Source organism: Paenibacillus sp. UNC499MF, from assembly GCF_900107975.1.
GTDB lineage: Bacteria > Bacillota > Bacilli > Paenibacillales > NBRC-103111 > Paenibacillus_F.
In genome coordinates, this window is sequence record NZ_FNVF01000005.1 from 115,344 (window position 1) to 171,033 (window position 55,690).

A 55,690-nucleotide genomic window follows, 5' to 3' on the forward strand; every position below is an offset into this window, starting at 1 on the left:
TCTCCGCCATGGCGAAGCGGAGCTGATGTAGCGTAAGCCGGTCGCCGAACGTATCGCGGCAGAGCGCGTAAGCCGTCATCGGCTCGCGCAGCTTGTCCGCCATGAGCGCAAGCCGCTCCTCGTGATGGCGGACCAGTTCTTCCGCCCGCTGACCGAAGGCCGCGAAGGGCGACCGGTGGCCCGGGTACGCCATCTTGACCGGCAGCCGGCTCATCTCCCGCAGGCTGTCCATGTACGCGCCGAGCGGATCTTCTTCGACGCCCGGCATGAAGCTCACGTTCGGCGATATTTGCGGCAGCAGATGATCGCCGCAAAATATCTCGTGCGTCTGTGCGTCGTAGAAGCACAGATGCCCGGCCGCATGTCCGGGCGTCTCGATCGCTTCGTACGACGCGCCGCCCAGACGCACGCGGTCTCCCGCCCGCAGCGCGGTAAGCTGCGGCTGCGGGGATACGAGCGGGACGAAGCTGTCCATATGCTTCGCCAGCTCCCCGCAGAGCGCGGCGTCCATGCCGTGCCGCGCGAAAAACCCGGTCAGCTCCTCCGTCATCGGCTGACGGGGACCCCACAGGAGACGCACCTGACCGATGCCGGTTTCCGACAAGTAAACCGGCGCGCCCGTGCGCTCCTGAAGCCAGCCCGCCATCCCGTAATGATCGGGATGGTGGTGGGTCAGTACGATCTGCGCGATGCGGCCGTATCCGAAGCCGAGCTCTTCCAGCGCTTCGTTCCACAGCATCTCTCCGGCTTCCGTCCGCAGGCCCGGGTCGATCACCGTCAGACTCCCGTCCGGCTCCCGGAGCAGATAGCTGTTGACCCAGCGCAGGGGAAAAGGCAGAGGGACTTTGATCTGCCAAAGCCCCTCCCGTAAAGCGATAACCGTTGTAGTTGCATGACTCATTGCAGGCTTTCTCCTTCCCTTCCTCCGACAAAAATCATCCGGGGAGACGACTCCCGGTCATAGTCCTTTCCGTCATAGCTGCCGTAGATCCGGTCGACCCGCAGGCCAGCCCCGTACAGCATATCGACAAAAGCCTCGCGGCTGTACAGGCGCACCTGCTCCGAATAATGGCGCGGACCGTCCTCTTCATCCGTAATGCAAATTTGTTTACGGACATAACCGTTCTCGATGGAGCGCGTCTCTTCTATAAAAAGGCCGTTTTCCTCGCGGCTTGAATGGGGGACGAGATTATTTTTGACATAAGCCGGATTTAAATAATCGATAATAAATTTCCCGTCCGGCTGCAGCAGACGTGCGATTTCCGACAACACCAGGCGGTTTTCTTCCTCCCGCTCGAAATATCCGAACGAAGTGAACAAATTGACCACGGCGTGAAACGGCTCCTCGATCGGAACCTTCCGCATATCTCCATGCAGCCAGGTTACCCGGCCTTCCTCGTCCTGCCTCCGCGCCTCCTCAAGCAGGGTATCCGACAAGTCGATCCCCGTCACCGTATAGCCGAAATCGGCGAGCGCCAGCGAATGGCGGCCCATGCCGCAGCACAGGTCCAGCACACGGGCGCCTTCGGGTAGATGAAGCCAGTTCATCATCCGCTTGACTTCGGCGTAAGCTCCTTCGAAATTGCGGTGTTTGTACACCAGCAAGTAGTCTTTCCCGAAGCTTTCCCGGTACCACGCGCTTTTTACTTTCATGCCCGCATCCTCCCGATCTTTTTTAGTACGGATTATAAATAAGCTGCCGCTTCTCAATCGAACCAGCCTTTTCGCTTAAACCAGACATACATGGCAAACCCGATTCCGAACATAATGAAAAGAATAACAAAATAACCGTAGTGCCAGTGAAGTTCGGGCATGTTGTCAAAGTTCATTCCGTAAATTCCCGCGAGAAACGTCAGCGGCATAAAAATCGTCGTGATGACAGTCAGCGTTTTCATAATGGTATTCATCCGGTAAGAATTCAATGAGATGAAATTTTCCCGCATGTCCGCGGTCGTGTCCCGGATCGAATCGATCATTTCCGCCAGCTTCAGCAGATGATCGTAAATGTCCGCATAATAAACCTGCTGTTCGCGCACGTTGGGCAGCTTGTCCGAATTGACGACCCGGTAAAGCAGGTCGCGCATGGGAATGATCGACCGCCGCAGATGCGCCAGCTTGGAGCGGATGTCGAACACGCCGCGCATCAGCGCGTGAATGGACGTGCCCTTCTGGTCGGAATCGAAATCGTTCATTTCGTCTTCCAGCATATGTATACAAGGAAAATATTCATCCACAAGCTTGTCCATGACGAGATAAGCGCCGAAGGAAGAGCCTCTTTTCCAGTTATCCGGTTCGGATTGAAGCTTCTGCCAGGCGTCGTTGATCTCTTTAAGCTCGGTGAAGTGAAACGAAACGAGGAAGCGGGGCGTGACGAACAGATTAACCTCGTCGGCTTCCAGCGTCTGGGGATGAATGGCGTGCAGAACGAAAAAATGGACATCCTCATAGTGGTCCAGCTTCGGCCTCTGCAGCAGATGAAAGCAATCTTCAACCGCAAGCGGGTGAAAATGAAAATGGGTGTCGAGCAGCAGAGCTTCTTCGTGAGTCGGGTTGTTGAAGTCTACCCAGTACCAGTCGATAGAATCATCGTCCAGCTCCTGCAAAGGCAGGTCCAGGACCAGTTCTCCGCTGCGGGTGATAGCGACCGTGCGAATCATAAAGGTCCTCATTTCGTCCGTGATCAAGGTGAAAGCATTGGGTATATCGTACCATGTTTTGCCTGGAAACAAAACGGTGTCCGTCGCGGAAGCGATTGGAGCCGGTCTCCTCTCCTGAACCCCCGGACTCTAACGGTTCGGCCGGGACAGCCACTCTTTCGAAAACCGGAGCCATTCACGGGCGGCATAAGATAAGTAACCCTCTTTGCGCCAAATCATAACAAGATGCCACGGAATCCGCGGAGAAACCAGGGTGACCGTGGCCACTTTGTCCGGACTCAGCTTGCGGCAGATCGTTTCGGGCAGCAGGGCGACGCCGAGACCCGCCTCCGCCATTCCGCTCAGAAAGTCCCACTGGGAGCTTTCGTAGATGATGTCGGGCTTGAAGCCCGCCTGAATGCAGGCTTCGGGTATACTCTCGTGCAGGGTGAAGCCTTCACGGAACAGAAGGAACTTCTCGCCGCTCAGCTCCGCAAGGCGGACAGTCTGTCTGCGGGCGAGCCGGTGCCCGAGATGCACGACAAGCCGGAGCTCTTCCTTGACGAAGGCGAACATCTCGAAGCGGTCCGCATCGACGGGAAGCACCGCGACGCCCAGATCAAGGCTCCCGCTCTCCACCTCGCGCTCGACCGTCCGGGCCCCTTCCTCGATCAGCCGGATACCGATTCCCGGGTACAGCCGGTGGAACGCGGCGATCAATTCCGGGAAGAAAGGCGCCCCGGTCATCGGCGGCAGGCCGATCCGGATCTGCCCTTTGCGCATGGAAGTCACGTCCGCCAGATCGACGGTCAAATTTTCCAGGGAACGGACAATCTGCTGCGCCTGGATCAGCACGGCTTCGCCCGCATCCGTCAGCACAATCTGACGGGCCGTGCGGTCGAACAGCTCGACACCTAGCTCCTCCTCCAGAATGCGGATCATTTTGCTGATCGTGGGCTGGGTGACGTGCAGGGCTTCCGCCGCTTTGGTGAAGCTTTTACGCCTCGCCGTCTCCAGAAAATATTGAAGATGCCGAACGTCCATGCCATCGTCTCCTTTATGCGTCTGCGTTGGTTCCCCTTCCATAGAGAAAAGGAATGAAAACCATTCGATATATGTATTTTACCTATCCTTGTCCCCTGCGTATACTCGAAATTATGGAAGGGGATTATCCGGAATGAACAGACAACCCGCACCACCTTTAAGCGGTCCTCATAAAAAACAACATTTCTTTTGGACGCGTGACCGGTTTGCTCCGGTTCACGTCCGGCGCGTGCTCGTCACGACCGGCCAGATCGGCCTGCTGATCGCGTTCGCCTATCTCGGACGTCTCGTATCCGAGCGGCTGCACCTGCCGGTGCCGGGAAGCATCGTCGGCATCCTGATCGTCTTCGCCGCCCTGCACTTCGGCTGGGTCCGGCTGGAATGGATCGAGAAAGGCGCCGACTTTCTGCTGTCGAAGCTGCTGCTCTTCTTCGTCCCGCCCGCCGTCGGCATTTTGGAATATAAGGAAATGTTCTCGGTATCGGGGAGCCGGTACCTGCTCATCATTATAATCAGCACGTTTTTCGTCATGGCCAGCACGGGACTCGTGGCGGAGTTTCTGGGACGCAGACGCGCCGTCAAAGATAAGAAGGAGGGAGCGTCCCTATGACCGGTACCGGACTACTGTGCCTGCTGATCACTATCGTCGTCTTCTGGGCGGCCAACCGGTTATACCGGAAGACAGGCAAAGCCTACCTGTCGCCGCTCGTCGTCGCGCCGGTTCTGCTTATCGCCGGCCTGTTCTTCACCGGTACGCCGGTTGAAGCCTACAACGCGGGCACGAAGCCGCTGACGGAACTGCTTCAGCCCGCCACCGTGGCGTTCGCGATTCCGCTGTACCGCCAGTTCAAGCTGCTCCGCAAGCACGCCATGGTGCTTGTGGCGGGCGTACTGTGCGGCTCCGTCGTCGCCGTGCTCACGTCGGTGCTGCCTGCGGGCTGGATTCACGCCAGTCCGCAGATGATCGAGAGCGTGGCGCCGCGCTCCATCACGACTCCCATTGCCATGGAGGTGTCGCGTTCGCTCGGCGGCATTCCTTCGGTCACGGCCGTGTTCGTGGTCGTGACGGGCATCTGCGGCTCGGTGATCGGGCCGCTGGTCATCCGCTCGCTGCGCATCCGCAGCGGCATCTCGCGGGGGCTGCTGCTCGGCATGGGCGCCCACGGCGCCGGCACGAGCAAGGCCCACGAGCTCGGCAGCGAGGAAGGGGCCATCGCCAGCGTGGCGATGATCCTGGCCGCGCTGTTCTCGCTGGGGCTGATCCAGCCGATCATGGCGCCGTTTCTGTGATGGCGGCGAGCGTTAAAGACCGCTTCCTTCGGGAGGCGGTCTTTTTTCGCGCTCCCACCAGGCGGGGGTCCGCATTGGCGATTTCCCTGCGAGGGGGCGCTTTTCCCGCAGGCGGAGCGGCAGACAAGCGCAGACAGTCTAAAAATGAATGAACACTTGGGAATTAAGCTTCGCGCCCAAAAACAAACGATAATTAGTTCTTGCCTAACCCCCCTATTGATTACAAGTTGTGATACTATTATTGGAATATATTCCAGGGGGTGACGTAGTGAAATTTATTCTTATATTTGGTCCGCAGGCAGTGGGAAAAATGACAGTTGGACAAGAACTGGAAAAGACAACCGAATTAAAGCTGTTTCACAACCATATGACGATTGAGTTACTGGCTCCCTTTTTTGACTTTAGTCCTGAAATGTGGAGATTGGTGAATAAATTTCGTCAAGACATATTTGAAACCGCTGCCGTCAGTGATATGTATGGAATGATTTTCACCTATGTATGGGGACTCGATTTGCAAAGTGATTGGGACTATGTTGATAAAATTTGTAAAATAATTGAAGAAAAAGATGGCAAAGTGTATTTTGTTGAGCTTGAAGCCGATCTTGAGCAAAGAATGGAGCGTAACAGAACCCCTCATAGACTCGAGCACAAACCAACAAAAAGGGATATCGCTCGTTCTGAACAGGATCTGGTGCTGACAATGGAGCAACATCGATTGAACTCATTTGAGGGAGAAATCGAAAGAGAAAATTACATCAAAATTAACAATACAAATTTAACTGCTTGTGAGGTTGCTGAAATCATTAAGAACAGATTTAATTTGTAACAACCTTGATGAACTATTGCAATAATAGCTTAACCGTCCTTTTATGGGGCGGTTTCTTTTAGCTGAAATCACCAGTAGGAATGAAACACAGCCCCCATACAAAAAACGCCCCCTCCCGGAGACGTTTCGTCGCTGCGCCCGTAAAATTAAAGGATTATCTTAATCATTTCCTGCCCGCTTATTTGCCGCTCAAAGTAAAGTAATACTCGTGCAGATCCAGCCAATCCCGCAAATCCCCGAAGCCTTCCGCATCCAGCGTTCCGGGCTCGTATGGATTCTCCGCGGCCTTCTTCGCGATATACACGTACCGGTCGTTCTCGCCGAGAACTTCTGAGCCCGCTGCCGTTTTCTTCACCTCGGGCCAGTCTTCTTTCTTGTACACTTCGATCCGGGCCGCCACATCGTGCAGGCGGTGCAGGTTCTCATCCTGAACCATATAATGGATCAGGGTCAGCGACTGGGCTCGCTTATCCAAACGCCCCTCTTCAATCGACGTTTTCACGTTTTCCTCCGGTATGACGCTCACCATCACATTCTCCAGCCACCGCGGAAACCGGAATCCGTATCCGTATTTCTCAAGCAGGGCCTCGTCCTCTCCGGAAAATTCCATGTAAGGTTTGTCTTTCAAAATGACTTTATTGTTGGTGCCGTCCCAAGCGACACTCAAATCAAGTCGCTGTGCGAGATCGCGGAGAGGCAGGTATGTGTTGCCTTCATACGTGATGGGAACCAGGTCTTTCCCCTGCTCATCTTTCAGTGTAAACGCCGTGCCGTTCAGCTCTACCTGCAAATCCGGGTTTAAAAACGCCTGGATCTCCTTCAAATTACTCGTCGCGTAAGCGCCCGCCGTAATGCCGACCAGCAGCGCCGCTGTCATGCCTGCCGCCGTCCATCTTTTCCGCATCGCCCGAATCTCCCTCCCTAATGCCCTCCAGACCAGTGTACAACAGAGCAGACCGGGATTTGTTACAAACGATTATCAAAATCGATACGAAATCACGGGTATGAAAACAGCCGCTGTTCCCGCCTATTTTTCCCCCGCCATCGCACCATTGGTAAGCGCCCTTCATACACTAAGTTGACTGTATCCCTTACCCTTGTAATTATTCCAAAACCCGAGCAAGGAGGGATGACAACTTGAAGGGCAGCGATCATAAAAACAAATTCTTACTCACAAATCGTGAACGCGAAGTCTTTGAATTACTCGTACAGGACAAAACGACGAAGGATATCGCACAGCAGCTTTTTATCAGCGAGAAGACCGTGCGTAACCATATCTCGAATGTCATGCAGAAGTTGAATGTAAAAGGTCGTTCACAGGCGGTAGTCGAGCTAATCAAGCTCGGGGAGCTAAAAATCTGACGCAGCCACCCTTGCCAGGGCACAGAAAACCTCCCGGCCATCCTCTAAGGATTACGGAAGGTCTTTTCTTGTTTTGGATTTTATAAAAAACCTCGTTACCGTGTTTTTTTGTAATAGTTCCAATTTTTAACTACGAAAATTACCTCCACTATGACGCTTCTGCACCTGTTCTCTGTGCCATTCCTGATACCACTTTTGGATAACCGTTGGACTAGAAATCGTAGAAATCGTCGACTTTGAAATTCGAATGAGCATCATCTCTATAATACCGAATAATAAACGATTTACCTTTCGATGCAATACACGATGCTGCAGATGCTGTTACTACGCTTGGTGTGTCGATTCCTTCTGCCACTAAGCCCCCTCCGTCAACTAGTTAATTGGAATTTTCTCTTCCGTACTTGTGTTGTCGTCTCTATTTATTTTTTTATAGTAAAGCCCGCCGTTTTCTACACGGTCAAGTTTAAAGTAAACAGAGGCACTGCCGGAATTTTTAAGCTCTTTATAATCGCTGTTCGTTTCAATATTTTTGACTTTGATGGAAGACCATGCAGTGACTTTCTTGTTCTTGTCGGTCTCAAATGTTGAAAAAATTACGTTTTTCCCCGACTCATCCCAGAGCAGATCCGGATATGCTCTAATTCCGGCCACTTGTTGCTTCAAATCACTTACCTTATAAATTGTTGCAGAGACCTTGTCATATCCAAGCTTACCAGTCGCAAAGGATTCCAGTGCATAGAAGGCAGTCCCTTGGTTATTCCATTTAAAGCCTGCCGGCTTAGGGATATCAACGATCTGCTGCGCATCAGCTCCAACCTTCTGGAGATAGGCCACCCCTGTTTCTGCATTCTTCATTTTAAAATACAAGACTTGAATCTTGTCTGGAGACCAAGTAATAAATTTGATGCTTTGATCCTGCTTAAGTTCGCTTTCCAATTTCATCATAGCTTCCCCTTTCTCATTTTGTGTCGGCGTAGGTGTCGGGTTGGAAGTAGGGCTCATATTTGGAGTTACTGTTGATGTAGGCGTTTGAGTCGCTGGACTTGATGCAGTTACTTCTGCCTTATTGCTACATCCCATCAGCAAACTTGCAGCTATCGCTCCGGTGATAGACAAATTAAGAAACTTCTTCATGTTGGTTCATCCCCTTTTCGCGTTTGCCATATTATACCCCCTCGCTTCCTTTCCAAACATATCCTTTAACGCATCGTCGGACGAACAACAATTCCTCAATTTGGCATTTTCTATCTCTAAACGGACATTTATGACCAGCATATAAAACGTCTTAGAATCAATTCTAAAGGCATGTCAAAAAGTCATGATCCGAGTGGTCATGACTATGTTTATTTTATTTAATTTAATTTAATTTCTTATCTTTTGTGTAGTTAATGTATACATTAATGCCGGTTGAAGCGATTTATTGTAGTAATAGTGATTCTTACACTAACTGTAGAAGTTGTACAGTGCTCCAACCCGATAGTTAGAAAATTTGATATCAAATATTTTTTATGTTCGTCATTCACAAATATTTTCTCATAACTATACGGACTAATTAAGCTCACCAATGTTACAAAATTAGAATAATTTATTGCCAGCATGTAGTACGCTATTATTGTTCCCTTCGTAACATTTTCGTCGTTCCTTTTGCCGTTCCCTTCGCGTTAGCTTCGTTTCAAAATCATTTTGTGCCTTTTTTTTAGAAAAGCTATAGTTAAATTTTAATGTTGTTTTTACCCCAAAAGAAAACCGCCTTTTTCAAGGGCGGTTAATGTAACTATCATTATAATGAAACGGTTGTGAAAATTAATTTTCAAATACCCTAAACATCCCTGTCATATGTGGCGAATGGTTCTTAAAACCGTACTTCTCATAAAAAGCGTCGTTACCTTCTGATGCAAAAAGTCCAACAAAGGCAATCCCGCTATCAAGACGACGCCTTTTGATATATGTAAGTAAATATTCTAGGATTTCTTTCCCTATTCCTAAACCTTGAAAAGAAGGTAAAATAGCTACGTCTTGAATGTAAAAATACATAAAATCGTCCCCGACTATACGACCCATTCCCACAGGCTCATCATTAATTGTTACGACAACACCATAAAGGGAATTTTTTAATGAACCCTTGGACACTTCCGTATTAATACTACCCCAACCGACTGACTCCCATATAAACTTGTGTTCCGAGACAGAGGGGATACGTTCATGGATGCTATAATTCAAGGTTGCCATGTTAACCACCGTGCTTTCTTATAGTATTGGCGGCTAACCTTTAGGTTACCGCCTGTTTAACTGTTTTTGGTGTACTCCATGGCACTCACAACCTTTCTAAACAGAATCCGTCTCTCGATCAACTCGGGCTGCCCTCTTTATTTCCTATGCTATAAATATAAATGATTATAACGGAATCCAGCCCGATACGACCGCGCCGCCGTCCGAATGATTCCCTGCCGCAAGCTCGCCTCCATGCTGGCGGATGATACGTTGCGAGATGGTCAGACCGAGCCCGGCGCCTCCCGTCGCGCGGCTTCTCGACTGCTCTCCCCGATAGAGGGGCTCGAAAATCCGGTTAAGCTCCTCCGGTGTAAAGCCGGGCCCCGAATCTTGAATCGTGAATGCCATACGGTCTTTCTCCCGTCGGCACTCTAAAACAATTCGGCCCTGAGTAGGCGTGTGCCGCACGGCATTGTCCAAGACATTGCTTATCGCGCGCTCCAGCAAATGCTCATCGGCTCTTATAAGGCATTCGCCCGGCTCAAATTGGAATGCGGCATGGATTGTGATCTGTTTCTGCTGCGCCTGCGGCTCCAGGCTGCCCACCGATTTTTGCACAATTTCAAAGAAGTTGCATGTGTCCTTGCTCAGCCCGTTCTCCTGATACTCCATCCTCGTAAATGTAAAAAGATCCTCGACCAGCCGGTCCAACTGCGCGGATTTCTCTTTGCACACGGCCACATATTTCAAAACTTGGTCCGGCGTGCGCGCAATGCCTTGCTCAAGCCCGTCCAAATACCCCCGCAGCGCAAATAAGGGAGTCCGCAGATCATGCGCGACGGCCGCGATGACGAACCGCCGTTCCTCCTCCAGCGCCGCTTGCTTCCGGTTCGAGCTTTGGAGTCCGTTCACCATGAACTCGAATCCGTCCCGGACCTCGGCGATTTCCCGGACAGCGGACTGCGGCAGCTCTATGTCCCAATCCCCGCCGGCTATTTGCCGGGCTGCAGCGCCAAGCTTTTCGAGAGGGTCGAGCAGATACCGGCGGATGCGAAAGCCAATGATCAAAAAAGCGAGCAGCAGGCCCGCAAAGGCCGCGATATGCGAAACTACATACGAGCCGGGCTGCCCGCCGCCAATATCCAGCGACCCTGTCGCAAACAAAAAGGCCGTTACAAAAAAAATCCAAGGCAGCAGCAGAAGCAGCGCCAAGCTCAGCAAAAAAGACGTTCGTATGCGAAGTCTCCTCATATTACGCACGCCCGAATCGATAGCCAACGCCCCATACGTTGGTCAAATATTTCGGCTCTTCCGGATCGGGCTCGATTTTCTCCCGAAGACGGCTTAGATGCACACGAATCGTATGCCGGTCGCCAATACCGTCCCAGAACTTCGCGAGCAGCTGATCATAGGTGAACACCTGTCTCGGATGCTCCGCGAACAACCGAAGCAGGTCGTATTCCTTCGGCGTAAGGGAGATGTCTTGACCGTCAACGAACACTTCCCGCGTGGTTAAATCAAGCTTGATACGGTCATAGTCGAGCACGCGGGAACTGCTATCTTGCTGCACGCCGGTACGCCGAAGGACCGCCTTCACGCGGGCGATGATCTCGCCGGGCGATGCGGTTTTGACGATATAGTCGTCCCCGCCGAGCGTCAGTCCGCGAATTTTGTCCACATCGTCGCCGCGCGCGCTGAGGAACAGAACCGGAACGCCGCTCTCCGTCCGCACTTGCCGGCAGAAATCAAATCCGTTCTGTCCCGGCATCATGATATCTAGGATGATGCAATGCACGGCATGCTGTTGAAACAGGGTCCATGCCTGAGCAGTGTCGTTTGCGGTTATTACCTTAAAGTTGTCATTCTCCAAAAAATCTCTCAATAGCTCGACGATGCTTTGGTCATCGTCCACAACGAGAATCGTATTGAAATCGCTCATGCGTATATCCCACCTCTTCCCCCCATCTTATCACGTATTTTGCGGGTATTAGAGCAGCCTTCCGTTTTGTGATGAATTGTTTATTGTTTTGTGACTTTTTCGCACCTTCTTTTGAGATCCTCGTTTGTTATGCTTCAAATGTGAAAAAGGTCACTTGCTCCGCTGAAATGGTTGAAGGAGGTTGAATGAATGTTATCGGTTCAAATTGTGCTTTTTGACGGCTTCGATCTGCTCGATGCCCTTGCGCCTTACGAGGTATTTTGTGTCGCCGAGATGATAACGGAAAACGCGTTAAGCGTAGAGCTCGTTACCGCCGAAGGACCAAGATCCGTGCCTAGCGGCACGAACGGGTTAAAAATCGAGGCCGGTGACCGATTGGATCCCGAGCGCCCGGGTATTATTCTCGTGCCCGGAGCGTCCGGTCCCGTCGAAGGAGACGGCCCCGATTCGGTTCCGTCCATTTTGGGACGGACCGTCCATACGGCATTGCCCGGTATGCTCGGGAAGGCGCTCAAACAAAAAGACGTCGTCGTCGCAACCGTATGCGGCGGGTCCCTGGTGCTGGCTATGGCGGGGCTGCTTGAAGGCAGGCCGGCGGTAACGAATCAGCTGGGTATGGATTTACTGGGTGCAACCGGGGCCGTTCCTATCCCGGCGCGCGTCGTCGATGACGGCAACCTGGTTACCGGCGGCGGCGTCACGTCGGGACTCGATGCGGCTCTCTATCTGGTGGAGCGCGAGCTTGGACCGCGCATCGCGTACGAGATCGAGAAGTTGTTCGAATATGAGCGGAGGGGAACGGTCTGGCGGGAGACGGGTATGGCTCCATTACCGCTGACGGGTGGTGAGCCTCAGAAAGCGGAGAAACAAGCGGCGATCAAAGAGGGCGCCCCGACTGGCAAGACTCAGCAAGAATTCGCATTTGATGGCGATTGGGATACGACGATTGCTACGCCGGTCGGGAAGCTTCAGGTTAGACTATCCATTGTTACATACAATGGCGTCGTCCACGGGAAGGCCATACAAGGGAATGAAACGGTTGATTTTTTGGACCCGGTTCTACAGGGCGACAAGTTAACCTGGCTGCTGAAAATCAGAAAACCGATGCGCTTAAATCTGAAATTTGAAGTGGCTGTCGACTGTGACCACATGACTGGGGTCGCGAAGGCCGGCATGCTGCCGGCATCCAAATTAACGGGCAGGAGAATCCCATGAAGAGACCGGTAACATGGTATAGCTTGCTTGCCGGTGTCAGCATCCTGTTCGTCCTGTACGCCCTAGTGAAAAATTATGTATTCGATCCCGGAGCAGAAAGCTTTTTAAGCCATAAAACCGTGCTGAAACGGGAGCTGAATCTTCCAGTCTGGCTCAACGTCATGTACGTGCACATCGCCTTTGCCTGCGTCGCCATGCTCGCGGGGCTGCTCAACTTCTCGAACCGGTTCTTTGAAAAAAGCCGCAAGCTCCACCGGATCAACGGCTACGTTTATATCGTGTCCGTTCTGCTAGTCGTTGTAACCTCCGGTTATATGGCTCCTCACGCTACCGGGGGTAAGATCAGCAGCATGGGATTCAATATAATGAATCTGATTTGGCCGTTTATCACCCTTATGGCGTTCGTCCAAATCAAAAAGAAACGGGTTATCCGTCATCGGAACTGGATGATTCGAAGCTACGCCTTCTGTTTTACGAACATGGCGATTCACCTTCTGACATCCTTGTTCCATCACGGATTCGGCTTCACTTATTCGGGCAGCTATATCATCGGCGTTTACGGCGCCATCGCGCTGCTGCTGATCATTCCGGAAATTATCATTAGAACGGTCGGCAGGCCCCGCTCTATTTCAACAATCCGATGAATGCTTTTGACTTCATACCGTTTGTAAATCTAATCGAAACGAAAGGATTTGGTGTTAACAATGAAAAAGATGCTTGGATTGCTCTTGTCGCTGGCACTCGTTCTCGCGCTGGCTGCTCCTGGAGCAAGCGCAAAAACAAATAAGGATCAGCATGCGGCCGAGGACCAAAACGTTCATGTTCAAATCGTACTGTTTAACGGCTTCGATCTGCTTGACGCATTGGGCCCCTATGAAGTATTCGCTGCCGCAGGCATGTACTCGAATGGAGCGATCACCGTAGAATTGGTATCCGCAGAAGGCAGCCGCTCTGTCCCGAGCGGCTTAAACGGTCCTTCCCTCAAGGCGGAGGAGAAGCTTGATCCAAATCGTCCCGGCATCATTTTGGTCCCGGGAGCCGCAGGAAAACCGGCGGGAGATTCGGAGGATACCGTTCCGAAAATACTTGGAAAGGCTGCGAATTCACGATTAACCGAATTGATGCATCAGGCGTTTAGCAATAAGGAAGTGACGGTGGCTACCGTATGCGGAGGCTCATTGCTGCTTGCCATGCAAGGGCTGCTTAAAGACCGGTATGCGGTTACCAATGAGATGGGCATGAATGCGTTAAAGGCCCTCGGCGCCATTCCGGTTGATGCAAGAATAGTGGAGGATAATCCCCGTCTTGTAAGCGGAGGCGGGGTAACTTCCGGACTCGACATAGCCTTGTATTTGGTCGAGTACGAGTTAGGCCCGCAAATCGCGAATGAAATCGAAAATTTATTCGAGTACGAGCGAAGAGGCACGGTGTGGAAAGCGGAAGGCATGAAGCCTGTTGACTTTACACAAGGTCAGAATAAAGAACAGCCGGCAGTTGCGAGATAACGGCGAATCCGGTTAACTATCCCAAGTCATCTCGGATATGTCAACTTTACTTTTGATTATTTTGTGTGTTGGTTACCTCTTTTGGTCTCGAACTGCTCCATACACCATTTCACCAGAAGGGTATCCCGTCCCACGCAACGCCATCCTTAAAAAACCATTACGGAATCAGCAGGCACAATCTATGTTTATACAGCTCCCGGCATTCACCAGACAGATGACTTGAAAAGTAGCTATAAGAGGCAAATTGAAAAACATGGCTGGACTTATGCTGGGGATCTGAGCATGGGCGCAACTTACATTTTTAAAAAATCAGACGGAACATTATGGAATGTTTCTATTTACGAAGGCGAGTTCTCCATTTGTCAATTACAATCCAAAACAATTCCTGAATTTGCAAGATAAATTCCCGCTCTCTAGCCGTTGCCTATATGGCCCGGCTTTTTATTTATTTCTTATTTTGTGTGCTCATTTGAATGATTTCTTCTTTTTACTTTTAAAATAAAATCCATGCCAGCTACCAAAATCACTATAAAAATAGAATGGATTAAAGGTTTAAGGAACCCCGAATCGTCATAGATAAAGTAAGCTAATATAAAGTTAAAGGCAAAAGTAATAAAATAGGACAAAAGGTAATCAACTCCCGTTCATTCTCCTTGGATATATTCATTTAAGAAAACAACCATTTCTCACTTCGTTAAAAAGATTCATACAAAGCTTGCGCTGATTAATTTTCTAATATGATTCACCCTCTTCTAAACCATACTGCAATTTTTGTCCGGAATTCGGAATATACTCTTAAACGATTTCTCGTTATTCTATGATGTTTGTATCTTCATCATGTTTGTACTTAGGCAGATTTCCATATTGATCCCGAGCCCCTCCGAGTTGAATCCATTTTTCTCCGTTATGGCTGTACACATAGGTTACGCTGGGTTCATCTTTGAATTTCACGTAAACAGGGTACGCAGGAGTTTTACTATGCTTTCCCTTGATACTTGAAATTTCCTCGTCGGAGTACTTTTTTGTCTCTACCAAGTATTTTTTCAACTCTTTTTCATAGTTATTGATATTTATTCGAACGTCTATAAAGTACCAGGAAGGCAGAATTGCCAGTACTCCCAGAAAATAATAAAGTCTTCTATTTTGCACGGATGGCCCCCCTCTTTTTACAATATCCTCTTAAGATGACTCCAAAAGTTCCGGCGTTCGGATGGTTTACATGATTTTCCCCATATAAAAGCTGAGAGCACGGCATGGAAAAAAGGCAGGAAACAGCAGTTTTTTGCAAACGGGGCTTAAAACAATTACAGTGTTTCTTTATCGGTATGTTTGTGCCGAATGAGGTGCCCGTTGCTATCCAAAGCCGGAGGAGCTTGAAGGTATTTATCGTCCCTGTATATGTAGAGATACGTTACATCGGGTTCATCTACGAATTTTACATAGATCGGATATCTCGGAGTCTTGCTGATTTTTGCCTGAATGCTGAGGATTTCCTTCTCTTCGTAGCGCTTCGTTTCGGTTAAATAAGCCAGAATACCTCTTTCAAGTTTATAAAGGGTGTAACGGGAGTAAGCAAAAGGGAAAATCGCAAGAAGCAGGATAACGATCCCGATGATCAAGGAGGATCTTTTGATTCGGACAGAAGGCATGAACTCCGCTCCTTTTTCGCCCTAGAGGACCGGGGCAGGATAATTTCATGCTACCGCCGCAAGTACGTTATGTCAAATTCTGGAACAAACCTTCAACTTCTCACCTCTGCTGCTCGCTCCTATTTCAAAAATCGAACTAAAAAAAGCCCCCCGGTCAATAACCGGGGAGCTTCACCCAACCGCTCACGCAGTTGGCCTTACGCCTGCAAAAACTCGATGATCAGACCCGCCGTCTCTTCGATGGCTTTGTCCGTCACGTCAATGACCGGGCAGCGGAGACGCTTCGCAATGCTGGAGGCATGCTCCAGCTCCTCGTTGATCCGGTTCATGGTGGCATACTGGGAGCCGAACGGCAGACCCAGCGTCTTCAGCCGCTCGATCCGGATCTTGAAAAGCTTCTCCGCGTTCATGGTGAGGGCCACGATGCGGCTGCCGGGAAACTCGAACAGTTCCTTCGGAAGCTTCACTTCGGGCACGAGCGGAAAGTTCGCGACTTTGTAGCCCTTATGCGCCAGGAAGATGCTCAGCGGCGTCTTCGAGGTGCGGGACACGCCGATCAGCACGATGTCGGCTTTCATCATCGAGGTGGTATCGCGCCCGTCGTCGCATTTGACGGCGAATTCAATGGCCTCGACACGCCGGAAATAGGCGTCGTCGAGCTCGTGCATGAGGCCGGGCTTGCGGCTCGGCGCCCCGTCGAACGTGTCGATGTACGCCTGCATCATGGGCCCCATGATGTCGATGGCGCGGACGCCCAAGCGGATCGCCTCTTCTTTCATCATTTCCCGCAGTTCAGGCTGGACGAGCGTGTAAGCGACGAAGCCGCCTTCGCGATGCACTTCCTCCATAATCTCGCGGATTTCATCTTCATGCTTAATGTGTCCGATGCGCCGCATCTTGACATTGTGGCCGTTAAATTGGCGGATTGTGGCGCGAACGACCGTCTCCGCCGTCTCTCCGACGGAATCGGAGCAGATTGTGATCGTTTGCTGCGCCTCATGTGCATCCTGAACCATCCGGTATGTGTTCCCCTTCCTTACCACTTCCTGGCTGCGTCGAGCAGCACTTTGGTCATTGTTGTTTTGGAGATGCGCCCTACCACTTCCAGAGACGGCGTATCGGTGCCGTTCTCATGCGGCACGACCACAGGCAGCATATCGACCTGGTTCTCCGCCATCTTGCGGGCGGCTTCGATGACGTCGTCATCAGGAGTCACCGTAACAAGCTGCGGCCTGCGCGTCATGACCAGCGAAACCGGCATGGAGGCGGCCGCAGGGTTGCCCAGTGTCACTTTCAGCAGGTCTTTCGGCGAAATGACACCGAGCAGCATGCCTTCTTCATCCGCTACGACCAGACCGCCCACGTTATCCACAAAAAGGGCGACGACGGCGTCGCCCACGGTAGCGGTTTTGCGTACGATGACAGGCATGGACTGCACCTGCTTCACTTTCAGTTTCAGCCCGCCCGCCTGTTCTTCGCGAAACGACTGGTTCGGAAAATAACCGACCTTCGGCTTCGCGTTGATATGGCCGAGCATCACCAGAAGAGACAGATCCGAACGGATGGTCGGACGGCTTACACCGAGCTGTTCGGCAATCTGCTCCCCGGTTATGGGCGCTTGCTTATGAATGAGTTCCAGAATTTCCATCTGGCGCTGAGACAGCTGTATGACGCTCACTCCTCACGGGCGGATTCCCGCAGGTGAATCGGGTATATCTCCATGATATATAAAATGCGGTCAGGATACAATCTTTTGCTGCCCCGAGGCGGCTTCTTCCGCGGCGATCTCGATTTCGGCCTGCGCGGCCGCTATGCGGGCAAGCGGCACGCGGTAAGGGGAGCAGGACACGTAATCGAGCCCGGTTTCCCGGCAGAACCGGATCGATTTCGGGTCGCCGCCGTGCTCGCCGCAGACGCCGGTTTTGAGCTTTGGCTTCGCGGCGCGCGCACGGGTAACGGCCAGTTCGATCAACTGGCCGACGCCGTCGCGGTCAAGCACCTGGAACGGATTGTCAGGCAGCAGCTTGCTGTCGACGTAATGCGTGAGGAATTTGCCCTCCGCGTCGTCGCGACTGTAGCCGAACGTCATCTGCGTCAGATCGTTCGTGCCGAACGAGAAGAAGTCGGCATGCTGCACGATCTGCGGTGCGGTCAGAGCCGCCCGCGGCACTTCGATCATCGTGCCGACGCGGTAGCTCACCTGGGCGCGCAGATCGCCGAGCATGCGGTCCGCGACCTGGTCGACCAGCGCGCGCATAATGCGCAGTTCGTTGGCGTGTCCCACGAGCGGGATCATAATTTCCGGCGAGACGTCCACGCCGTCTTTCAGGCAGGCCAGGGCCGCCCCGAATATCGCTTCTATCTGCATGCTGTAAATTTCGGGGAACAGGATGCCCAGCCGGCAGCCCCGCTGCCCCAGCATCGGGTTCACTTCGTGCAGGCCGCGTACTTTGCGGATCAGGAACTCCAGCTTCTGCAGCTCGGCATCCGGACCGGAAACGCCGGTCCGTGCGGCGGTAAGCTGAGCATGGCGGGCCACAAGCTCCTCCAGGTTCGGGAGAAACTCGTGCAGAGGCGGGTCCAGCAGCCGGATCGTTACCGGCAGGCCGGCCATCGCGCGGAAGATGGCGTCAAAGTCCCCCTGCTGCATCGGCAGCAGCTTCTCCAGCGCGGCTCCGCGGGCCTCATCCGAGTCTGCCAGAATCATCTCCTGGACGATAGGCAGCCGCTGCGGCGAGAGGAACATGTGCTCCGTGCGGCACAGGCCGACGCCTTCCGCTCCGAAGCTGCGCGCTTTCGCCGCGTCTTCGGGATTGTCCGCGTTGGCGTACACCTTCATCTGCCGCACGTCGTCCGCCCACTGCAGCATGAGCTGAAGCTCGGCGGACATGTCCGCTTCCTTGAGCGGCACTTCGCCGATCATGACGCGCCCCGTGGCGCCGTCGATCGTGAGCCAGTCGCCTTCGCGGATCGCCTGCCCGCCGATGGCGGCCTGCTTCTCCTCGCTGTCGATGGCCAGCAGCTCGCAGCCGCAGACGCACGGCTTGCCCATACCGCGCGCAACGACCGCCGCATGGCTCGTCATGCCGCCGCGGGAAGTCAGCACGCCCCGTGCCGCGAGTACGCCGTGGATATCTTCCGGCGTCGTTTCCGTGCGGACGAGAATGACGGCTTTGCCCGCGCGGGCCCAGGCGTCGGCTTCGTCCGCCGTGAAGACGGCCTGTCCGCAGGCCGCTCCCGGCGATGCCGGAAGGCCCGTCGCCAGCGCGGCCGGAGCTTCGCTTTCATCCAGGCTCGGATGAAGGAGCTGATCCAGGTGCGAAGGCTCTACGCGTAGCAGCGCCTCTTCCTTCGTCAGGATGCCCGCCTGGACGAGTTCTACGGCGATTCTCATGGCCGCTTGAGCCGTTCTTTTGCCGTTGCGCGTCTGGAGCATGTAGAGCGTCCCGTTTTCAACCGTGAATTCGATGTCCTGCATATCCCGGTAGTGCTTCTCCAGCAGCTCCGCCATCCCCACAAGCTTCTCGTAAACGGCAGGCATGTCCCCCGCGAGCTTGGCGATCGGCTGCGGCGTGCGTACGCCCGCGACGACGTCTTCTCCCTGCGCATTCGTCAGGTATTCGCCGAACAGGACTCTCTCTCCCGTGCTCGGATTCCGTGTAAACACAACGCCCGTGCCGCTTTCTTCGTTAAGATTGCCGAACACCATCGCCTGAATATTGACGGCGGTTCCCTGTTCGTCCGGGATTCCGTTCAAACGGCGGTAAATTTGGGCGCGCTGGTTGTTCCAGGAACGGAAAACCGCTTCGACGGCCAGCCGGAGCTGCTCGTAAACGTCCTGCGGAAACGGAACGCCCGCTCTTTTCAGAATAAGGGCTTTATACGTGCCGATCAGCTCCTGCCAGTCTTCCGCCCGGATCTCCTGGTCGGATTCCGTCCCGGCGGCCTGTTTCAGCGCGTGAAGTTTTTTCTCGAACCAGGCTCCCTCGATTCCGAAAACGACGCTGCCGAACATCTGGATCAGGCGGCGGTAGCAGTCATAGGCGAACCTCGGGTTTTTCGTGGCGGCGGCCAATCCTTCCACCGTGTCGTCGTTAAGGCCGAGGTTCAGAATCGTGTCCATCATGCCCGGCATGGATGTGACCGAACCGGAGCGGACCGAGACGAGGAGCGGCGAAGCCGCGTCCCCGAAACGCTGTCCTTTGCTCTGTTCAAGCTCCGCCATCGCTTCGCGCACTTCCGCGAGCAGTCCGTCCGGCAGCCGGCTTTCTATATAGTAAGCTCTGCAAGCTTCCGTAGTCAGAGTGAATCCCGGGGGAACGGCAAGCCCCGCCCGGGTCATTTCGGCCAAATTGGCGCCCTTGCCGCCAAGAAGCCCCGCTAGTGATTGATTTCCCTCATAAAAATGCATCAGCCATTGCTTGCTCATTGTGTCCCACTCCCTCTTTGTCTACGGCCGCCCGGCAGGCGCCATCTTTACATTGCGTGTAATACAAAGTCACTTTCTCCGTATCCAATTCCCCGACGATCTCATTGCACCATTTGCAGAGCAGAGTTCCCAGCATGACGTCCGATTTCGCCTTGCTCATTGTTTTCATCGCTCCTCTGTGATTGGTTGTTGGTTCTTAATGAAGATATATGACGTCATAATCCCGTTCATGATGAAATCCCTTTCATTCTTTTAAAAAAAGAGGAAAGTTCGTCCCATCATGAGCATAACATGCAGCATTTGGGCTGCATATTTCAAAATAATCCTCAAACAAGGATTGATTTCACTTATTTTATATCATATATTAGTATTTAGTACAACACATTAATTTAAATATGAGTCATATTAAACGTGTGGAGGGAAAACAGAAGATGCAGAGAGAACTGTCTTTGGAAATTGTACGCGTGACGGAAGCCGCGGCACTTGCGGCCGCCCGCTGGATGGGGCGCGGGGATAAGAACGAGGCGGACGGTGCCGCTACAGCCGCCATGAGGGAATCCTTCCGTTCCGTTTCCATGAAAGGAACCGTCGTGATCGGCGAAGGCGAAATGGACGAGGCGCCCATGCTCTATATCGGAGAGAGCGTAGGCAGCGGGGACGGCCCCGAAGTCGACATTGCCGTCGATCCCGTGGAAGGCACAGAGCTCGTTTCCAAAGCGCTCAACAATGCCCTCGCGGTTATCGCGGTAGCAGACAAAGGCAAACTCCTGCATGCGCCCGATATGTATATGGAGAAGCTGGCCGTTGGCACCGCGCTTTGCGGAAAGCTGAGCCTGGACGAGCCGCTGGAGAAGACGCTTCGGGCGGCGGCCCGCCTGCTCGACAAGAACATCGCCGATCTGACGGTGTCGATCCTCGACCGCGAACGCCATGCGGAGCACATCGCCGTGCTGCGACGGGTCGGCGTCCGGCTCAAGCTGCTCAGCGACGGCGACGTGGCCGGAGCGATGGCGCCGGCATTCCCCGAATCCGGCGTCGATCTCTACATCGGCTCCGGCGGCGCGCCGGAAGGCGTGCTGGCCGCGGCCGCGCTGCAATGTCTGGGCGGCGAGCTGCAGGGCCGCCTCATGCCGTCCGGCGAAGAAGACGCGGCGCGCTGCCGCGCGATGGGCATCGACGATCCGGCGAAGCTGCTGCGCCTGCCGGATATGATCGGCGACGACGATGTTATCTTCGCCGCAACGGGCATTACGCCGGGCGATTTCCTGGGCGGCGTGCGTTTTCTCTCCGCCGAGCGGGCGGAAACGCACTCCATCGTCATGCGCGCGAAAACGCGGACGATCCGGTATGTCCGCTCGATTCACCATCTGCCGAGCAAGCCGGTGGCGATGGCGGTGGTGGGTTAGGCTCTGAGTTGATTAAGCAGAAAAAGGACGCGATCATTCGGATCGCGTCCTTTTTCTGTTTGTTGCGGCTTTCCCGGAATCGGGCCGTGCAGCCGGGCCGCTTTGAAAGCTGTTCCGCTTTCCCGGAGACACCGGCCGCCGCTAAATTAGATTGCCCTCACTATACCATTGAACGTTCGCGCAAGGTTACCATCCACGCAAAAACGGCTATGTATTTTCATGGCCGGCTGACCGGCCGATAGGTGCGGCGTCAAAACCTAATCCATACGTAACGGGAACGTTCTTTCATCTCCCGTAAAACGCCGAACACCTCCCCGGAATCGGAAATCCGATTTCAGGGAGGTGTTCGGGATGCCGGGCGGGCATCGTCCTAAGTCCGGGACAATGGAGAAGACTCTCTTCCCCTTGTGCCGGACCGGCGGGATTTCAGGCTCCGGCCGTTTACTTCGTCGGCTTGGCCGTTACCTTATAGCCGGCTTTGACGGTGACGGAGGCTTTCGCTTCGGTCATGACGGCCGGGTACATTTTGTCCGGATCGGGCTTGCGCAGCGTGTAGTAGGCTACGGCCTCCGAATCCGAAACATAGTCGACCCGGTCGATAGTGATAGCGTAGCCCGGGTTAGGCTGAAGGCCGCGGGAGAGGGTTACTTTGTTCAGTTCATCGCTCTGTTTCTCCACGATGATCCTAACGCCTTCTTCCTCGGACGGAGCTGTCGCGGGCTCCTCCGACTTGCTGTGCTTGGCGACGAATTCCATCGCGTTATAAGCCATTACCGCCGCTTCGGCGCGGGAAACGGGCTTCTTCGGGTTGAACTTCGAAGCATCGTCCAGCTTGGCGATTTTGGTCAGGAGCAGAACTTGAATCGCGTTCATGCTGCCTGGCGTCACTTCCGCCTGATCCGCAATGTTTACGAACATGTTCACAACCGGATAAGGGCCTGTTTTCTCCACCGCAGCATGCAGCCATTCGGCGAACTGCTCCCGTGTCAGCGTCTGCTGGGGATCGATATCCCGGCCGATCGGAAGACCGTTCATAGCGGCAATGATGAACGATTCGGAGTACCAGACGTCATCCTTCGCTTTCGAGAAGCTGTCGCTTGCTTTAGGCGCGCGGATAAAGCGGATTTTGCCCAGATTCAAATCAAGTGCTTTCACGATTAATTGTACGCCCTGGGCCGCCGTCATCGATGTATTCGGTGCGAACCTGTCGCCGTCCATACCTTCAACGATTCCTTTCTCCTGCAAAGATTGAATGGCCGCCTCATCGGGGCTGCCCTTCAGATCCGAAAACGCGAAAGCCGAGGAACCGAGCGAGAACACGAGCAACGAGGCCAACAGGACGATATTCGTCATTTTTTTCATAATGTTCACCTCCACTCCTTCTGACGAGCCGTTCATGCGATATGTTGCATCTCTTTTACCTATTTTAACCGATTCCATAAATTCCTTCTATAGATAAAGGAGCGGCTTTCGACAAAAAGAATGGAGGTCTTCAGGCTGTTAGCGGACTCCCTTTATAACGTCGCCCTGCTTGGGCGCGGCTCCCTCCTCGAAACGGATACGGATAGACTTGGAACCGGATAAATCCGCCCCGTCCGCAACGTGAAAATGGATATGAGGCTCACTCGTATTGCCCGAGTTTCCGACACGGCCGAGAAGCTGTCCCCGTTCGATTTTGTCTCCCGGCTTTACCGCAACGGTGCCTTTTTGAAAATGGGCGAGAAAGCTGTACTCTCCCCCGCCGTGGTCGATGACCACGTGATTGCCTGCAGGATTTTTCTCGTCGGTCTTCCCGATTTCGTTATCCGGCCTGCCGTTTTCCACCTCTTTCACGATTCCGGGAGCCGGTGCCGTCACTTCCTGACCGTACGCGTAATAGCTCTCCAGCTTGCCGGGATCGCCGTTGTAACTGGAGGTTCCCTTGATTTGTACAAGGTCGTAGGCGTATCTCTGCGATTCATGCTCGTAATGATAGTTCAGAAGCACGTTTGTGCCGCCCCAGAACACCGTCCACTCTCCCCGGAAAGGAAGGGAAAATTCCGTCCGGCTGAATGCTTCGTCCGAAGCCGGATACGTCTTCAGGGGCACGAATTGAAGCCCCCCGATGATCCCCTTGCCGTCGATAGCGGCCATCAGCCCTTTTTGCCCGGACTCGTCCGTCCATACGTAACGATCCCCGTCTCCGAGGGGCAGCTTGCTCTGCATCTTATACTCGCGGACGTCTTTGTTGAAATCCCCGGCGAGTTCGTTTAACTGCTCCAAGCTCACTTTTTTCTTGAATTCAGGGCTGAAACGGCTGTAGATCTCTTTGATTTTCCCCTGCAAAAATAGGGCCCCCAGGTTTCCCGGCTCAAACTCTGCCTCTTTCTCCGCTCCCGGCGCAGCTGCCGGGGATGCAAACGGCGAAACCGCTGAAGACGGCTCCGTTCTGCCGCAGCCGGCAAGACCCGGAAGCAGCAGCAGTACGGCGGTCATCCCCCAGATCGTCGTTCTCAGTTTCATTTCTCCCTCTCCTTTACGATTGCTTAAGATCGCGGAGCCTCTTTCTCATCTGTCTGCTCCGACAAATTCAGCGTATCATGCGGACATTACCGCAGCCGAAACGCCGCATTACCGGCAGCTTATTTTCAAAGCTCCTTTTTCCCAGAATCGTTAAGATTCCGTTAAGGCGGTGTTTCAGACGGGTTCACCCGATCGTGATATGATAAGCAATAAGAATGGAATAGAGGAGCGGTTTCCTATGAAAGAAGCCCGGCTGCTGATCGTCGACGACGAACCGGCTCTCTTGCATATGCTGGAGAAAGTTCTTGCCAAAGAAGGTTTTACAAAGATCGATACGGTCTCAACCGCCGAAGAGGCCCTGGAGGCTTGCAAACGGCTAACCTATGATCTGATTGTTCTGGATGTCATGCTCCCCGGTAAAAGCGGCTTCGATATTTGTCCGCTGCTGCGGGCCGAAACGGATGCGCCGATTCTTTTTCTGACCGCCAGGGACTCGGACCTCGATAAACTGACCGGTTTCGCTCTGGGGGGAGACGATTATGTGACGAAGCCGTTCAATCCTCTGGAAGTAGCGGCACGCATCAAAGCCCGCTTGAGACGAGATCTCCGCACCGCGCCGGATGCCGGAAGTCCAAAAGCCGGCGACGGAGCGGCGGAAGAAGCTTCCGAACACTACGACTACGGGCGCTTTCAGGTTCATGTGCAGGCCGGGGAACTCCTTGTGAAGGATCAAAGTCTGGCGTGTCCGGCACTCGTGTTTCAGCTGCTTGTTTTTTTGTGCCGCCATCCGAACCGGATTTTCAGCAAGCAGCAGCTCTATGAGCAGGTTTGGGGAACGGACAGCTACGGAGACGACAATACCGTCATGGTGCATATTCACCGCATACGAGAACGGATCGAAGAGAATCCCGGAGACCCCCGTTTTCTCGTAACGGTGCGCGGACTCGGCTACAAGCTTGTGCGGCCGCCGGCCCCGCAGGAGGTGCACGTACCGTGACGGTCCGAAAACGGCTGATTCTCCGTTTTGTCATTCAGCTTGTGACCGTGAGCGGTTGTATTCTGCTGCTGATCGGCGGAGCCGTCGCCTATATGTTCAAGGGTATGGAGAAGCTGGAAATGAACCGCGATTTCAGCAAAGCCGGCATGTCCAAGCTCGTCCAAACGGTGCGGACGGAGAACGGGGAGCTGATCTTCGACGAGGCTCTGCTGGACAAAGCGCTGCGGTCCGGCGGCTGGCTGCAGGCGGTGGACGAAACCGGAGCGGTTATCCGGTCTTACGGGACGCCCGCCGACGTTCCGGCCCGGTACGAGCCCGGGCAATTTATGGATTACTGGATGGGGAACAAGCCCTTCCCCTACTCCCTTTTTCTCTGGATCGAAGAAAAAGACGGCCGGACCTACACGCTGCTCTACGGAAAACGCAGCGCCGAAAATGTCCTGCTGGACGAGATTCTCGCCGCAGGTCCGCCCGGGGACAAGCAGCCGGAGATACCCGCGTCCGTCCGGGAAAAGCTGGACCGGACCGGCGCCGTTCTTCAGCTGCTTGACCGCAGCGGAAGCGAGCTTGCTTCGTATAACCGGCCGGATTCGATCCCCGCGGTCTATACGCTGCAGGATCTGGCGCTCCGCCGCCAGTACAGCGAGCGCTACGGGTACGCCTCCGCTTCGCGCAGCCTGGAGGATGGCCGCACCTGGGTCGCGCATGTTCCCTCGCGCGGCGCGGAGCCGGACGTTTTCCCCGCTACGGAGGCGCAGGTTATGCTCACGGCATTCGCCGGCCTCGCCGCCGGAATGCTCGTGCTGCTCGTCGGAGCGGCGTTCTGGTACGGCCACCGCTTCGGTACCCCGATCGTGCATATTCTCGCGTGGCTGCACCGGCTCAGCCGGGGTGAATACACGGAGCCGGGCGGTGCGGAAGGAAGATCGGGCAGCCGGCGCAGGGACGGGCGCCTCAAGCGGCGCTACCGTCTTTACGGCGATGTGATGCAGTCGATGCAGCATCTGTCGGGCGCTTTAAGCTCCGCCGAGGAAGCCCGTGAGCGTCTGGAGCGGACGCGGGACGAATGGATCTCCGGCATCTCGCACGATCTGAAGACGCCGCTCGCGTCCATCAAAGGGTACGCCCATATGCTCGAAACGCCCCATTATACATGGACGGAGCGGGAAATACGGGAATTCGCCGCCATCATCAAAGATAAGGCGGATTTTATGGATGAGCTGATCGGCGATCTCAGTTTCACTTTCCGCCTCAGCAACGACGAACGGCCCCAAAGCGCGGAACAAACCGAGCTCAACGAATTCGTGCGCCGCTGTATTCTCGGCGTCGTGAACGATGCCGAGTTCGCCCACGCCAACGTGTCGTTCGAGCCGGAAGAGGAGGCGCTTGTCCGCTCTGTCGACCGGCAGGCTCTCCGCCGTATCCTCGACAACCTCGTTGCCAACGCCGTGCGCCATAATCCTCCGTCCACACAAATTCGGGTGCTCCTTCGGAAAGCGCCCGAGGGGACCGCTTCCCCGCCGGGAGGTTTTCTCCTGCGTGTGGAAGATAACGGAGTCGGCATGGACAAGCAGACCCTGGCTAAGCTTTTCGACCGTTATTACCGGGGAACGAACACGGAGGGCACCACACGAGGGACCGGACTTGGCATGGCAATCGCCAGGCAGCTGGCTTTGCGGCTCGGCGGCTCCATTACAGCGGAAAGCGAACCGGGACGAGGGACGGCCGTAACCGTGACGCTGTAGAAGCGGCAGTCACGGTTACGGCTGCGGGAACGCGACTGGGGCGCAGACGGACGGCGCAGGACCGCGGGCGCGGAGCGGCCGCCGAGCGTCACGCCGGGGGCCTGTGGCGGCATGCCTGCGGCTCCCGCATCGGCGGCGGTACGCAGGCGGGCGACCGCCGACGCGCGGGCCGCTGACGCCGCTGCCTGCCGCGCGGCAGGCAAAAAAGCCTCTGACAGATGATGCGTATTCCACGCACCGGTCTGTCAGAGGCTTTTTTACATATGAACGGTTACCGTTACACCGTCTCCGAGGTTTCTTTTTTACGCGCGGACCGTTCCCGGTAGAGAAAAAGCTGCTCCAGGACGATGCAGACGAGCATCCCCAGCACGAGCCCGTTGTTGGCTACGGTGCGGACCAGGCCCGGAAGCTGGGCGATCGCCGAAGCGGGAACAAATAAGCTTCCGATACCGATCATGAGCGATACCCCGATAATAAAGTAATCGCGGTCTCCGCCTTTAAGCGAATGGTATTCGCGCAGCGCAAGGCCGATCATCGATGCGAACGGCACGAAAATGACCGCGTAGCCCACCGGCATCGGCAGAGAGGTGAAGATAGCCGTGACCGGCGGAAACAGGCTGATCAGCACCATGCCGGCGGAAGCCAGCACGAACGGCAGACGCTGAACCAGCCCTGTCGTCAGTATGAAGCCGGCGGTTCCCGAAATGGGCACGCAGCCCATCGCGGAAAACAAACCGCCGAGCGCCGTCGAGACGCCCATCATCAGACTGGTGCGGTTGTAGTTCACGGGGGGTGCGGCCGCAGTTTTATCGGCGGACACTTTTTCCACGACCTGAATGCTGGCAATGAGGTTCGCGAGCAGCAGCAGGCCGATCAGAACGGACGTCGGCAGGATGCCCGCGTCCCACTGCGGCAGGCCCCACTCGAAAATCCCCGGCAGGGCGAACGCCGAAGCCGAAGCCGGTACGTCCGGCGCGATACCCAGCAGCATAAACAGGACCCAGCCCGTCAGCAGCGAAAGCAAAATCGAGTAATTCCGGAGAAACCGGCTGCGGGTCCTCGGCAGGAGCATCGAAAGCAGAAGCACGGCGAAAGCCGGCAGGGCAACCCGCGAATCCACGGCATCCTGCAGATAGCCGATTCCAAGCAGTCCTTTCATAAAAGAGCCGCTGAGCTGGGCGACCAGGATCAGCAGATACGTGCCTGTAACAAGCGGCGTGAAGAGCCTGCGGATTTTTCCGATCCACCCCAGGGCACCGAGCAGCAGAAACAGCGCCCCCGTCAAAAGCATGCCCATTTCAAGCTGGCGAAGACCGTCCGCGAGCGCCAAGGCACCCGAAGAAATCAGGCCCGCGTACACAACGAAAATACCCCACCACAGGCCGGCGGGGCCTTCCATCATCGGCAGTTTGTGGCCGAAAAGCGTTTGCAGCAGGGCGGAGACGCCGATCAGCAGAAAAGTCCGCTGCATAAAAGTCGCGATATCCGCGGGTGGCAGGTGCAGCGCATTGCCTACGGCAAGCGGAGCGACCAGGCTTCCGGCCAGAATAAAGGCCAGCCACTGAATCGTAGAAAAAAACAATTTCATCGGAACAAGACTCCTTGTCGGACTCGACTATAAACAAATCTTTACAGTCTTAAGATATGTTAAAAAAATAATCATATCCCACACGAACAAAGTTTGGCAAGAAATCCGGAAAAATCTTTTACCGGATACCGACCGCGTCCGTCTGCTTAACTCACGTCAAACAGAGCCTCTCCTGCAATAAAATTTTTAAGAGAGATTAGCCGATTGACAGAGGGGGCTTCTATGGAGTAAATTATATTTAGTACCTGGTACTAATATCAACTACCATATTCGATGAGGTGAGCGTATGAACTCGAAAGCAAGAATTTCCGCGGTGGGCAGCTATGTTCCCGAAAAAAGATTAACGAACTCCGATCTGGAGCGCCTGGTGGAAACGAACGACGAATGGATCGTGCAAAGGACCGGCATGCGGGAAAGACGGATCGCCGCTCCCGGAGAATATACGAGTCATATGTGCATCTCCGCCATCGATAACATGATCGCCGAATACGGGGTTGCTCTGGAAGATGTGGATCTTATCCTGACGGCGACCAACACGCCGGATCTCCCTTTTCCGACGGTATCCTGTCTCGTACAGGCGCACTTCGGCATCCCGTCAACGGGCGCTCTTGACCTTAACGCGACCTGCGCGGGCTTCGTTTACGCGCTTCATACAGCGAACGCTTTTATAACGGCGGGCCTGCACCGCAAAATTCTCGTGCTCGGCGCCGATCACATGTCGGCCATTACCGATTATACGGACCGTACCACGTGCATTCTGCTCGGCGACGGTGCCGGAGCCGCTCTTGTTGAGGCGGCACCCGGCGATGCTCCCGGCGCATTCCTCGGGCATCATCTGGGCTCGGACGGTACGGGCGGCGTGCATTTGTACCGCACCGGATTGGCGGACCGGATCGGAGAGAAAGCTCTGGACGGTGCGGGAAAGCTTGTCCAAAACGGCCGGGAAGTGTACAAATTCGCGGTCGGTACCGTCCCCAAAGGGGTAAGCGCTCTGCTGGATTCGGCCGGCATGACGATGTCCGGAGTAGACTGGTTTATTCCGCACAGCGCCAATCTGCGCATTATCGAATCCCTCTGCGAGCGCATGGATTTCCCTGTCGAGAAGACACTGTACAGCCTGGAGTACTACGGTAATACATCTGCGGCCACCATTCCGCTCTCGCTTCATATGGGACTTAAGGAAGGCAAAATCAAGCCGGGCGATCTGCTTCTGCTCTACGGCTTCGGCGGCGGACTCGTCCACGGGGGGCTGCTGGTGCGCTGGGGATAAACCACCGCGCCTGCACTTGCACCCGCACCGACCCGGCACCGGCTCAGGGCGCCGGCTTCCTCAGCCGGACTCAGCCGGCCGGTCCGGAAGACGGCGCCCCGCGGCGTTCCCGCCGGGCTCTTCCGCGCCGGGGCTGGCGTACGCCGTGCCGGAGCGGACCTGCGCCCGCGTGTTCAGCCACGGCTTCGCGGCGGTCTTCGACCGGCGGCGGCGCGGCGGAAGCAGCAGGTCTATTTTGCGCTGCAGCACAAAATGATAGGCGGCCAGCGTCTGGAGAAGCCCACTGACCGGCGAACCGGGCCCTTGGCCTCCGGGCAACGCCTCCGGAGAAAGCAGCAGGTCGGCGGGCTGACTCCCGCCCGCCGTACCCGCTTCTCCCCAGGAAGAGCCCGCAGCCGTAGCATCGGTTCCCGGCATTGCGGCGGCGGCCTCGGTTATACGCATCATCGCCCGCTGGCTGCGGGCGAGAGCCTGCAGCATTTCGAGCTTCCAGGCCTCTTCCGTCAGACGCGGGTTCATTTGTTCCCGCCTCCGAGCAGCTCGGAGTAATCGCCAAGACCTCCGCCCTGATTTTCCTGTTCCCCGATTACAATCTGCAGATGTCTGCCAAGCGATTGTTCCATCCTCGTCATCGCTTCAATCAGCTCAATCAAACCGTCATGAACTTCCAGCGGCTGCTGCACCTGATCCTGATGTGTGGCAAACTGCCGCGCGGTCAGATGACTGCATATCCAGGCCTTCGATTTCTCGGCTTCCGCCGCTTTCGCTTCCAGTATCGACGCGATGCTCACCTGCATTTGCGCCACGGACTGGAGAATCCGTACATAGGAGACTTCCCTGCTCACAAGCTCCGCCCGCCTTTCTTTCTTTTCTTGCCTTGCGTAATCCGTCCTGCCCGGCTTCCCGTTCCGCACGTCCGGCCATCAGCACCCGCTTCCGGCCCCCGCATGAGTCTTCATCTTCCGATATCCGCTCACGGCATCCGTTTTTCAACTTAAGTTTAAGACTCCCGTCTATCCGGTGTTATTCGTTTTCTTCGCTGTTTTCCAATTCCTTCACGGCAAGCCCGAGATTGGTCGCCAGCGCTTCTTCCAGATCCGCGAGCGAGGACAAGTAACTCGTTACATTCCGCGTCACGTTAACCGACTGGTTGAGAAGCGTTTCGATATCCCCGAATGCCGGGTTTTCATCCGGAATTTGACCGATCAGTCCCGCCATATGCGCGGCTACCTCGCTTTTATAATGAAGAATTTTGGCAAGCTCCAAATGGGATCTGGAAATATGTCTCACCAGCGTGTCTTTTTCGCGCTCCATCCCGCACCTCCTTCCCCCTGCACCGTCCTGGTTTCTTTATTCAAAAGTATATGCACGGAGAACCGCCGTTGTCCGCGGACAAGACGGTATCCGGGGTTTAATCGGTTATGGCTGTCCGCGCTTCATCCGTTCCGGCTTCACATGCTTTCCCGTGCAAAATCCCCGTTGACGGACGTTTCCACCGCAGCACCCGCATCCGCGGCATATCCCCGGCGCCGCCAGTTGTCCGGATAGTAAAGCCGGGGACCGAGCCTCTCCATGGCGAACCCCAGCGCTTCCAGATGGTCGGAAGCCCGGCTCCGGTCCAGCCAGGCGGAAGGCCGGCCGCCCCCCGCGGTCCGGGCATACCCGCCGTAAGGCCGTACGGAGGCTACCGCGAGCCCTTCGAGCAGAGCGGCTCCATGCGCCCTGGCGGGATGGGAAAGCTCCTCCCCGAGCCTCGTCACGGCCTGCCGGGACAAAGCATGGGGCAGGACGGTCAAGCTGTCCGCCTGCAAATCCCTGCGGCCCAGCGCGTAGTTGACGAACTGCTTCGCCATGATTTCGGGCGTCCGTTTATGAAAAAGCGGAAGCTCCGCGGAGCTGCTCCACAAAACGGCATCGCTTCCTCCGGCTACCGCGCCGGCCAGCGCAGCGATTTCTTCCGCCGCCGTAGGCACGGAAGCGTCCAGGAATATCAGGATATCGCCTTCCGCCGCAGCCGCAGCCGCCTGCCTGTCGTCTCCGCCTCCGGCGGTACCGACCTCGGCGACGACATGCTTCACTTCCGCCCCCAGGCCCGGAGCCCCGGCCGCTTGAACCAGCGCATGCGCAACGGCGGCGTCACGCGATGCGAAAATAACCTCGTGCAGAGCCAGCCTCTGAAGCTCCCCGAGCAGTCTGTGCAGGGACAAATCTTGCCCGGCAAAGGATTCCGGGCCCACGCCGTGTAAAAGGACAACGGCGGAAACCCGCTGATCCGAAGGAAACGGAAACCAGCCTTTGTCCAGCAGCCCCGCTCTCTCGCAGTAGCCCTGCGCAAAAGCCGACGCCGCAGCCGCATACTCCGGCCCCGCAGGATTCAGGCCGCTCAGCACCCCGCCGTGGCGGGTCCAGAGTTCGTTCATCTGTCTGCGCGCCGCCGCTTCATCCGTCCGGCAGAAGCCCGCTTCGTCTCCGTCCACAGAAGCGGACGGGAGCGGCAAGCCTGCGGCCAGCAGGCCTCCCAGTCTCCTTCCGGCCGCGGCAAGCTCGGCAATCCGCCGTCCCTTCGGGAGCGTTCCCGCCTTCGTCTCCGCGCCGGTTTTACCGGCTCTTCCGCTGCGGGACCGCATCGGACTCCGCCGCTTCTGTCCTCTTGCCATACCGGACGGCTTCTTCTTAGTCGTCTGCCGTTTCATCCGCTCCCTCCTTCCCTGTCTCTGTCTCTGTCCGGGGGAGCCGGCTCCGCCGCCGCTTCCGGGAGCACTCCGGCTTCGATCCACGCATGCAGCGCTTCCAGATGATCGCCTATGATCAAGTCCCCTACGGGATCGCTTCCGGCGCTTTTTCGCCTCCTCGGATTTTTGGCTCCCACGGCCGCATACTCTACGGCCTTAACGTTTAGCCCTTTACGCAGCGCAAGGGCAAGCGCCTTGGGCGGTACGGCGAGCGCCTCCGCCCCGATTTCGCTTATGGCCCTGCGGCTTAACGCGTGCGGAATTGTCGTCAGCGACGTTCCCGCAAGGTCCGGCCGGTCCAGCATCGCGGTCAGCGCATGCTTGGCAAGGACGACACGGTGGACGCTGTCGCGCTTGACCGGCCCTACGTAAGTGTTCATGGCTACATCCGCCCCGTCTTCTACGGCTCTGACGAAAGAGGAGAGCTTTGCGGCAGGGATGACGATATCCCCGTCCGTAAAAAGCACAATATCTCCTCTGGCCGCCCGCGCTCCGACGGCTCTGCCGACATCGTGGCCGAGAGCCGTATCGAACGAGATCATCCTCGGTCCCATCTTCTCCACGATGCGGCGGGAACCGTCCGTAGAGCCGTTCACTACGGCAATTACTTCCACGCTCGGATGAACGCGGTACGCTTCCCTTATGACAGCCGCAAGAGACCGTCGTTCGTTGTAGACCGGGATCACCACGGACACCTTCGGAGCGGGATCGTTGCGGTACGTGTGCAGGCTCTTCCCGCTCCGGCTTTGCGCAGGCGGTGTCTTCCTTCTCTTCTTCACCTGCCGCTCACCTCCCTCTCCATCTCTGCGCCTCTTCTTCCTATCCTATGGGCCGGACCGCCGGATCGGGAGGGCTGATGTGGAGACGCGCAAAAAAAGGGCTGTCTTTCCAGCCGGAGAAGCGGGGGCATCCCCTGCGTGAAGAGCCTCCACCCGCCATGCGGCACCGCCAACAGCTTGCAGGCGCACAGCCCGGTGAACGTCCCGCCTTTTTGTGAATATCCGCTTCCGGTTCAGCTCAGGCTGACGTCTTTGAAAAGCTTATCCCAGCAGTCCGGGTTGATGCTGTAGCAGCCGACCGCGCACGTCCGGGGCAGGGGCCAGTTCAGGTCGGTAATGCCGTCCGCGTTGCTGTGGTTGATTATCAGCACCCGGTAGTCCTGCTTCACCAGCCCGTTCAGCACCCGCTCCAGCTCCCGCGCCTCCTCGTAGTAAGCATTCGTACGGACAAACAGTAGCCGTTTGCCGTGCATCAGATAATGCAAGGTCCGGTAGATGCGGCGGTCAAGTTTGCTCCTGAATTCCGGATACGAAGCCAGATGGAAAATATGATTCTCCCTTTGCGGAAAATCATGAGCTGAAACAATCCGCGATTTTCTATCCTCGACTAGAAAATTGCCCCCTGCGTAATCGACCCCGATCGCTTTCAAATTGGGAAGTTCCATAAAACCTTGGAATCTCTTATCCAGCACTCCGTTTATGTCCTGCAGCTCGGATATCATCCAGTCGAACACGCCTGAAAACGAACGCAGGTTCATTCTTTTCAACTGGATGGAGGGAGTGCAGTTTTCTCCCAGGCTGTAAATCATATCGTACTTTCCGGCTATCCCGCTTAAGTCCATGGGCGCTCCGTCTCCTTCCTGCCATGCCTTATTTCAAACTGATATCCGCAAAAAAAGTATCCCACCAGCGGTCGCTGTTAAAATTCCAGATGTCGGCATAGGGGACCTGGACGGCGCACGTATGCGGTAGCGGCCAGTCTAATTCGACGAGTCCCGGAACCTGGTCGTATTCCACCAGCAGGATCTTGTATTCGTGCGTGACCAGTCCGTTCAGCACCTGCTCCAGCTCGGCGGTCTCCTCATAGGTTCCGTGCATGCGAATGAACAGGATCCGCTGTTCCTCGCTTAATTTTTTTAAAAACCGGTTAATCCGGCGGTTCAGTTTCTCTTTGAATTCTCCATAGGTGAAAAGCTGTTCCGGCGAATTCCGGTTTACCGGGAAATCGTGTACCGATATCACGCCGTAAGCGGAATCCTTCACTTGATAATTAGGCTGAAGGGTGACCGGCTCCACCACGCTCATATTGGCAAGCTCCATGAATCCGTCAAACCGTCTGCCGAGCAGCCGGTTCACGTCCGCGAGCGAATCCGACATCATCCAATCCAGCACTCCAGCGGAAGAACGCAGGCCGTGCTTCTCCATCTGAATCGCCGGTAGGCAGTTTTGTCCAAGGCTGAAGACGGCATCGTAGCCCCCCGCCAAATCTTGTAAACGCATCGTACTCCCTCCTTTGGCATCCTCTTGTATACAATGCGGGAAAAGGGCATTCAGCTTGGACCCCCGTCCTTGCCCGGAAAAATGGACGCGCACATCCAATCCGGCGCTGCGCCCCGGCCATACTCTGTTAGAAAGGATGCGAAACACGGGCATCCGGAACACGGAGGTGAAGGTATGTACAAGTACTATCAAAAGGTGGAGATAGACCGACACACGCACGCGCTGCCCCTTCAGGCAAGCGATCAGGAAGTGTTCCTGTGTCCCCTTTATTTATACGGAATAACGCCGGGCATCCGGATTGCTTTTAAAGTAAGCGTAGCCTGGACCAATCCCGTCACATACGACATCGGAGAGCTGGAACTCAAAATACGGCGCGACCACCCGGGCGGACCCGTCGTCGAGAGCAGCGAAGATTCCCGCTTCCGCGGAGGAACGGCCAAGATGGAGGGAGAGGACGAAGGAGGCCCGGCGGAAATCGCCGTTTACTACTTGACGGTGCGTTCGCCCGGGGGCAAAGCGCTGATAGAGGGGCCTATTCTCTTCGAGGGATTTGTTCTGGAAGAAGATGAAGTTTGACGAAATGGTTGTTTTCCCCCGTCTACTTGTCCGTATCGAAACGGTCCATTCGTGAATTTACTAATCTTGCAAGATAATTTTTCCAGAAGGGAATGACATACCATGGCTACCATTTTGGACTATCAGACTAATGATGCTCTCATAGGCGCAGGCTCCCTCCCTTTTCCGGTGACAAATCCGCTGCTCGGCGGCGTTGAGCTCGAAGTCGCCACAATTAACCTGTCGCCTGCGGCAACGACTAACATTCTCCGTTTCGAGGGTACGATCGGCTGGCAGCCTGATCTCCTTCTCGCTACTCCGCTGCTCCCGATTCTGCAGGTCAGAATCCGTGTAGGCAGCCCGACAGGAACCGTCATTTACGAGACGGACGATTCGGCTCTGATCGGGACCGGTGTCCTGACGACTATCACGGACAACATCTTGACGGTTTCCTTCCAGCATTCGATTTCAGCCGCAGTCGTTCCGGCCGGCTCGCAGCCTTACTTCCTGACCGTTGCCGTCCGCGGACTGGGCAGCATATCGATTCGCGGGCCCGTTCACTTCGGGGCATTCGTTATCGCTCCGTAAGGGGATCTTTGCGGCAAAGGCAGACAGGGTAACATCCTGTCTGCTTTTTTTGCGTCCGCCGGCGCTTCGTCCCAAACAAAAAAACCTCACGTCTAACGTGAGGTTTCGAGGCGGTCATCCGCATCGGCTAAAGTCGTCCCCGGCTGCGTCCGGCCGCCAGATAAGCTTTCATGAAATGCTCGGTCATCCGGTCCAGAGACCAGCGCTCACGGCCTGAAACACGGGCGGCTTCGCCCAGCCTCAGCCGGAGGCTGTCGTCGGCAAGCAGCAGCTCCAGGTGAAAGGCCAGCGTGCCGGTGTCGCCTACGCCCGAGACAAACCCCGTCTCTCCGTGCGCGACCATCTCCGGCAGCCCGCCCGCATTGGACACGACGGCCGGCTTGCCCGCCGCCTGCGCTTCCATGACGGCAAAGGGCTGGTTATCCTGTACGCTCGGGTGAACGAAAATATCCGAGAGCACCAGGATAGCCGGCACGTCTTCCCGGTGGCCGAGGAACGAGACGTCACCCTCAAGACCGGAAGCGCGAACCTGAGCGATAAGCTCCTCGCGTTTGTCACCGTCGCCGACCAGCCAGCAGACCCAGTCGCTGCGCTTTTGTTTCAATTTGGCCAGGGCCTCGATCAGGAAGTGAATACCTTTGATCGTTTCCAGACGCGCCGGGCACACGATCAGCTTTTTTCCTTCCGGACGGGCCAGGGGGGTACCGGCGGCGAGCTTGCGCGCGAACGGCTCCATATCGAATCCGTAGGGCGATACATCGATATGCCCGGCGGGCACGCCGTAATCCCGGGAAAGGACGTTTTTCAGCCAGTGGGAAGCCGTTACCGCCTTCTCCGCCGCCATGGCGCCGTGATATTCCAGCGTCCGGTAATACAGATGCGCAAGGGGCCTCAGCGTCTCGGAATCGAGTCTGCCGTCCTCATCCAGCAATATTTTAATCTCCCTTGCCAAAGAGCCGTGAAGGCTCGCTACCAGCCCGGTGCTTGGCGGCCTTACCCGGTTTAACGCGATGGAGGCAATCACGTCCTGGGCATGGATAACGTCGTACTGCTGGAGTCCGAACGAAGCGGCGGCCAGTTCCATGCAGTAGCGGTCCAGTTCCACGCGGTGCACGAGCGGGTCCTGATGAAGGACCGGCAGCGCGCCCCGGTTTAATTTGGCCTGAAGCATGTGCATCAGGTCGTCTTTCATCACTTTTTGTCCGGTTCCGTAGATGTAATATTTAGGTTCGTCCGGTCCGTTTCCCATTAAATCGACCTGGTGTCCCCAGTTTTCCAGGCGGTTTTTAAGCTGGAGCATAAAAGGCCATACCCCGCCGACATGCGGAACCGGCCAATAGGTCGCAAGCAGTATTTTCAAGAACCTTCCCCCCGTTTCGCCTCTGTATCCTTCTTAACCGGCGTCCCTGCAGCCCGCATCTTTTGCGCGGAGAACAAGCATCTTCTTCCATCATATGGACGGGATAACCCGATTGACATGGAGAGCGGCCTTTATCCTTCAAAAAAGGCGGCGGAAACCGGCCGCACCCGCCGTTTCGTCCGCTTGCGCCCGGACCTTCGCCCCGCCGTTTTCATACGATATGAAGGATACAAGCACAGAGAAAAGAGGTGCGTTATGAAAGCCTTAGTCACCGGAGGGGCGGGATTTATCGGCTCTCACTTGGCGCAGACGCTCGCGGACGGGGGCCATGAAGTCCATGTGCTCGACAACTTGTCGAGCGGAAAGGCCGAATGGGTGCCCGGCCAGGCAGTGCTTCATGTCCTGGATATCAACAGCCCGGAGCTTCACGAGCTTGTCGAAAGGATCCGGCCCGATGTGGTGTTCCATTTGGCCGCTCAAGCCGACGTTCAGCGGTCCATAGCCGATCCCTCTTTCGATGCGCAGGTCAATATTACCGGAACCGTGTCGCTGCTTGAAGCTTGCCGGAAGTCGGCTGTGCGTCGGTTCGTCTTCGCTTCGACGTCCGGAGTGTACGGCGACAGCGTACACGAAAAATTAACGGAGGATATACCGGCCGCCCCCATTTCGTACTACGGCCAGTCCAAATTGGCGGCGGAAGGGTATATCCGGATTTTTCACAAGCTGTACGGGCTGCCGTACACGATTCTCCGTTACGGAAACGTATACGGCCCGAGACAGACGCCGAAGGGAGAGGGCGGGGTAGTCGCCGTGTTCCTGCAGCAGCTGCGCCGGGGGCAGCCCATCACGATCCATGGAGACGGCGGGCAGACGCGGGATTTCGTATACGTCCGGGACGTCGTCGAGGCGAATCTGGCGGCGGCCGCATCGGCGGGCTGCGGGCTTTACCACGTCAGCACGGGCCGGAGCACGTCCATCCGGCAGCTCGCCGAGCTCATCCGCGAAACCCGGTCTGCGGACGTTCCGGTCGTGTTCGGCGAAGCCCGGCCCGGCGATATCCGCCACAGCTGCCTGGACAACGGCCGGGCACGGCAAGCGCTGGGCTGGAGCCCCCGGTACCGCATTGCCGACGGCTTGCGGGAAACCTGCGCCGCTTTCCTGCCCTAAGCCGGCCGCTGTATGCGGGCAGCGGCCGGCTGCCGGCGGTCCTATGCCGACGGCTTGCTGATGCCGCGCGCAGGCCTTGCCGTGCCTCCGTCATGCTAATGCCGCACCCGGGCCTTGCCGTGACTCTGCCATGCTGATGCCGCACCTAGGCCTTGTCGTGACTCTGCCACACTGATGCCGCACCTAGGCATTGTCATGCCTCTGCCATGCTATACCGCGTCTTGCCCTTGTCGTGCATCTGCCATGCTGATGCCGCGCCCTGGCCTTGTCGTGACTCTGCCACACTGATGCCGCACCTAGGCATTGTCATGCCTCTGCCATGCTATACCGCGTCTTGCCCTTGTCGTGCATCTGCCATGCTGATGCCGCGCCTTGGCCTTGTCGTCCCACCGCCACGCTGATGCCAGTACCGTGCCCGTGCATACCGTCCCGTTTCGTCCTTGCGAATACGGGACGGTGCCGCTGCCGTACCGACGACCCACAAAGCAAGCCCCGGTATTCCGGATAATCCGGAATGGACCGGGGCTTGCTTTTGAAAAAAGGTCAGCGGCTGTTCCAGATGTCGTGAATAGCTTGGGCGAACGCATCCACACTTCTGGCCCACGGCCATTGATACGAATCGTACTGTCCTTGAAGAGCGAGACGGGCGCGGAGCTCCTTATCGTGGATCAGCCGGACGACGTCCGCAGCCAGCCGGTTCTGATACCGGTACGAAAGAAGGCAGTTGGACTCGTGCCTGGCGTAATCCGCATTCCCGCCCGAATAGGTCGTGACGAGCGCCGCCCCGCATCTCATGGCCTCCAGGCCGGGCAGCGAACCCGAATCGTAAAGCGAGGAGCTGACATAAATGTCGGTTTTGTTATAAAGGTAGCGCAGTTCCTCGTCGTTATTGGGCAGGCAGAATTGAAAGCTTCCCGTATCGCGAAGTCGCTGCAGACTCGGTGCGGTATGAAATTCGTCTGGCGGACAGATCAGATTGATCTCCGTATCCGGATAATGGTGTTTGACGAACGCAAGCTGGCTGACCAGATAATCCTGATCCCGGTGCCAGGCGATTCCTCCTTCCGAATTGCGGACGACGGCGGAAATTTTGACTGCGGGCGGGGTGGAATCCCGGAGGTTCAGATTTTGCATGAACGGTCCGAGTCCGATCGGGACGATATGTCCGCGAATGCCGTGATTGAGCTCGATCAGCTTTTGCTGCCATTCGGACAATACGATAAGATGCGGCGTGGAATGATAGGTGGGGAACGTGATATGATCGTCCGGCAAAAAAGTCGGCTCGTAACAAAGACTGAACCGGGCATGAACGCTCCGGTCCCGCTCGCTGGCTTCCACGCATGCGGGCACGGTCGTGTAGAAGTTGGAGATCACCACGTCTCCCGGGGGGATATCGTCCGCGTCCAGCGTAATGCTGTGGCGGCCCCGCACAATCCGGGACCGGATATCGAACTTCACTTCGGCATGAGCGGGCATCACGATGGTGACGTCGTAACCGCGGTCCGCCAGTCCGTTCGTAATTTCCGCCAGCATCCGCTGGGCTCCGCCGAAATTCAAAGTGAGGATAGGAAACACGAGCCTCATGCTTTTCCTCCTTTCATGGACACGCCGGCCGTACCGGTTTTCTGGGGCCGGCGCTTACCCGTTCGGGTGGCTGTTCAAAATATGCTGAATTACCGGGTCCGGCATCCGGTAGTTGTCCGGGAGCCCCGCTCTGATCTGGTTCCACAGCTTGTAATCGACGAGATAATCCGGGTTGGATACCTGCACGGAAAAAAGCGAATTGTACAGGTCGCCCATCACATACACTTTTTCACTCATGTTCCTTCTCCTTTCTGTCCCCTCAGGGAAAATCAGGCTTGAGCGGCTTTGGCAATTGCCCTGCCGTACACATCGAGAAGCCGCTGAACCATCAGATCCATGGACCAGTGGACGGCCCCCCACTGTCCCGCCTCTCTGCCCATCTCTTCCCGCATGGCGGTATTCTCCAGCAGCGTGTACAAGTGGGTGAACAGCTGCTGGCTGTTGCCCGACGGGAAGATAAGACCCGTACGGCCGTGCTCGACCATCTCGGGTACGCCCGTGGCGTCGCTGACTACCGACGGCTTCCCTGCAAGCTGCGCTTCTATCAGCGACAATGGCTGATTGTCCACGTAGCTCGGCTGCACGAAAATATCGGACTGGGCAAGCAGATAAGGCACGTCGCTCCGCCTGCCCAGAAACTGGACCGTATCCAGCAGCCCGAGCTCCGTGCACTGCCGGTTAAGCTCCGCCGCCAGATCCCCTTCTCCCACGATCCAGCAGACGAAATCGTCCCGCACCGTCCGCAGCAGGCCGACCGCCTCGATGAGCAGGGATACGCCCTTGATCGGGATGAGGCGGCCGGTGAAAATAATGGCCTTTTTGCCCGGCGGCTTATAGATCGGAGTGGCTGAGCTTGCCATCTGCGCATAGAAATCGTCCGTAGCGTATCCGTACTGGAACACCTCGACCTGATGCTCGGGAACGGAGTACTCCGTGGTCAGCAGCCTTTTCAGCCACTGGGAAGAGGCAATCGTAATATCGCTGCTCGTGGCGCCGAGATGCTCGATAGCGGACTGAAACCGCCAGATGACGGATTCTCCCAGATTCACGTTGTTTTCCATCAGATGCAGCTTGATCTCGTGAGCCACCGAACCGTGCAGGCTGGCGACGAGTCCCGTCCGCGCAGATTTGACCCGCCGGAAAGAACGCGTGGACAAAACATCCTGCGTATGAATCACGTCATACTGCTCCAGCCCGAAATAGGCGGCGGCCAGCTCCATGCACAAGGTATTCATTTCAAAATGCGAAAGCCAGGAGCTGGAGTGAAGGACCGGATACAGTTCGGGGCTTATTTTCTTTTCCAGAAAAGGCCTAACCGCCTCTTTATGAAAAACACGGCCGCTGAACGGCATATGAAACACACTTTCGTCTTCGCTGTTGCCGAATACATCGACCTCGTGGCCGAGCGCCTCCAGCTTTTCCTTCATTTTAACCATAAGCGGCCACACACCGCCCAAATGCGGCAACCGCCAGTAGGTAGCGAGCAGTATTTTCAAGAATGTCCCCTCTTTTCTGCGCGAGACTCACAACGCTGCGTGTCAGCACCGGCATGCCTTTATCCCTACACTATATGCGGCTGTTCTCCTCCTTCACGGGTCGTTTGCCTTACCGGGCTCAAAATGTGTACGTGTCCATACGTCTGCGCCGCAATTTCATATACTGAACTATGCCGGATTGAACGGAAGGAAGGTGACCATGTCCATATACCGTTTTGACGCCTATGAGTACGGGCCTTACGACTCGCGCTATATCCAGTGCTTCGATCTTGTTTTTCAAAATATCGCCCAGCGGCATTTCGACGTTCTTATTCAGGGCTATCAGGGCCAGAACCGTTTTCTGCTGGGGCTCTATCATCTGGACCCCGCTCCGCAAAGGGGCTCGATCGCCCATCTGCCGACCGTATATAATCACAATCAGCCCTTTACGCTCCATATTCACACGAATTTGACCAATCCTTATCCCCTGGCAATGACAATGTACGCTAAAAACGAAGGGGCTCTTGTCGCAACCTTCACGACGAATGAATTGACGCTAGTGGATTCCCTTTGATCGTCTTTGCCGGAATTTGCCCGTAAAAAAGAGGCCCTTCTTCAGGAAGCGGCCTTTTAAGATTGTTTTCTTTTACGGCTAGCAGTTGCCGGTACGGTTGTTTCAAGCGTTCGAGTCACTTCCGTACCAGCTTCATCCCAACGCCGGAATAGGGGTCAGCTCCGATTGAAGAACACGATGCGCAGGCACGATATTGTTGAACGTGTCCAAACCGAATACGGAAGCCACGACGAGACCCGGCTGAGGGGCAACGACGGCTATCTGGACTTCATAAGCCAGAACACCGGAAATAAAAAACGTGCGGATATCCACAAATTTCGGCGGTACCGTGTACGTCTGGAAAAAGAGCGGCGTCTTGGCAACCCCCGTGTTCAGCGTATAAAAAACTTCAACGACAATTTGAGCTGCGTTGACCGCGTCTTCATTGCTGATTGTAACGGCCGCATTAGCGGAGGCTGTCCCGAAATCTCTCGTATTAATAAGCATTCCTGTTGTAAAAGCCATTTTCTTCACCCCCTCTCGGTCAATCTCTCAAGCAGTATATTCTTCTTTGATAGAAAAAGTTTGGACGACCCCGGGGCCGTCCGAATTTTTGCATATGCGCCTGCTTCCGGATTCTGAATGTATCTTCCGCCGGGCCGCATACCGTTAATTGCCCGAGAAAATGGTTTGAACCCCGGTTCTCGTGTCCGTCCAGACGCCGACAAACCCGAAAGGCGGTACCGTGCTTATCGTCGTGTAATTGCCAATGGACGGAACGGGTGTGGCGCTTCCCGCGTTCGGGTTGCTGGACACAGTGCTTTCCCTGCGGTTAAAGAAGCTGTTTCCGCCGTCCGCCGAAATGGCTACATACGTATCCAAATTAAATCCGTTAATCTGATTGGAATAGTAAAGAATGGTGACCAGTCCGCTTTTTGGAGACACGTCTATGGAAGGGAAAAAGTTCTGGGTACCTGCCGGAGCCGACGTAACCGAGACGGGAGCCGTCCAGGTTAATCCCTGATCGAAAGACCGGGACAAGAATACATCCGCATAGCCCTGCCGGTTATCCTGCCAGACCGCATAGAGGGTTCCGCTTGTGGCCAAAGCCGAATTGTCAACGGCGATATTCGCGCCAGTCGGCACCTCGAAGCCGTATCCCGTAACCGGCAAAATGGCAGGTACCAGCGCGACGGGCGAAACGATCACGGGCGTTTGGAAGGTAGCCCCGCCATCCAGCGAACGGCTGACTTCGAAGCGCGTAAACGGAGTTAACGAAATGTACGCCACATAGACAATCCCGGTAAGTCCGGCGGCAACGTCCCCGCGCGTCACATAATCGGCGTCCGGCGAAACGAGGGCCGGGCGCTGCCAGGTCAGACCGTTGTCAAAGGAACGCTGGAAGAAAATAACCGAGCCGCCCACAAAGTCCGTATTGTATTGATGAACATAGACCAGATAAACGCTGCCTTGATAGGTACTCGCCTGGGAATTGTCGAATGCCGCATTTACCTGCACGTTGTTGATAAACGTCGTAAACCCCTGGGCCGCAATGACCGGGGCCCCGAAGCTGATGCCGTTGTCGGTTGACGTATAGACGGCAATCGAGCCGTTGCCGGCTGCATCGAAAACATGAGACGCCACGATAAATACGTTCGGAAAACCGTACGCGACGACGTTCGATTCGCCTCCGATATATCCTGCCGGAAGCGGCAGAATAAGAGGCCCCCACGAAATGCCCTGGTCCACGGAACGGTAGACGGCAATCCTCGCCGAACCGGTCGTAAAATCCGTCGCTGCCGCCACGATATTGAGCGAAGTCAAGTAATTGGCAGCCACGCTGGGTGTCTGTGCAAGCGACCCGGCAGGAGATACCTGCGAATCCGCCATGTAAGACCGCCTCCTTTAGTGAATGTTAAAATCCGCCCCACGTCGTCTGAGTGCCTGTTCTGGTATCGGTCCAGACGGCGTAGAAATTGTCCGGCGGAACCGTGCCGACATCAATATAATCTCCGATTAGCGGCGTCGGGATGGGGCTGTCTCCGTTCGGGTTAAAAGAAGTCGTGGTCACACGGAAGTTGACAAACGTGCTTCCCCCGTCCCGTGACTGAGCCGCAAATACATCGAGATCGAAGCCGTTAAGCCGGTTCGTGTAATAAACGACCGTGATCGTACCGGTTTTAGGCGAAACCGTTATGGCCGGGAAGAAGTTCTGGGCGCCTGCCGGACTCGCCGTAATGGGAACGGGCGCGCTCCACGTTGTTCCCTGATCCGGCGAACGGGAAAGAAACACGTCCGCATATCCCTGCCGGTAATCCTGCCAGACCGCATAAATATTGCCGCGTCCGGGAGACAAAAGGGCGGTATCCGCCATAATGTTGGAGCAGGTCAGGACACGGAACTCGTAACCGGGAACCGGTAGCACAAGCGGAACGACCGATACGGCGGAGACCAGAATGGGCGGTCCGAAAGTTTTTCCCCCGTCCAGCGACCGTCTGATGTAGTAAGCTGCGGGAGTTGTCGTGTCGATCCAGGCGAAGTAAAGCTCTCCCCGCAATCCGATACCGACATCGGGACGCTCGGTATTCCTCATCACATTCGATAAAATCAACGGAGCTTCCCAAGTAATCCCTCCATCCAGGGACCGCTGAAAGGTTGCCACCGAAAAGCCGCCCGCATCGACATTGTACTGCCGGTTATAGGTCACATAAGCGTTGCCGAGATACGGACTCGATTGAGAGTTGTCATAGAACACCTTCGTCCAGTCGTCATTGATGAACGTTCCGTATCCGGGATTGACGATCGTCGGTGCCGAGAAGCTTAGCCCGTTGTCCGTGGACCTGTAAGAAGCTATCGTGCCGCTGGAATTACCGGGGAAAACATGCGCGACGATCAAAAACTGATTCGGAAATCCGTAAGCCGCAAAGGCGGCCTCCGCGCCGACAAACCCCGGCGGCAGGGGGAGGAACGAATTCGTCCAGTTCACTCCCGCATCCTGCGACCGGTATACGCCGGTAAGCGGCGGTCCCAGCGTAAAATCGGTCGCCGTTGCGATCATGATATTGGCGTTAAGCAAATTGACGGCTAGCGATGGCTCCTGCTTCGGATTGCCCGAAGCATTCACTTGAAAGTTCGGCATAGGGGCCTCCTTACCCATTCAAATCTCTTATGGTCAGCTTATGCCGGAGAAGCTGTAAGGCAATGGACAATCCGGAAATTAATAGCCTTCCCCGCCAATGTCCACACCCGTCAAATGCGGCGGAATAAACTGGAATAAACATCCGGCGCAGGGGCGGCACGCTTGTCCGTCCGTGCAATCAGCCGGGAAAGAAGGGATCTTATACATGAGTGATGTCGGCATTGTCATGCCGGTCTATCTTCAGAGACCGTCCTACTTGAAGGAAGCGATCGAAACCATCCTTAATCAGACGTATGCGGATTTCCGTTTTATCATCGTGATTGACGGAGTAACGGAGCAAATGGGACCGCAAATACGGCAGCTGACCGCACATGACAAGCGGGTGGAGATTTTGGAGAACGAACGGAATTTAGGCGTATCCGCTTCATTGAACCGGGGATTTCAGCGCCTTTTTGAAGATCCCGGCATCCGGTACGTAACCTGGGTGTCGAGCGACAACCGCACCCATCCCTATTTCATCGAGCTTCTGCGGCACGAGCTTGCGCACGCGCCCGAGGAAGTCGGGCTGATCTACAGCTGTTTCCGTGAAATAGACGCGGACGGAAAGCCTCTTCGCGACGAGGCCTTTCAGGAAGAATTCCGCCGGTATCAGAATAAGCCGAAAGAAGAGCTTCTCGACGTATGCATTGTCGGCGTATCTTTTATGTATAAAGCGTGCTACGCCCGGAAAATCGCCGGGTATCACATGGAGCCCGTCGAAGATTACGAATATTGGCTGAGATTATCTCATCTGTGCGACCTGCGGTATATACCCGTCGAGCTCGTGGAATACCGGGTTGACTCGGATTTCAGCATTTCCGCCCAGCTCAAAGGTTCTATCGAGCAGCACCGGCGCTGGCGGCACGCCTTCCGTCTGACCAAAAAACAGGCAAGGGAAAGACAAGGCATTCCTCTGGAAACGACCGTTTACGTACCGGTGGCCGATGCGTCCGGAAACCTCCCCGACCGGCTGGACCGCCTGCTGGACCAATACTACAGCAATTTTAAGACGGTCGTGGTAGACGTGACGCCGGAGGGTGCGTCAGCCGGTCTTCTTCACGGGATAAGGGATCCTCTGCTGAGCACCCGCTTCCTTCCTGGCATGCCGCCGGTCGAAGCCATCCTTGCCTGCCTGGAAGATCTCTCGACCCCATTCGCCGCCATCGCTTACAGGGAGAAAGATTTTGAATACATGGACCTGCAAGTCTTGACGGCCGCCCTGCGGAGCGCTCCCGAAGGCGCTTATTCCGTCTGCTACAACGGCGACCGGAGCGACCTCGCGTACCGCTTCTTTCCACAGGCGGCTATGCCCTCAACCGAGCTGTTTCGTTCCGCGAAGCTAAAGGAGCTTCTGCTCGGGTAGAAGCCGGCCTTCCTTCCACACCTCCCGGCTCCGGCACGCTTACACAAAATAACGCTTGGCGGATTCCGCCAAGCGTTTTAAACGTGCTGCTTCATCAGCCCGATCCCCAGCATGCCCAGCATGTGGGAAAACTGTGCGGCGTACAGGCCGGGAGAAAACTGCTCCGCCGCATGCCGGCACGCTCTGAAGCGGATTTCCTCGCGCAGCGGAACATTGTCCATCAGCTCCGAAATTTGCCGGAATGCCTCTTCGTGGTCATCGTGGGGATAGAACCTTCCCGTTACGCGGTCCGCGATAAAACTCCTGACTCCGTCCGAATCCGTCGAAACGACCGGGCAGCGGCAGCACATGGCTTCGAGCACCGCATAGCCGAAGCCCTCCACGCGTGAGGTGGAGAGCAACACGCCGCCGGAATCGCCGATAATGGAATACTGCCTTGCCATCTCCTGGTGCGGAAGATTCGGCACTACCGTCAAGCAGGACCACAGCCGGTAGTCCGCGACAAGCTTACGGAACTCTTCCTCTTCCGATCCCAGCGTATTATCCACATACATACGGATTTCAACCCGGCGTCCCCGCGTCCGGAACAAGCGTCCGACCTCCAGCAGACTCCGCCAGTTCTTGTTGGGCTCGATCCTCCCCACCCAGCCGATGATGGGAACCGGAGCGACGGGATAGCTTTCAAAACGGAAGCTCTCCATGTCGATACAGTTATGAAAGCTGAACTTTTTCATCCGGGCATAATAGGTCTCGAAAATCCGCATCAGATGGGGAGTCCGGGGATACAACACGGCATCGGCGTGCAGCAGGAGCAGCGGGGCGATCCGTTTCAGAATAAACACCGCTTCCTCCACGCTCCCCAGCCCCTGGGCCTCATAAATGATTTTGCCCGTGTATCCGCTTGACCGCAGGGGAAGAATCAGTTCGGCCACCGTTGAGATGATAACCGCCTCGAACCGTTCCCGGTTGACGATCTCCGTAATCTCCTTTTCGTCTTTCGTCACGTAAACGGGCACCCCGTCCAGATTCTGCATCCCCGTCCCTTCATGCAAATAAAGCAGGCTGCACGAGATGCCGATCTTCTTCAGCGCGATAACCCGCTGGCGGTTCAGCGTTTCCATTCCCCCGCTCGGGATGTAGAACACGAATAAAAGCTTCATGGCACACCTTCCTTCAAGCTGTTAAAAAGCACGGACGCCCCATGCAAAAGTCCACCCTTCTCCCACCTCGGCGGAAAGGGTGGACCTGAGCAATCCGCCGGGCGCACCCTGTACGCGTATACGGCGGACTGTGCAGCGGATCTTGCGGCGGTCCCGCAGCCGATCCCTATGGCACCAGGCGGCAATCCGCGCAAATCCGGCAGACCGGCCAATCGTATGCGGGCTGTGCAGCGTGCGTAACCCGCATGCCGGACCGGACGAATTGCCGCGTGCGACACGGCGGATATCCGGGCGGTCCCGGCAGCCGGAGGCGGCGTACCGCACGTGGATGCGGCACGCTATGCGCTGACCACGCGCTGACCGCACACGGATGCGGCGCATTGTGCGCCGTGCGTGCGTGGGCCGTGCCGGACGGCACGCCTAGTGCCGGGCGGCTTGCCCGCGGAAGCTGCGGCTGAATCGCCGGTGTATCCCGCCGTTACGGCCGGCCGCCCTATCTCCCGGCTTCCATGGAAGCGATGCGGGCGGCAAGCAGCGGGTTGTACCGGGCACGCAGCCCCGCCACTTCACGCTGGATGGCCGGCTGGTGATTCCGGCTGCCCATTTCCCCGTGGAGCCGGTACTGGGTCAGTTTCTCGTTCAGGAACTCGATCCGGACACCGGCTACGGCAAGGCGCAGCCACATTTCCAGGTCCTGCGTGTATCTGCACGTCTCGTCAAAATAACCGTAGCGCCTGAACAGACTTTTGTGCATCAGAACGGTGCAGCCGTTAATCGGATTGTACTGGAGCATGTAGGTGTACAGCTTCGTGGGCGTATTGAAATAGTGCGTATTCCCCGGATCGGTAGGAAAATTCGGCGCATACTGGACGCGCCCGCCCTCATCGACAACCTCGTAGTTCGTGAAGCTGATTTCCGCTTTCGCCTCGGCCAGCCCGTAAAGCTGGGCCGCCAGTTTATGCGGGTGAAAGCGGTCGTCCGAACTGAGCCAGGCGATATAATCGCCCGAAGCGTGGCGGATGCCGTGGTTGAGCGCCGAGGCTGTTCCGCCGTTCGCTTTTCCCAAATAATGAATCCACGGCAAGTAAGGCGTTATTTTGTCCTGATGCAGGGTCGAGCCGTCGTCAACCACGATGATTTCCCGTTCGGCGTATGTCTGGCTCAGCGCGCTGACGATCGCCTGATCCACATAAGCGCAATTGTAAAAAGGGATTATGATGCTCACCCGGGGCGGCATTCCCCCACCTCCTTCCCGCAGACGCCTGCCCGTTATCTGCGTTTTTTAATCCCTTTGCCGGCCTTCTTCCTGCAGGATTTGACTGCCTTGGCCGGCTGTTTGCGGAACCGCGCCGCCGGTCGTTTGCGGGACCGCACCGCCGGACGACTTCCTCCCGGCACAAGACGCCTCTGGCTTCGCGAATGCTGCAGCAAATACGGCCGGTAACGGCTGCGGACGCTCAGCACTTCCTCCCAGATAGCGGGCTGGTAAAGCATGGTCCCCATGCCGCCGTGTAGGCGGTACAATGTCAGCGGAGCGTCCAGGAAATCCAGCGGAAAACCGGCCAGCAGCACGCGGATCCAGAACTCGTAATCCTGGGTATACCGGAGCGTCTCGTCAAAATACCCGACCGTTCCGAACAGATCCCGGCGCATCATGACCGTGCAGCCGTTGACGGGACAGATTGACAGGAAGGCGTGCGTAAACTCATGGGGGTACCGGTATCTGGACGCCACATTCGCCTGCGTGACGGCTCCCGCCTCGTTGATCTGGTCGAAGGCCGTATGGCTGAAGATCGAGTTCCGTTCCAGCATGAACTGTACCTGACGGCCGATTTTATCCGGGTAAAAAAGATCGTCCGAGCTGAGCCAGGCCACATAGTCCCCGGTGGCGAGAGCAAACCCCATATTCAGGGCGGACGCGGCTCCCCCGTTCTCTTTTCCGATATAAATCAGCCGGTCCATGTAGGGTTTCAGTTTATCTTTGTGCTGCGTGGAGCCGTCATCCACTACAATCAGCTCGATATTCGTGTAAGTCTGGTTCAGCACGCTGGAAACCGCCTGATCCACGTACGGACAGTTGTAGAAGGGAATCACGACTGTTACTTTCGGCAGCATGCGTTCACCTCTTTTCCTTCAAAGGTGGTTGGGGCGGCCGTCAGTTCCGCCTGTAATAGTCCAGCGCATCCGCCAGGGATGTTTCGAAAGGAATCCGCGCCGACCAGCCGAGCGCCTTCAGGGCCGAGACATCCACCGGCCTGACAGGCTCCGGACGCGGCTTGTTCTCGACCTCCAGAGGCAGCGCCGCAGGAGTCAGCGTGCGGAAGACCGAGACGATCTCGCCGAGGGGACGCAGCCGCTCCGATCCGATCCCGTAGACCGATCCGGGTTCTCCGCGGCCGAGAATCGTTTCGTAGGCCGATACCGCGTCCCGCACGTCGAGATAGTCGCGCTCCTCGCCGAGGGACGACAGCCGGAACGCATCCGGCGGACCGCCTTTCTCCAGCGCCGCGATTTTACGGGCAAGCAGCCCGCAGATGCCGCCGGAAGGACCGGGGCCGACGAGGTTGGACGGCAGCGCCACCATGATCTGCTGCGAGAACCACCGGTGCCAGGACCGGGCGGCGTACAGCAGGAGCATTTTGCTGAAGCCGTACGGATGAGGGAGCGGCTCGCCGGGTTCGGCCGCGCCGAGCATGGAGCCCGCGACGAGAATCCGTGTGCCGGGCCGCGTGCGCAGCGCTTCCAGCAGATACACGGAAGCCATCAGGTTCGCCTGCAGGAACGCCGCGGGGTCCTGCCACGATTCGGCGACGGAATTGCGCCCGGCCAGGTGGAGAACCCAGTCCGGCTCCACTTCCGCTACCAGCGCCTTCACGTCCTCCTGCCGGGTCAAATCGCAGGCATGAAGCGTACCGGCAGGCATCCCGTCCGGCAGGCCGCCGGAATACTGCGCTTGAAGCGCGCGGAACGCATCCGGCGGATGATCCGCATGCGCCTTTCCGGGCCCCTTGGACGCGCGCGGTTCGCCTTGCGCCTCCGCACGGTCGGGTGCGGCCTCAGCACCTCCGTCCGCGCTGCCGACCAAGGTTCCCCGGTCCCCCGGCTTCCCTTGCCGCGAAGCCGCGCCGCGGACAACCGCGGCGACTTCATAGCCTTTGGCGGCAAAATAATCCCAGGCGGCGCGGCCCGTAAAACCCGCCGCTCCGGTGATCAGGATTCGAGACATTGCGCACACATCCATTCATCCAATTCCTTCAGCATCGTTTCATATCCCGGAATGGCGTAGTTCAGATCATCGCGCGTATTTTTGAGCGTCCGGTTCAACCGGACCGAAGCGTTTTTCCGCACCTCGATATCCGTGCGTCCGAACTGCTTGCGGAACAAATTCAACAGCTCGTATTTGCTGACTTTAACGGGGGCCGTCAAATGTACGAGGCCCGTTAGTTCCGGACGGTGCAGCGCATGCTCGACAAACTTGGCGAGCTCCAGCGTGGTGACGCCGTTCCAGTAAGCTCTCGTATAGCCGCCCACTTCCCCTGCCTGACTCAGGAACCAGTGCAGCAGCCCGATGCCCGAGTCCCGGATTTCGGGACCGATAATCGACGTGCGGACCGTCAGGTGCGGCGCTTCCCTCACTTCCCCCAGCGCCTTGGACCGCCCGTATACGCTGGTGCCGTCCGGCACGTCGTCTTCCGTGTGGTCCCCCCGGCGGCCCGAGAAGACACAGTCCGTGCTGATATGAATAAGCCGGCCTCCGGCCGCAAGAGCCGCTTCCGCCAGCTCGTGCGGGAAAATCCCGTTGACGCGGTAGGCGTTAACGGGGTCCGCTTCGGCAAACTGGTTCAGCACACCGATACAGTTAATGACGGCGTCGGGACGGAACGTGCCGATAATGCCCCGGATCCGGGCCGTGTCCCTGGCATCGGCCAGCAGCCCTTCCCGGTCGCTTTCGTCCCTTGTCGTGTAAGCGACCTGAAATCCGGGCAGACGGCGCAGATACCGGACCATCACATGTCCCGCCATCCCCTGCCCGCCGGTGACGAGCAGCTTCATGCAAGAAAACCTCCTTTAACGAGCAGAGCGCGGATCGCCTCTTTTTCCATCAAATTGTCTTTGGAAGAAAAGCTGCTGATTTCCGCCCTGGGATAGGGAGCGTAATGATCCTTGAGACCGGGGATTTCGAGCGTCGGCAGAATAACGAGATATTCCTCGTCGTAAAGGACCGTCGTCTGGCTTTCGAACTCCGTGAGCAAAATCTCGTGGATCTTCTCGCCGGGTCTCGTTCCGGTTTCCACTATGCCCACTCCCGTCTTGCCGGAAGCTTCGATAAGCACGTCGGCCAGATCGAGAATTTTGCAGGTCGGCATCGTCATGACGAAGATTTCGCCGCCCACGCTTTCTTCCGAAGCTTTGAAAAGCAGGGAAATCGCCTCTTCGAGCGTCAGGAAAAAGCGGGTCATGGCCTTATCCGTAATCGAAATCTGGTTTTTTTCGTGGATCTGCTTGTGGAACAAGTGAATGACGCTGCCGTTGGTTCCCAGCACGTTGCCGCCCCGGACACAAACAAACTTCGTATCCGTCCGCAAAAGGTTCGCTTGCACGATCAGCTTCTCTCCGATCGCTTTGGTCATGCCGTAGAAGTTGGAAGGGTTCGCCGCTTTGTCCGTCGAGATGTAAATCACTTTCCTGATCTTGTTCTCGATGGCCGCTTCGATGACGTACTGGGTGCCGACGACGTTCGTTTTAAGCGCTTCGTAGGGCTGCTCCTCGCATACCGGAACGTGCTTAAGGGCGGCCAGATGGAACACGTAATCTACCCCCTCCGTCGCGCGGATCAAAGCTTCCCTGTCACGGATATCTCCGATGCAGAAGCTGAGGCGGCTGTCTTCAAAAGAGCGCTGCATCGCCACCTGAGTCGATTCATTCCGGGAAAACACAATGATTTCCTTGGGGTCCTGCGGAAGAAGCTGCCGGATTAATTCATACCCCCAAGAACCCGTTCCTCCGGTAACCAATATCCTCGTATTACGAAACATGAAGGTTCCCTCCCAGTACAAATTTCACGACTTTTGCCGATACGTCCGTATCCAGATAGCCTTCCGGGCATTCCCAGTCCCGTGGCATCCGCGTCATCAGGTCCGCGGCGGACACAATCCGTTTCGCATCCAGTCCCGACACCACATTGCTGCCGCAGTCAATCGTCTCCGGCCGTTCGGTCGTCCGGCGAACGGTGACGGTCGGCACACGGAATATGCAGCATTCTTCCTGAACCGTTCCGCTGTCCGTCAGGACGCAGCCCGCATTTTTCTCCAATTTCACGAAATCGAAAAAACCGAAAGGCTCGTGAAACTCGACCAGCGGATGAACATTCAGCCCGTCTTCCGCCTCCAAGCGGGACTTGGTGCGGGGATGCAGGCTGCACAGGATGCGCTTGCCGAAGCGTTCCGCCACCCCGCTCAGACCGTTCATGATTTCGCGCAGATGAACGGGGTGATCCACATTTTCCGCCCGGTGGATGGTTGCCGCAAAATACTCTCCCGGCGTCAGGTTCAGACGCTCCAGCACGTCGCTCTCTTCGATCCGGCCGCTGTAGTGCTTCAGCACCTCGTAGATCGGATTGCCGGTGCGGACAATGCGCTGGCTCGGCACGCCCTCCCTGACAAGATGCTCCTTGCTCTGTTTCGTGTACGGCATGTTTATCGTGGACACCGCATCGATAATGCGGCGGTTTTTCTCCTCGGGTACGGTCAGATCGTAACAGCGGTTGCCCGCCTCCATATGAATGACGGGAATCCCCATCCTCTCGGCCAGAACGGCGCCCAGCGCGCTGTTCGTATCGCCCAGCAGCAGGACGCGGTCGGGCCGCTCCGCGTTCAGGATCGTCTCCAGCTCGCCGAACATCGTCGCAAGCTGCGCGCCGAGAGACTGCTGCCGGTCCTGGAGCACATGATCAGGCTGCCGCAATCCGAGTTCCCGGAAGAACACGTCGCTGAGCGTATACGTAAAGTTCTGGCCCGTGTGCACCACGACATGTTTCTCCGCCAATTCGTCAAGCTTGCGCATGATCAGGCTCAGCCGGATAATTTCCGGCCGCGTGCCGAGCAACGTCACGATTTTCAACGGTACCACCTTCCTTCCGTGATAGGCTTCTGTACTTGCTCCGCAGACCTGCCCCGAACGGGACGTCAGGCCGGTTTGGCGCCGGAGCGCCCTTTCCGCGCCGTCCGCGCGCTCTTGCGGCGGGCCGGCTTGGCGCCGGAGCGCCCTTTCCCCGCCGTCCGCGCGCCTTTGCGGCGGACCGGCTTGGCGCCGGGGCGCCCTTTCCCCGCCGCCCGCGCGCTCTTGCGGCGGGCCGGCTTGGCGCCGGAGCGCCCTTTCCCCGCCGCCCGCGTGCCTTTGCGGCGGGCCGACTTGGCGCCGGTCCAGGGCGGCGGAGGGGCTTCGTCCGGGAAGCTCAGGCCCGTGCCGAGCGGCCGTGAAGCCACCAGCGCCTCCGGAAGCTGCACCACGGCCGCCCCGAGCCGCTGCCGCTGCGCTTCTGTCACCGGGTAGCGGATGCCGTCCCGCAGCAGGTAGAGGCCCGGCTGCCCGCCCCTGGCTATTACCAGGGGGCCCGGTACATTTCCGAGGACGGGCGGCGCCTGCGGAACCGGATTGTTCTGCCGGGCCGCCAGCCTGTTTTCCAGCCTCGCCAGAAGCTGCTCCTGCCTGGACCGGTAAGCTTCGATCCCGAAGGCGCCCCGTGCTGCAGAGAGGTTCGCATTTCCAGTCTGCATCCGCAGCAGCGGGTCCTCGATCAGTTCTCTCATCCGGGCCGCGAGGTTCCGGGTATCTCCTCTCGGCACAAGAAAACGGGCATTCCCGGTATACGCGAGAATTTCCCGCAGTCCGCCGGAGTCGAAAGCGATCACCGGCTTGCCGAACATCATGCCTTCCAAAGCGGTCATACCGAAGCCTTCTTCGGTCAAGCTCGGAACGACGACGAAATCCATGGCCTTATAGAGCGGGGCCACTTCTTTTTCGAACGCGGTCCAATGAAATCTTTCTCCGTAACCCGACTGAACCGTCAGATCCCGGCACTGCCGGTAAAACACGGGGTCCGTCGGTTTGCCCGCAACCAGATAATGAACGTGGGGATAAGCGGGACAAAGCTCCAGAGCGGCGCCGATAAAATGATCCAATCCCTTGAGCGGATAAATGTCCGAAGCGATATAGCCCGCCAGCACTTGGCCGCCCCCGATGCCGAATCCGGCCCTGCGCTGCTCACGCAGCGGATCCCAACCGCCGTTCTCCGCCCCCTCCGCATGCCAGGACGGATAAATCACAATCTGCGAGTCGGTTTCCCTGGCGCCGAAAGGGGCCAAAGTCGCTTCCGAGATGCCCGCCACCAAGTCGGCATGCCGGTGAATAAACTCCGCCGAAACGGGCGTAAAAGCCGTATCCGTCATTTTTTCCGTAATCATCCAGAGCACCGGAATTCCGAGAGCCTTAGCCGCCACGGGCGGCAGCACGTTGACGCATGTATTGGAGATGACCAGATCAGGCCGATATTGACCGAGCACGCGCAGCAATTCCACCAAAGCTCCCGGCTCCCTGGCCGGCAGCCCATCCAATTTTCCCGCAAGACCGGCATCAGGGGTGTACACCTCCCACACGAGAGGGAACGGTACAACCAGGGTATAAATGCCGGCCGCCCGCGCCTCCCGGGAAAGAACACCTTCGCCCGGTACGACCAGGATGCAGTCATGCCGTTCTTTCAGTTCCCGGGCCATGAAAAGCAGCAGCTTCTCGGCTCCGGTTATATGCTGCCTGGAGCATAAATGCGAGAACAGCATGATCCTTCGTCCATTCATCGGATACATACCTCCGGATCAGGTATGGTGTTCACCTCCTTATCTGTGTGGGTAGTACAATATATTAGCGGGACATTCTACACGGCACGACAGTTGAACCCCTAACATTCGTACAATTTGGAAAAGGACCGGTCGTTTTCACGGTTCCCTGCCGTCCTACTCCCGGAGTGACACGGCGGACATCCCGCACATGCGCGGAAACGCGGCGGTTTGACAATTTTTGGCCGCA

56 protein-coding genes and 1 pseudogene (1 of these 57 running past the window's edge) are annotated in these 55,690 nt (G+C 56.4%); 17 read left to right on the forward strand and 40 right to left on the reverse strand.

Going from position 1 to position 55,690, the window contains the following annotated elements; genetic code table 11:
- The 4 genes from C4S74_RS13020 to C4S74_RS13035 form a co-directional block, all read right to left on the reverse strand.
- Window positions 1–901 carry the 5' portion of an MBL fold metallo-hydrolase gene (locus C4S74_RS13020; protein WP_103995752.1) on the reverse strand. The gene continues 89 nt to the left of window position 1, outside the view, so the window shows 901 of its 990 coding nt (coding positions 1–901); its start codon is at window positions 899–901; its stop codon lies beyond the left edge, outside the window.
- Entirely contained in the window at window positions 898–1,653 is a 756-nt protein-coding gene (locus C4S74_RS13025; RefSeq protein WP_103995753.1) for a bifunctional 2-polyprenyl-6-hydroxyphenol methylase/3-demethylubiquinol 3-O-methyltransferase UbiG, read from the reverse strand. Before C4S74_RS13025 ends, C4S74_RS13020 begins: the two co-directional genes overlap by 4 nt.
- Window positions 1,654–1,706: 53 nt before the next feature.
- Window positions 1,707–2,657: a magnesium/cobalt transporter CorA gene (gene corA, locus C4S74_RS13030; protein ID WP_103995976.1), complete on the reverse strand. Its 951-nt coding sequence runs from the start codon at window positions 2,655–2,657 to the stop codon at window positions 1,707–1,709.
- A 129-nt stretch (window positions 2,658–2,786) separates the two neighbouring features.
- Window positions 2,787–3,680: a LysR family transcriptional regulator gene (locus C4S74_RS13035; RefSeq protein ID WP_103995754.1), complete on the reverse strand. Its 894-nt coding sequence runs from the start codon at window positions 3,678–3,680 to the stop codon at window positions 2,787–2,789.
- Window positions 3,681–3,813: 133 nt separating this feature from the next.
- On the opposite strand from C4S74_RS13035, the gene C4S74_RS13040 reads away from it, so the two are divergent.
- The 3 genes from C4S74_RS13040 to C4S74_RS13050 all read left to right on the forward strand — a co-directional run bounded on the left by C4S74_RS13040 (window position 3,814) and on the right by C4S74_RS13050 (window position 5,796).
- Window positions 3,814–4,290 (forward strand): CidA/LrgA family protein, encoded by a 477-nt coding sequence (locus C4S74_RS13040; protein ID WP_103995755.1) that lies wholly within the window; start codon window positions 3,814–3,816, stop codon window positions 4,288–4,290.
- A complete protein-coding gene (locus C4S74_RS13045) occupies window positions 4,287–4,970 on the forward strand; it encodes an LrgB family protein (RefSeq protein ID WP_103995756.1) in 684 nt (227 codons plus the stop codon). Before C4S74_RS13040 ends, C4S74_RS13045 begins: the two co-directional genes overlap by 4 nt.
- 268 nt (window positions 4,971–5,238) lie before the next feature.
- The gene (locus tag C4S74_RS13050; RefSeq protein WP_103995757.1) at window positions 5,239–5,796 is read left to right on the forward strand and encodes an AAA family ATPase; all 558 of its coding nucleotides are present in this window, start codon (window positions 5,239–5,241) and stop codon (window positions 5,794–5,796) included.
- A gap of 178 nt (window positions 5,797–5,974) precedes the next feature.
- Here the strand turns inward: C4S74_RS13050 and C4S74_RS13055 are convergent, their stop codons facing one another.
- A complete protein-coding gene (locus C4S74_RS13055; protein ID WP_103995758.1) occupies window positions 5,975–6,700 on the reverse strand; it encodes a stalk domain-containing protein in 726 nt (241 codons plus the stop codon).
- Window positions 6,701–6,933: 233 nt separating this feature from the next.
- Here C4S74_RS13055 and C4S74_RS13060 point away from each other — a divergent pair, with 233 nt between their 5' ends.
- Window positions 6,934–7,158 carry a response regulator transcription factor gene (locus tag C4S74_RS13060; protein ID WP_009672290.1) on the forward strand — a complete coding sequence of 75 codons (225 nt, stop codon included), beginning with the start codon at window positions 6,934–6,936 and terminating at the stop codon, window positions 7,156–7,158.
- A 372-nt stretch (window positions 7,159–7,530) separates the two neighbouring features.
- On the opposite strand, the gene C4S74_RS13065 is transcribed toward C4S74_RS13060, so the two are convergent.
- From C4S74_RS13065 to C4S74_RS13080, 4 genes are all read right to left on the reverse strand, one after another.
- Window positions 7,531–8,292, reverse strand: a complete 762-nt coding sequence (locus tag C4S74_RS13065) for a hypothetical protein (protein ID WP_146065497.1) — start codon at window positions 8,290–8,292, stop codon at window positions 7,531–7,533.
- Window positions 8,293–8,961: 669 nt separating this feature from the next.
- The gene (locus C4S74_RS13070) at window positions 8,962–9,387 is read right to left on the reverse strand and encodes a GNAT family N-acetyltransferase (protein WP_103995760.1); all 426 of its coding nucleotides are present in this window, start codon (window positions 9,385–9,387) and stop codon (window positions 8,962–8,964) included.
- A gap of 165 nt (window positions 9,388–9,552) precedes the next feature.
- On the reverse strand, window positions 9,553–10,620 hold the full coding sequence (locus C4S74_RS13075) for a cell wall metabolism sensor histidine kinase WalK (protein WP_103995761.1): 1,068 nt from the start codon (window positions 10,618–10,620) through the stop codon (window positions 9,553–9,555).
- Between the two features lies 1 nt (window position 10,621).
- Window positions 10,622–11,308 carry a response regulator transcription factor gene (locus C4S74_RS13080; RefSeq protein ID WP_103995762.1) on the reverse strand — a complete coding sequence of 229 codons (687 nt, stop codon included), beginning with the start codon at window positions 11,306–11,308 and terminating at the stop codon, window positions 10,622–10,624.
- A 189-nt stretch (window positions 11,309–11,497) separates the two neighbouring features.
- Between C4S74_RS13080 and C4S74_RS13085 the strand changes: the two genes are divergently transcribed.
- The 3 genes from C4S74_RS13085 to C4S74_RS13095 are packed head-to-tail and all read left to right on the forward strand — an operon-like array spanning window position 11,498 to window position 14,028.
- The gene (locus tag C4S74_RS13085; protein WP_103995763.1) at window positions 11,498–12,523 is read left to right on the forward strand and encodes a DJ-1/PfpI family protein; all 1,026 of its coding nucleotides are present in this window, start codon (window positions 11,498–11,500) and stop codon (window positions 12,521–12,523) included.
- A complete protein-coding gene (locus C4S74_RS13090) occupies window positions 12,520–13,167 on the forward strand; it encodes a DUF2306 domain-containing protein (protein WP_103995764.1) in 648 nt (215 codons plus the stop codon). Before C4S74_RS13085 ends, C4S74_RS13090 begins: the two co-directional genes overlap by 4 nt.
- 60 nt (window positions 13,168–13,227) lie before the next feature.
- Window positions 13,228–14,028, forward strand: coding sequence for a DJ-1/PfpI family protein (locus C4S74_RS13095; RefSeq protein WP_103995765.1), 801 nt, complete (start codon window positions 13,228–13,230; stop codon window positions 14,026–14,028).
- Between the two features lie 810 nt (window positions 14,029–14,838).
- Here C4S74_RS13095 and C4S74_RS13100 read toward each other — a convergent pair.
- The 6 genes from C4S74_RS13100 to C4S74_RS13125 all read right to left on the reverse strand — a co-directional run bounded on the left by C4S74_RS13100 (window position 14,839) and on the right by C4S74_RS13125 (window position 20,266).
- Window positions 14,839–15,177 (reverse strand): DUF3139 domain-containing protein, encoded by a 339-nt coding sequence (locus C4S74_RS13100; protein ID WP_103995766.1) that lies wholly within the window; start codon window positions 15,175–15,177, stop codon window positions 14,839–14,841.
- Between the two features lie 155 nt (window positions 15,178–15,332).
- Window positions 15,333–15,677 (reverse strand): DUF3139 domain-containing protein, encoded by a 345-nt coding sequence (locus tag C4S74_RS13105; RefSeq protein WP_103995767.1) that lies wholly within the window; start codon window positions 15,675–15,677, stop codon window positions 15,333–15,335.
- Between the two features lie 197 nt (window positions 15,678–15,874).
- Window positions 15,875–16,693, reverse strand: a complete 819-nt coding sequence (locus C4S74_RS13110) for a pyruvate, water dikinase regulatory protein (protein WP_009675440.1) — start codon at window positions 16,691–16,693, stop codon at window positions 15,875–15,877.
- Between the two features lie 20 nt (window positions 16,694–16,713).
- Window positions 16,714–17,355, reverse strand: a complete 642-nt coding sequence (locus C4S74_RS13115) for a helix-turn-helix transcriptional regulator (protein WP_146065498.1) — start codon at window positions 17,353–17,355, stop codon at window positions 16,714–16,716.
- A 60-nt stretch (window positions 17,356–17,415) separates the two neighbouring features.
- Window positions 17,416–20,106: a pyruvate, phosphate dikinase gene (ppdK, locus tag C4S74_RS13120; RefSeq protein WP_103995769.1), complete on the reverse strand. Its 2,691-nt coding sequence runs from the start codon at window positions 20,104–20,106 to the stop codon at window positions 17,416–17,418.
- On the reverse strand, window positions 20,075–20,266 hold the full coding sequence (locus C4S74_RS13125) for a GapA-binding peptide SR1P (protein WP_009675441.1): 192 nt from the start codon (window positions 20,264–20,266) through the stop codon (window positions 20,075–20,077). The genes ppdK and C4S74_RS13125 overlap by 32 nt, the downstream gene beginning before the upstream one ends.
- A gap of 271 nt (window positions 20,267–20,537) precedes the next feature.
- Between C4S74_RS13125 and glpX the strand changes: the two genes are divergently transcribed.
- Window positions 20,538–21,512 (forward strand): class II fructose-bisphosphatase, encoded by a 975-nt coding sequence (gene glpX / locus C4S74_RS13130; RefSeq protein ID WP_103995770.1) that lies wholly within the window; start codon window positions 20,538–20,540, stop codon window positions 21,510–21,512.
- 441 nt (window positions 21,513–21,953) lie between these two features.
- On the opposite strand, the gene C4S74_RS13140 is transcribed toward glpX, so the two are convergent.
- A complete protein-coding gene (locus C4S74_RS13140) occupies window positions 21,954–22,874 on the reverse strand; it encodes an S-layer homology domain-containing protein (RefSeq protein WP_258042476.1) in 921 nt (306 codons plus the stop codon).
- Between the two features lie 138 nt (window positions 22,875–23,012).
- Window positions 23,013–24,014 carry a M23 family metallopeptidase gene (locus C4S74_RS13145; protein ID WP_103995773.1) on the reverse strand — a complete coding sequence of 334 codons (1,002 nt, stop codon included), beginning with the start codon at window positions 24,012–24,014 and terminating at the stop codon, window positions 23,013–23,015.
- A gap of 238 nt (window positions 24,015–24,252) precedes the next feature.
- On the opposite strand from C4S74_RS13145, the gene C4S74_RS13150 reads away from it, so the two are divergent.
- The gene (locus C4S74_RS13150) at window positions 24,253–25,011 is read left to right on the forward strand and encodes a response regulator transcription factor (RefSeq protein WP_103995774.1); all 759 of its coding nucleotides are present in this window, start codon (window positions 24,253–24,255) and stop codon (window positions 25,009–25,011) included.
- The gene (locus C4S74_RS13155) at window positions 25,008–26,756 is read left to right on the forward strand and encodes a sensor histidine kinase KdpD (protein WP_103995775.1); all 1,749 of its coding nucleotides are present in this window, start codon (window positions 25,008–25,010) and stop codon (window positions 26,754–26,756) included. The genes C4S74_RS13150 and C4S74_RS13155 overlap by 4 nt, the downstream gene beginning before the upstream one ends.
- Window positions 26,757–27,033: 277 nt before the next feature.
- Here the strand turns inward: C4S74_RS13155 and C4S74_RS13160 are convergent, their stop codons facing one another.
- Window positions 27,034–28,344: a purine/pyrimidine permease gene (locus C4S74_RS13160; RefSeq protein WP_103995776.1), complete on the reverse strand. Its 1,311-nt coding sequence runs from the start codon at window positions 28,342–28,344 to the stop codon at window positions 27,034–27,036.
- Between the two features lie 286 nt (window positions 28,345–28,630).
- Between C4S74_RS13160 and C4S74_RS13165 the strand changes: the two genes are divergently transcribed.
- Window positions 28,631–29,614: a ketoacyl-ACP synthase III gene (locus C4S74_RS13165; RefSeq protein WP_103995777.1), complete on the forward strand. Its 984-nt coding sequence runs from the start codon at window positions 28,631–28,633 to the stop codon at window positions 29,612–29,614.
- Between the two features lie 60 nt (window positions 29,615–29,674).
- On the opposite strand, the gene C4S74_RS13170 is transcribed toward C4S74_RS13165, so the two are convergent.
- The 5 genes from C4S74_RS13170 to C4S74_RS13190 all read right to left on the reverse strand — a co-directional run bounded on the left by C4S74_RS13170 (window position 29,675) and on the right by C4S74_RS13190 (window position 33,125).
- The gene (locus C4S74_RS13170; protein ID WP_258042477.1) at window positions 29,675–30,133 is read right to left on the reverse strand and encodes a hypothetical protein; all 459 of its coding nucleotides are present in this window, start codon (window positions 30,131–30,133) and stop codon (window positions 29,675–29,677) included.
- Window positions 30,130–30,459 carry a hypothetical protein gene (locus C4S74_RS13175; RefSeq protein WP_103995977.1) on the reverse strand — a complete coding sequence of 110 codons (330 nt, stop codon included), beginning with the start codon at window positions 30,457–30,459 and terminating at the stop codon, window positions 30,130–30,132. Before C4S74_RS13175 ends, C4S74_RS13170 begins: the two co-directional genes overlap by 4 nt.
- 178 nt (window positions 30,460–30,637) lie before the next feature.
- Entirely contained in the window at window positions 30,638–30,928 is a 291-nt protein-coding gene (locus C4S74_RS13180; RefSeq protein ID WP_103995778.1) for a hypothetical protein, read from the reverse strand.
- A gap of 137 nt (window positions 30,929–31,065) precedes the next feature.
- Window positions 31,066–32,307: a hypothetical protein gene (locus tag C4S74_RS13185; protein ID WP_103995779.1), complete on the reverse strand. Its 1,242-nt coding sequence runs from the start codon at window positions 32,305–32,307 to the stop codon at window positions 31,066–31,068.
- Window positions 32,304–33,125, reverse strand: a complete 822-nt coding sequence (locus tag C4S74_RS13190) for a glycosyltransferase (RefSeq protein WP_258042478.1) — start codon at window positions 33,123–33,125, stop codon at window positions 32,304–32,306. The genes C4S74_RS13185 and C4S74_RS13190 overlap by 4 nt, the downstream gene beginning before the upstream one ends.
- A 77-nt stretch (window positions 33,126–33,202) precedes the next feature.
- Here C4S74_RS13190 and C4S74_RS26555 point away from each other — a divergent pair, with 77 nt between their 5' ends.
- Window positions 33,203–33,343 (forward strand): hypothetical protein, encoded by a 141-nt coding sequence (locus tag C4S74_RS26555; protein ID WP_181024407.1) that lies wholly within the window; start codon window positions 33,203–33,205, stop codon window positions 33,341–33,343.
- Window positions 33,344–33,358: 15 nt separating this feature from the next.
- Here the strand turns inward: C4S74_RS26555 and C4S74_RS13195 are convergent, their stop codons facing one another.
- Both C4S74_RS13195 and C4S74_RS13200 read right to left on the reverse strand, forming a co-directional pair.
- Entirely contained in the window at window positions 33,359–33,967 is a 609-nt protein-coding gene (locus C4S74_RS13195) for a DUF1796 family putative cysteine peptidase (RefSeq protein WP_103995780.1), read from the reverse strand.
- Window positions 33,968–33,995: 28 nt separating this feature from the next.
- The gene (locus C4S74_RS13200; RefSeq protein WP_103995781.1) at window positions 33,996–34,625 is read right to left on the reverse strand and encodes a DUF1796 family putative cysteine peptidase; all 630 of its coding nucleotides are present in this window, start codon (window positions 34,623–34,625) and stop codon (window positions 33,996–33,998) included.
- Window positions 34,626–34,799: 174 nt separating this feature from the next.
- On the opposite strand from C4S74_RS13200, the gene C4S74_RS13205 reads away from it, so the two are divergent.
- A complete protein-coding gene (locus tag C4S74_RS13205; protein WP_103995782.1) occupies window positions 34,800–35,201 on the forward strand; it encodes a hypothetical protein in 402 nt (133 codons plus the stop codon).
- Between the two features lie 102 nt (window positions 35,202–35,303).
- A complete protein-coding gene (locus C4S74_RS13210) occupies window positions 35,304–35,768 on the forward strand; it encodes a hypothetical protein (protein ID WP_103995783.1) in 465 nt (154 codons plus the stop codon).
- A gap of 127 nt (window positions 35,769–35,895) precedes the next feature.
- Here the strand turns inward: C4S74_RS13210 and C4S74_RS13215 are convergent, their stop codons facing one another.
- A complete protein-coding gene (locus C4S74_RS13215; RefSeq protein ID WP_103995784.1) occupies window positions 35,896–37,128 on the reverse strand; it encodes a glycosyltransferase family 4 protein in 1,233 nt (410 codons plus the stop codon).
- Between the two features lie 255 nt (window positions 37,129–37,383).
- Here C4S74_RS13215 and C4S74_RS13220 point away from each other — a divergent pair, with 255 nt between their 5' ends.
- The gene (locus tag C4S74_RS13220) at window positions 37,384–38,295 is read left to right on the forward strand and encodes an NAD-dependent epimerase/dehydratase family protein (protein WP_103995978.1); all 912 of its coding nucleotides are present in this window, start codon (window positions 37,384–37,386) and stop codon (window positions 38,293–38,295) included.
- A 543-nt stretch (window positions 38,296–38,838) separates the two neighbouring features.
- Here the strand turns inward: C4S74_RS13220 and C4S74_RS13225 are convergent.
- The 3 genes from C4S74_RS13225 to C4S74_RS13235 are packed head-to-tail and all read right to left on the reverse strand — an operon-like array spanning window position 38,839 to window position 41,375.
- Entirely contained in the window at window positions 38,839–39,879 is a 1,041-nt protein-coding gene (locus C4S74_RS13225) for a glycosyltransferase family 4 protein (RefSeq protein WP_103995785.1), read from the reverse strand.
- Window positions 39,880–39,933: 54 nt separating this feature from the next.
- Window positions 39,934–40,116: a hypothetical protein gene (locus C4S74_RS13230; RefSeq protein ID WP_103995786.1), complete on the reverse strand. Its 183-nt coding sequence runs from the start codon at window positions 40,114–40,116 to the stop codon at window positions 39,934–39,936.
- Between the two features lie 32 nt (window positions 40,117–40,148).
- Window positions 40,149–41,375 (reverse strand): glycosyltransferase family 4 protein, encoded by a 1,227-nt coding sequence (locus C4S74_RS13235; protein WP_103995787.1) that lies wholly within the window; start codon window positions 41,373–41,375, stop codon window positions 40,149–40,151.
- Between the two features lie 199 nt (window positions 41,376–41,574).
- Between C4S74_RS13235 and C4S74_RS13240 the strand changes: the two genes are divergently transcribed.
- A complete protein-coding gene (locus C4S74_RS13240) occupies window positions 41,575–41,928 on the forward strand; it encodes a hypothetical protein (RefSeq protein WP_103995788.1) in 354 nt (117 codons plus the stop codon).
- A 132-nt stretch (window positions 41,929–42,060) separates the two neighbouring features.
- Here C4S74_RS13240 and C4S74_RS13245 read toward each other — a convergent pair whose 3' ends face one another.
- The 3 genes from C4S74_RS13245 to C4S74_RS13255 all read right to left on the reverse strand — a co-directional run bounded on the left by C4S74_RS13245 (window position 42,061) and on the right by C4S74_RS13255 (window position 45,046).
- On the reverse strand, window positions 42,061–42,432 hold the full coding sequence (locus C4S74_RS13245) for a hypothetical protein (RefSeq protein WP_103995789.1): 372 nt from the start codon (window positions 42,430–42,432) through the stop codon (window positions 42,061–42,063).
- A 144-nt stretch (window positions 42,433–42,576) separates the two neighbouring features.
- Complete coding sequence (locus tag C4S74_RS13250; RefSeq protein ID WP_103995790.1) at window positions 42,577–43,797, reverse strand: sialidase family protein; 1,221 nt, start codon at window positions 43,795–43,797, stop codon at window positions 42,577–42,579.
- A 25-nt stretch (window positions 43,798–43,822) separates the two neighbouring features.
- Window positions 43,823–45,046 carry a sialidase family protein gene (locus tag C4S74_RS13255; RefSeq protein ID WP_103995791.1) on the reverse strand — a complete coding sequence of 408 codons (1,224 nt, stop codon included), beginning with the start codon at window positions 45,044–45,046 and terminating at the stop codon, window positions 43,823–43,825.
- A gap of 205 nt (window positions 45,047–45,251) precedes the next feature.
- Here C4S74_RS13255 and C4S74_RS13260 point away from each other — a divergent pair, with 205 nt between their 5' ends.
- Entirely contained in the window at window positions 45,252–46,448 is a 1,197-nt protein-coding gene (locus tag C4S74_RS13260) for a glycosyltransferase family A protein (protein WP_103995792.1), read from the forward strand.
- 77 nt (window positions 46,449–46,525) lie between these two features.
- On the opposite strand, the gene C4S74_RS13265 is transcribed toward C4S74_RS13260, so the two are convergent.
- From C4S74_RS13265 to C4S74_RS13300, 8 genes and pseudogenes are all read right to left on the reverse strand, one after another.
- Window positions 46,526–47,608 (reverse strand): glycosyltransferase family 4 protein, encoded by a 1,083-nt coding sequence (locus C4S74_RS13265; protein ID WP_103995793.1) that lies wholly within the window; start codon window positions 47,606–47,608, stop codon window positions 46,526–46,528.
- 493 nt (window positions 47,609–48,101) lie between these two features.
- Window positions 48,102–48,845, reverse strand: a complete 744-nt coding sequence (locus C4S74_RS13270) for a glycosyltransferase (protein WP_103995794.1) — start codon at window positions 48,843–48,845, stop codon at window positions 48,102–48,104.
- A 32-nt stretch (window positions 48,846–48,877) separates the two neighbouring features.
- Entirely contained in the window at window positions 48,878–49,723 is an 846-nt protein-coding gene (locus tag C4S74_RS13275) for a glycosyltransferase (RefSeq protein WP_103995795.1), read from the reverse strand.
- Between the two features lie 40 nt (window positions 49,724–49,763).
- Window positions 49,764–50,834 carry an NAD(P)-dependent oxidoreductase gene (locus tag C4S74_RS13280; protein WP_258042479.1) on the reverse strand — a complete coding sequence of 357 codons (1,071 nt, stop codon included), beginning with the start codon at window positions 50,832–50,834 and terminating at the stop codon, window positions 49,764–49,766.
- Complete coding sequence (locus tag C4S74_RS13285; RefSeq protein WP_103995797.1) at window positions 50,819–51,661, reverse strand: SDR family oxidoreductase; 843 nt, start codon at window positions 51,659–51,661, stop codon at window positions 50,819–50,821. The genes C4S74_RS13280 and C4S74_RS13285 overlap by 16 nt, the downstream gene beginning before the upstream one ends.
- The gene (locus C4S74_RS13290; protein ID WP_103995798.1) at window positions 51,658–52,644 is read right to left on the reverse strand and encodes a polysaccharide biosynthesis protein; all 987 of its coding nucleotides are present in this window, start codon (window positions 52,642–52,644) and stop codon (window positions 51,658–51,660) included. The genes C4S74_RS13285 and C4S74_RS13290 overlap by 4 nt, the downstream gene beginning before the upstream one ends.
- Complete coding sequence (gene wecB / locus C4S74_RS13295; protein WP_103995799.1) at window positions 52,634–53,728, reverse strand: non-hydrolyzing UDP-N-acetylglucosamine 2-epimerase; 1,095 nt, start codon at window positions 53,726–53,728, stop codon at window positions 52,634–52,636. The genes C4S74_RS13290 and wecB overlap by 11 nt, the downstream gene beginning before the upstream one ends.
- A 635-nt stretch (window positions 53,729–54,363) precedes the next feature.
- Window positions 54,364–55,470 (reverse strand): annotated as a pseudogene (locus tag C4S74_RS13300) (glycosyltransferase family 4 protein); the annotation flags it as partial.
- Window positions 55,471–55,690 lie beyond the last annotated feature (220 nt).

Bases quoted from the DNA above. Each gene is read 5' to 3' on its own strand.
- C4S74_RS13025 (WP_103995753.1), bottom strand. From the start codon at position 1,653: ATGAAAGTAAAAAGCGCGTGGTACCGGGAAAGCTTCGGGAAAGACTAC.
- corA (WP_103995976.1), bottom strand. From the start codon at position 2,657: ATGATTCGCACGGTCGCTATCACCCGCAGCGGAGAACTGGTCCTGGAC.
- C4S74_RS13035 (WP_103995754.1), bottom strand. From the start codon at position 3,680: ATGGACGTTCGGCATCTTCAATATTTTCTGGAGACGGCGAGGCGTAAA.
- C4S74_RS13040 (WP_103995755.1), top strand. From the start codon at position 3,814: ATGAACAGACAACCCGCACCACCTTTAAGCGGTCCTCATAAAAAACAA.
- C4S74_RS13045 (WP_103995756.1), top strand. From the start codon at position 4,287: ATGACCGGTACCGGACTACTGTGCCTGCTGATCACTATCGTCGTCTTC.
- C4S74_RS13055 (WP_103995758.1), bottom strand. From the start codon at position 6,700: ATGCGGAAAAGATGGACGGCGGCAGGCATGACAGCGGCGCTGCTGGTC.
- C4S74_RS13065 (WP_146065497.1), bottom strand. From the start codon at position 8,292: ATGAAGAAGTTTCTTAATTTGTCTATCACCGGAGCGATAGCTGCAAGT.
- C4S74_RS13070 (WP_103995760.1), bottom strand. From the start codon at position 9,387: ATGGCAACCTTGAATTATAGCATCCATGAACGTATCCCCTCTGTCTCG.
- C4S74_RS13075 (WP_103995761.1), bottom strand. From the start codon at position 10,620: ATGAGGAGACTTCGCATACGAACGTCTTTTTTGCTGAGCTTGGCGCTG.
- C4S74_RS13080 (WP_103995762.1), bottom strand. From the start codon at position 11,308: ATGAGCGATTTCAATACGATTCTCGTTGTGGACGATGACCAAAGCATC.
- C4S74_RS13085 (WP_103995763.1), top strand. From the start codon at position 11,498: ATGTTATCGGTTCAAATTGTGCTTTTTGACGGCTTCGATCTGCTCGAT.
- C4S74_RS13090 (WP_103995764.1), top strand. From the start codon at position 12,520: ATGAAGAGACCGGTAACATGGTATAGCTTGCTTGCCGGTGTCAGCATC.
- C4S74_RS13095 (WP_103995765.1), top strand. From the start codon at position 13,228: ATGAAAAAGATGCTTGGATTGCTCTTGTCGCTGGCACTCGTTCTCGCG.
- C4S74_RS13105 (WP_103995767.1), bottom strand. From the start codon at position 15,677: ATGCCTTCTGTCCGAATCAAAAGATCCTCCTTGATCATCGGGATCGTT.
- C4S74_RS13110 (WP_009675440.1), bottom strand. From the start codon at position 16,693: ATGGTTCAGGATGCACATGAGGCGCAGCAAACGATCACAATCTGCTCC.
- ppdK (WP_103995769.1), bottom strand. From the start codon at position 20,106: ATGAGCAAGCAATGGCTGATGCATTTTTATGAGGGAAATCAATCACTA.
- C4S74_RS13125 (WP_009675441.1), bottom strand. From the start codon at position 20,266: ATGAGCAAGGCGAAATCGGACGTCATGCTGGGAACTCTGCTCTGCAAA.
- glpX (WP_103995770.1), top strand. From the start codon at position 20,538: ATGCAGAGAGAACTGTCTTTGGAAATTGTACGCGTGACGGAAGCCGCG.
- C4S74_RS13140 (WP_258042476.1), bottom strand. From the start codon at position 22,874: ATGAAAAAAATGACGAATATCGTCCTGTTGGCCTCGTTGCTCGTGTTC.
- C4S74_RS13145 (WP_103995773.1), bottom strand. From the start codon at position 24,014: ATGAAACTGAGAACGACGATCTGGGGGATGACCGCCGTACTGCTGCTG.
- C4S74_RS13150 (WP_103995774.1), top strand. From the start codon at position 24,253: ATGAAAGAAGCCCGGCTGCTGATCGTCGACGACGAACCGGCTCTCTTG.
- C4S74_RS13160 (WP_103995776.1), bottom strand. From the start codon at position 28,344: ATGAAATTGTTTTTTTCTACGATTCAGTGGCTGGCCTTTATTCTGGCC.
- C4S74_RS13165 (WP_103995777.1), top strand. From the start codon at position 28,631: ATGAACTCGAAAGCAAGAATTTCCGCGGTGGGCAGCTATGTTCCCGAA.
- C4S74_RS13170 (WP_258042477.1), bottom strand. From the start codon at position 30,133: ATGAACCCGCGTCTGACGGAAGAGGCCTGGAAGCTCGAAATGCTGCAG.
- C4S74_RS13180 (WP_103995778.1), bottom strand. From the start codon at position 30,928: ATGGAGCGCGAAAAAGACACGCTGGTGAGACATATTTCCAGATCCCAT.
- C4S74_RS13185 (WP_103995779.1), bottom strand. From the start codon at position 32,307: ATGAAACGGCAGACGACTAAGAAGAAGCCGTCCGGTATGGCAAGAGGA.
- C4S74_RS26555 (WP_181024407.1), top strand. From the start codon at position 33,203: ATGTGGAGACGCGCAAAAAAAGGGCTGTCTTTCCAGCCGGAGAAGCGG.
- C4S74_RS13195 (WP_103995780.1), bottom strand. From the start codon at position 33,967: ATGGACTTAAGCGGGATAGCCGGAAAGTACGATATGATTTACAGCCTG.
- C4S74_RS13200 (WP_103995781.1), bottom strand. From the start codon at position 34,625: ATGCGTTTACAAGATTTGGCGGGGGGCTACGATGCCGTCTTCAGCCTT.
- C4S74_RS13205 (WP_103995782.1), top strand. From the start codon at position 34,800: ATGTACAAGTACTATCAAAAGGTGGAGATAGACCGACACACGCACGCG.
- C4S74_RS13210 (WP_103995783.1), top strand. From the start codon at position 35,304: ATGGCTACCATTTTGGACTATCAGACTAATGATGCTCTCATAGGCGCA.
- C4S74_RS13220 (WP_103995978.1), top strand. From the start codon at position 37,384: ATGAAAGCCTTAGTCACCGGAGGGGCGGGATTTATCGGCTCTCACTTG.
- C4S74_RS13225 (WP_103995785.1), bottom strand. From the start codon at position 39,879: ATGAGGCTCGTGTTTCCTATCCTCACTTTGAATTTCGGCGGAGCCCAG.
- C4S74_RS13230 (WP_103995786.1), bottom strand. From the start codon at position 40,116: ATGAGTGAAAAAGTGTATGTGATGGGCGACCTGTACAATTCGCTTTTT.
- C4S74_RS13240 (WP_103995788.1), top strand. From the start codon at position 41,575: ATGTCCATATACCGTTTTGACGCCTATGAGTACGGGCCTTACGACTCG.
- C4S74_RS13245 (WP_103995789.1), bottom strand. From the start codon at position 42,432: ATGGCTTTTACAACAGGAATGCTTATTAATACGAGAGATTTCGGGACA.
- C4S74_RS13250 (WP_103995790.1), bottom strand. From the start codon at position 43,797: ATGGCGGATTCGCAGGTATCTCCTGCCGGGTCGCTTGCACAGACACCC.
- C4S74_RS13255 (WP_103995791.1), bottom strand. From the start codon at position 45,046: ATGCCGAACTTTCAAGTGAATGCTTCGGGCAATCCGAAGCAGGAGCCA.
- C4S74_RS13260 (WP_103995792.1), top strand. From the start codon at position 45,252: ATGAGTGATGTCGGCATTGTCATGCCGGTCTATCTTCAGAGACCGTCC.
- C4S74_RS13265 (WP_103995793.1), bottom strand. From the start codon at position 47,608: ATGAAGCTTTTATTCGTGTTCTACATCCCGAGCGGGGGAATGGAAACG.
- C4S74_RS13270 (WP_103995794.1), bottom strand. From the start codon at position 48,845: ATGCCGCCCCGGGTGAGCATCATAATCCCTTTTTACAATTGCGCTTAT.
- C4S74_RS13275 (WP_103995795.1), bottom strand. From the start codon at position 49,723: ATGCTGCCGAAAGTAACAGTCGTGATTCCCTTCTACAACTGTCCGTAC.
- C4S74_RS13280 (WP_258042479.1), bottom strand. From the start codon at position 50,834: ATGTCTCGAATCCTGATCACCGGAGCGGCGGGTTTTACGGGCCGCGCC.
- C4S74_RS13285 (WP_103995797.1), bottom strand. From the start codon at position 51,661: ATGAAGCTGCTCGTCACCGGCGGGCAGGGGATGGCGGGACATGTGATG.
- C4S74_RS13290 (WP_103995798.1), bottom strand. From the start codon at position 52,644: ATGTTTCGTAATACGAGGATATTGGTTACCGGAGGAACGGGTTCTTGG.